A 51,918-nucleotide genomic window follows, 5' to 3' on the forward strand; every position below is an offset into this window, starting at 1 on the left:
ACAATTATTTTACACTATGCGATAATATTGATAAAATAATAGAAAGTTGCTCGCGGGTATATTATGAATTATTAGCGGTTAATATAATAAATGAAATAAAAATGGAGGTGCAGTTTATGATAGGAATGATAATAAGGTTTATAGTTTCAGCGTTGGTGTTGATGTTGGTTAGTTTTATTCTTCCGGGTTTTAAAGTGGCGGGCTTTACAGGCGCCTTAATTGCTGCCATAGTTATTGCAATTTTAGGTTTTATAGCTGAAAGTCTGCTTGGTGAGAAAGTCTCACCGCAAAGTCGTGGGATAGTAGGTTTTATCACTGCAGCAGTTGTAATATATTTTGCTCAGTATTTAGTTCCTGCCATGAATGTAACTTGGTGGGGAGCATTGCTAGCTTCATTGGTAATAGGTATAATTGACGCCTTTGTGCCAACTGAACTTCGATAAGGAGGCGGTTGATCATAAACATACGTACTGATCTTGCTTTAGAAGCAAGAGAACTTGTGGGCCAAGAACAAATTCCGGGAGTAATAGTTGATACTGAAAAGTCGAAGCAAATGACAATAAGCAGGGTCAGAATAGTAGATGAGCAAGGGGCAAAAGCAATGGGAAAGCCCATAGGCAACTATGTTACTTTAGAAGTGCCCAGGCTAAAAGAGAAGGATCCTGCTCTTACTGAAGAAGTAAGCAAAAATCTAGCTGACGAACTTGAAAAAATGATTGACATACCCAGGGATGCAACTGTCCTCGTCGTTGGCCTCGGGAATTGGAATGTTACTCCCGATTCTCTAGGACCTAAAGTCATAGAAAAACTAATTGTTACACGACATTTAATAGAATATATGCCTGGCCAGTTTAACACAAAAAAAGGCATCAGGCCAGTCTGCGCACTTGCGCCGGGAGTTTTGGGGATAACTGGGATAGAAACCGGCGATATTATCCGCGGTATAGTTGAAAAAGTCAAACCTCACATGATTATTGCCATTGATGCACTGGCTTCCAGAAGCATGGAGCGCATAAGCACCACCATACAAATTGCAGATACAGGTGTATATCCTGGTTCCGGTGTTGGCAATAAGCGTATGGGTATAACACGTGAAAGCATGGGAGTACCAGTAATCGCTATAGGGGTCCCAACAGTTGTGGATGCGGCTACAATGGCCAATGATACTTTGGACATGCTCATCGGTCAATTTGCCCGACAAGCCAAACCGGGCAGCGATTTTTACAAGCTTCTGGAAGAGTTGGACAGAGAAGAAAAATACAATTTAATTCGTGAGGTAATGAAACCCTTTGTAGGTGAATTAGTAGTTACGCCAAAAGAAATAGATGCTTTAATTGACAATACAGCCAAAACCTTATCAGGAGGCTTAAATTTAGCTCTTCACCCGGGAATTGAATATGATGAGGTGAGCACCTTTTTGCAATAATGGGGCTAAACTTTGCCTCATTTTTTTTTATGTACGTGAATATGCTTATTGAGAGGGTGATAAGCTTGATAAAAATTAAAGTAATAAAAATCAAGAAATTAATGTTATTCATAATTGCTATAGCGTTGACTCTATGTTTTACAGTTTTTTCCTACCAAAACCGTAAAACCATTGTGGCAATGGCCAATTTAGAAACAAAAGGCGAGCAGAGTTTAGTACATAAAATTAACAGTAACTTGTTTGAAAGAATACTTTGTTTAGGATTACCGGCACTGGAAACTGTTAACAAAGAAAAAAAAGTCGTCATCGATTACAAAAGCGCAATAGGCAATTTTTCCAGGATACTTACAAATGTGGATCTGTTAAATCCCGAAACTTATTTTGTTATGCATCTGCCATTGATAAGTTTAATTAATACAGAAACAGCAATGACCCCTGGAGTGGAGCTGCCCCAAGGCTTTCAAGAGTATGAAAATGAGCATGAAACTTCGGAAAATCTGTCGCCGTCGGAAATAAAAGAGCCTGAAGATATTGAAGTTGAAAAGCTACCTCACGTATCAGGTGATCCGCTAGTACTCATCTATCACACTCATACTACTGAAAGTTACACGCCATCAGAAAAATTTAAATATACGCCTGATAATACCTATCACACAAAGGATGTAAACTTCAATATGGTTAAGGTAGGAGAGGTTTTGGCCGATGAATTAAATCGACTAAATGTGCCCACAATCCACAATAAAACCTTCCATGATATTCCTACATATATGACCTCATATGCCAATTCCCTAAAGACGGTTGAGGGGGTATTAAAACAAAATCCTTCCATAAAAATAGTTATTGACCTTCACCGAGATGCACCAGTATCTGATCTGCAAAAAGCAAGGGAAATAACAACTGTTAAAATCGATGGTGCTACATATGCGCGTTTTTTGCTAGTCGTAGGTACTGATAAGACTTTTCCCCATCCAAATTGGAAGGAAAACTATCGATTTGCAAATTTCTTAAATGATAAGTTAGAGCAGCGTTATCCGGGAATATCACGAGGCCTAGATTTAAGAAGCGAGCGATTCAACCAGCACGTATCAAACAAAGCCATACTTTTAGAAATCGGAAGTCACGGCAATACTATGGAGGAGGCGCTGGCTTCTGCAAAAGTATTTGCAGAAGTTCTGGCAGATGCAGTAAAAGAATTATCCATAGCCGAATGAAAAACGCAAAAATGGTTTAAGCTAAATCTTGGAAAGCTTAATCAAAAATATTAGAACAAACAGAGGAATTGTGTATGATTTATAAAGATTTAATCACACTAGTTATTATTTTTATTTTACTGCTGACAATTGGTGTTCGCGTTGCTGAAAAAGGCTTATATAATACTATGGGCCTTGACTTGAGACCGCAAAGTTTCGACTTTGATTTTCAAGAGGACCGGGTATATAGTTTTACAGTCTTAGGCAGCAACATAAAACTTCAAAAGTATTATAAAATAGGCAATATGGTTGCCTGCAGAGGACAGATTAGTTTCATGATAAATGGAAAAACTTTCACAATCAACTCTATGATTCCTACCGGGGTAATGTTGCAGGAACGGCTAAATCTTGATAAAAAAACTGCCAATATGTATAATTGAATCTAAAGCTAAATGTAAAGAGGAGGAACACGATGTCTATACCTCGGGAGAGAATCAGGAATTTCTGCATCATTGCTCACATTGATCACGGCAAATCTACTCTGGCCGATAGGCTTTTAGAGTATACAGGCACCATTTCTGATAGAAAAATGGAAGAACAGGTGCTTGATAAAATGGAATTAGAAAGAGAAAGAGGTATTACCATAAAGGCCAAAGCGGTCAGGATGATATATAAAGCTGATGATGGGCAAGAATATCTTTTAAATCTCATAGATACGCCCGGTCATGTGGATTTTAGTTATGAAGTCTCAAGAAGCCTTGCTGCTTGTGAGGGTGCATTGCTTGTAGTTGATGCAAGTCAGGGGATAGAGGCACAAACCTTAGCAAATACGTATCTTGCTCTTGAGAATAATTTAGAAATTATACCGGTCATAAATAAGATAGACTTGCCGAGTGCTGAGCCCGAAGAGGCTAAGCGTGAAATTGAAGAAATAATAGGCCTTGATGTACAAAATGCAGTGCTGACTTCTGCAAAACAGGGTTTGGGCATAAAAGAAGTCTTGGAGGCCATCGTAAAGTTTATTCCACCTCCTGAAGGATCCAATGATAAGCCTTTGCGGGCTCTTATTTTTGACTCTCTATATGATTCATATAAAGGCGCTGTGGCCTTTGTGCGAATAATGGATGGAAGTGTGCGGCCAAGGCAATTGATTAAAATGATGTCAACAGGCAGGACTTTCGAGGTCACAGAGATAGGCATTTTAAATCCTGACATGCAGCCAGTTGATCGTCTTGAAGCAGGTCAGGTAGGCTATATTGCTGCAAGCATAAAAAACGTGACTGATACAAGAGTGGGTGATACCATTACAGATGCCCAAAAGCCTGCGGACAAACCTTTGCCAGGATATAGAAAGGCTGTGCCTATGGTATTTTGCGGCATGTATCCTGCAGAAGGTGAAGAATATGAAGATTTAAAAGAAGCACTAGGGAAATTGCAGCTCAATGATGCATCGCTATTTTTTGAAGCAGAAACCTCTGCTGCACTGGGGTTTGGATTTAGATGCGGTTTTTTGGGATTGTTGCATATGGATGTAGTCCAGGAGCGCTTGGAAAGAGAATACAATCTAAATCTCATTACAACTGCCCCCAGCGTAGTTTATAAAATAACCAAGACTAATGGTGATACAATTGATGTGGACAATCCCACCAATTTTCCTGATCCTGCCGAAATAGCATATATAGAAGAACCTTACGTGGATGCTTCCATAATGCTGCCAACAGAATACGTAGGGCAAGTCATGGAATTGTGCCAGGAAAAGCGCGGTACCATGAAAACTATGGAATACGTTACTGAGAAAAGGGTTATTTTAAGGTATGAAATGCCCCTTTCCGAAATAATATATGACCTATTTGATCAGCTAAAGTCCAGAACCCGAGGCTATGCTTCGCTGGACTACGAGCTTTCGGGCTACAAGAGATCTGATATGGTAAAACTGGACATCTTATTAAACGGTGAAGTTGTTGATGCCCTTTCATTTATTGTGCACAAAGATAAGGCATACAGCCGTGCTCGCCAGATAACGGAAAAATTGAAAGAAGTTATACCGAGACAGATGTTCGAAATTGCAATTCAGGCGGCTATAGGCAGTAAAATTATTGCTAGAGAAACTGTAAAGGCACTGAGAAAAAATGTGCTGGCAAAATGTTACGGCGGTGATATTACTAGGAAAAAGAAACTTTTAGAAAAGCAAAAAGAAGGCAAAAAGCGCATGCGCCAAATAGGCAATGTGCAGTTGCCACAAGAGGCATTTATGGCGGTTTTAAAAATGGAGTAAATGCCATGAAGACAATAGGATTATACATTCATATACCCTTTTGCATAAGAAAGTGCAATTACTGTGATTTTAACTCCTTTGAAACTCTAGAGCTGATACCGGAATATATAGATGCGCTAAAAAGAGAAATCTCAAATCTTAAAAATTGTGGATATAGTGCGGGTACAGTATATATCGGTGGAGGGACTCCAACTGTCTTAACGGACAATCAGCTTTTTTGCATTTTAAACGACCTCTATAAAAATATTAATATAGCTAAGAATGCGGAGATTACTATTGAGTCAAATCCTGGAACATTAACTTTAGAAAAGCTACACTTATTAAAAACCCTGGGAGTAAATCGACTGAGCATTGGCCTTCAAGCTTATCAAAATTCGTTACTCAATATAATGGGCAGAATTCATACTGTAGAGGATTTTGAAAAAAATTTCGGTGCGGCTCGAGATGTGGGATTTGATAATATCAATGTAGATTTAATTTTCGGCCTTCCCGATCAGCGACCTGAAGATTTTGAAGAAACTTTAAGGCGAGTATTAAAATTTTTGCCGGAGCATATCTCATGCTATGCTTTATCTCTGGAAGATGGAACCAAGTTTTATAAATGGCATAAGGAGGGAAGGCTTGACCTTCCGTCGGATGATGATGAGCGGAAGATGTATTATAAAGCCATAGAGATATTATCTCATCAGGGCTATATGCACTATGAGATTTCAAACTTCGCATTACCTGGACGGGAATGTAGGCATAATCTTGGGTACTGGACTTATAAGGAGTATTTAGGCCTGGGAGCTGGAGCGCATTCTTTTATAGACAACAAGAGATTTTACAACCATCCTGCCATTTTAAAATATATAGAATCTATAAAAACCTCTTCCTCAGCCATTGCAGATATTGAGTCTATACCTGAAAAAGAGCAGCAAGCGGAATTTTGTTTTATGGGTTTAAGGCTCTTACGGGGTTTAAACAAAGGTGCCTTTAAACAGCGCTTTCACAAAGAAATTACAGAAGTTTACGAAAGTGCCATAGAAAAGTTAAAAAAGCAGGGGCTATTAGAAGAAAGCCATGAAAATCTTAGATTAACCGCTTTGGGATTGGATTTTGCCAATATGGTATTTATGGAATTCATGCCTTAAATTCTTGACAAAAGACACCCCAAGTGTTATTTTTTAAATAGATTTAGCACTCTAAGTTCGAGAGTGCTAAAAAGAGGTGCATTTGATGTGATGCTTGATGAGAGGAAAATAAAAATACTGGCAGCAGTAATTCATGATTATATTGCTACCGCTGAACCCATTGGTTCTAGAACTATAGCCCGAAAATACCGAATAGGGATCAGTCCCGCTACCATAAGGAATGAAATGGCTGATTTAGAAGAACTGGGATATTTGTCCCAGCCGCATACTTCAGCGGGTCGTGTGCCTTCTCACAAGGGCTATAGATTTTATGTGGACTTTTTAATGCCGGTTAAAAAATTAAGTGATACTGAACAAGCATTGATACGACGCATCTTCAACAAACGGGTTAATGAACTGGAGCAATTAGTAAGGGAAGCCGCCAGAGTCATTTCAACATTGACCAGTTATACCACATTGACCATTGGACCTCAGTTAAAAACCAGCCGTTTAAAACATATCAACGTAAATCGCATTGATGAAACTAAGGGTCTATTGCTGATGGTTACAAATTATGGCACTGTAAGTCATAATATTATAGAAATACCTCAAAATCTTAATGACTCAGACCTTGTCAGAATATCAAATGTTTTAAATGCCAACTTGCAGGGCAAAACCCTTGTGGAAATTACCAGTGACATAATTGATAGCATAAAAAATGAAATGATTGAATATGATGAAATTCTTAACATATTATTAGAAATCTTATTAGAGAACTTAGACGATGTAGATGAAAGCGGCAATGTGGTTTCTACGGGCAGCTCAAAAATGTTAGATTATCCAGAGTTTCAGGATGTTGAAAAAGCAAAAAACTTTTTTTCATTGTTAGAGCAGAACGACTTAATGACGAAGGTTTTAAAAACTTCAATGAAACCCGATTCTATAAATATCACTATAGGAAGCGAAAATCCTTTTATAGAATTTCAAGACTTTAGCATCGTGACTTCAAATATAAGGGTTGACGATAAAGACTTAGGAGTTTTTGGGATTTTAGGTCCTACTCGAATGGAGTATTCCCGAGTTGTAAGTATTTTGGAACAGGTGACAAATTATCTCACAAAAACTCTATCTACCATGTTGTAACAAAAAGAGGAGGTATTTATTTTGTCTATTAAAGAGAATACCCAAGAAGTTGACGAAAGGTTAGCAGCGCTTATTACAAATGCAAATGCAATAAGAGCTGTAGCGACAGCAGTTGAAGGAACTATTGGGCCAAAAGGCCTGGATATTATGTTAGTAGACCGCTTTGGAGAAGTTACTATAACCAATGACGGAGTCACTATACTAAAGCAAATGGATGTAAATCATCCTGCTGCCAAGATCCTAATAAACATAGCTAAAGCTCAGCAGGAGGAAGTAGGTGACGGAACTACCACAGCAACACTTATGGCAGGAGCCATGGTTTCAGAAGGAGTAACTCAAATCTTAAAAGGAGTTCCTGTTGCCCGCGTTATAGAGGGTATAAAAATAGCTATAAATAAGGCCCAGGAAGTACTAAGTTCCAATATAATCCCTGTACAAGGCATGGATGATCCCAATTTAAAAAACGTTGCTCTAATTGCAGGTAGAGAAAATCAGGACATAGCTGATCTGGTTACAGATGCAGCTAAACTCATAGGGGAAGAAAAACTTAAAGATAAAAATTTTAAATTTAGGGATATTATAATTTCTAGAGCCGGAGCAGAAAATGAGGTATTTTTAGGCCTTATCATAGATAAAGAAAAACTAAACAAACAAATGCCTGAGGAATTAACTGATGTTAAGGTATTATTGATAGATGATTCATTGGAGCCTGAAGAAGTAGCACCTGAAGCTTTGAGAACCGAAGCAGGATTTGCACGGTATCTTGCAATGAAAGAAGAATTCAAAGAGAATCTCAAAAAGATAATTGAATTAGGTGTTAATTTAGTGCTGGTTGATAAAAACATTAATGATGAAGCTGAAGAGATATTGACGGATGCCGGTATTATTGCACTAGATCGAGTCTCGCGAAAAGATATGGAAAGAGTTTCAGAACACACAGGGGCTCGCATTATGAAAAAATTAGGTTTGAAAAAACCTTTGGAAGAAATAAAAGACTACATAGGAAGAGCTGATAGGGTCTATGAAGACGAAAAGCTCAAACAGATTAGGATTGTCGGCGGTAGAGGTACTCCTATGGCTACGGTTTTAGTAGGAGCTGCTACTGATGAAATAGTTGGTGAGAGGGAACGCATAGCGAAAGATGCGGCATCTTCCCTACAAGCAGCAGTTCTTTATGGCATGGTTCCTGGAGGAGGAGCTATTGAGATAGCTATTGCCCGGGAACTGGAAAAAGAGCGCGCTAAGACCAAAGGTATGGCTGCATACGGTATTGATTGCGTCATTTCTGCCTTAAAGAAACCTTTAGCTCAGATTGTGTACAATGCAGGCTATAATCCTCTGGAAAAAGTTGAAGAGGCTATATATACACAGTCAGAAAGAAATCTAAATACTATTGGCATAAATTGCGAAAATGGCGAAGTTGCGGACATGGTAGAGCTTGGAGTAATAGATCCGGCTCAAGTGAAGTCTTATGCTTTAAAAGCGGCAGGCGAAGTTTCCGAGGCAATTTTGAGAATTAACACCATAATAAAGAAACGTGACAATGTACCTGTTGGGCAAAGCGCAGGTCAAGAATCGCCAATGGGTATGAGCGAAATGGATTTTTAAAAAATGAAAGGAGATTTAGACCATTGACTATCAAGCCTGGGGAAGATAACTCTTGCAAATGCGAGAAAAAATGTGAAGATGTAGAAGATATAAAGGAACAAAATACACATCAGAATCAAGTAGATGATGAGGAACAGAAACAAGCAGAAACACAGAAAGAAGAGGCAGCACGAGAAGAACAAAAGCAAGTTGAATCACAGGAAGAAGTGAATTTGCAAGAGCAAACTGAAACACAAGAAATTGATAAACTTAATAAACTTCTTGAAGATAAACAAAAAGAAATTGATGTGTACAAAAATAGGTGGCTTAGAGCTCAAGCTGATTTTGAAAATTATAAAAAGAGAATGCAAAGAGAAATTCAGGAAATAAACTTATATGCTGGTGAGCTATTGGTAAGGGATATTTTACCAGTAATAGATAACCTTGAAAGAGCTTTAGATTCGGTAAAAGATAAAAATGACGCCGTATATAAGGGCGTCCAGTTGATATATCAGCAGCTTGTAGACGTACTTAAAAAACACGAGATACGTGAAATAGAAGCACTGGGAAAGCCTTTCGATCCCAACTACCATGAAGCCGTAATGATGGTTGAAAGCGAAGAATTTAAACCTAATACAGTAGCAGAAGTATTGCTTAAAGGTTACATGTATCACTCTAAAGTTATAAGACCAAGTATGGTTAAAGTTGCTAAAAATTAGTAGAGGTGATTTTATATGAGCAAGGTTATAGGTATTGATTTAGGTACAACAAACTCTGTTGTCGCATATATGGAAGGTGGCCAGCCGGCCATTATTAATAATGCTGAGGGTTCTAGACTGACACCTTCAGTTGTTGCTTTTACCAAAGATGGAGAGCGCTTAATAGGTCAATTAGCTAAGCGCCAGGCTGTAACAAATCCCGAGAGAACCATACAATCCATAAAAAGGCACATGGGCACAGACTACAAAGTAAATATCGATGGTAAAACATATACACCGCAGGAAATTTCCGCAATGATTTTGCAGAAACTAAAGCAAGATGCAGAGAATTTTTTAGGAGAAAAAATTACTAAAGCTGTTATTACGGTGCCGGCATATTTTACTGACAGCCAAAGACAGGCTACCAAAGATGCGGGAACAATAGCTGGTCTAGAAGTGCTAAGGATAATAAATGAGCCAACTGCTGCAGCTTTGGCTTATGGTTTAGATAAAGAAAGCGACCAGACCATTTTAGTTTTCGACCTGGGTGGCGGTACTTTTGACGTATCTATTCTCGAATTAGGTGACGGAGTTTTTGAAGTAAAAGCCACTAGCGGCAATAACAGGCTTGGTGGAGATGACTTTGACCAGCGCATCGTTGATTATGTAGCAGAAGAGTTTAAAAAGGAACATGGAATAGACTTACGCAAAGACCGAATGTCACTTCAGAGGCTAAAAGAGGCTGCTGAAAAGGCAAAGATAGAGCTTTCAAGCATGGTATCAACAAATATAAACCTGCCGTTTATTACTGCTGATGCTAGCGGCCCCAAACACCTTGACATGACACTTACAAGGGCAAAATTTGAGGAATTAACTCGAGATTTAGTTGAAGCTACTTTGGGCCCCACCAGGCAGGCACTATCCGATGCAGGTTTAAAGCCTGAAGATATCGATAAAGTTATACTTGTTGGTGGCTCTACACGTATTCCGGCAGTGCAGGAAGCCATTAAGAAACTTATCGGTAAAGAACCTCACAAGGGCGTAAATCCTGATGAAGTAGTTGCTATGGGAGCGGCTATTCAAGCTGGTGTGCTAGCCGGAGAAGTTCACGATGTATTATTACTCGATGTAACACCGTTATCCCTTGGAATTGAAACTTTAGGTGGAGTCTTTACTAAACTAATAGAGAGGAACACCACAATTCCTACTTCCAAGAGTCAAATTTTTTCTACAGCAACAGACGGACAGACAGCGGTGGATATTCACGTGCTGCAGGGCGAAAGACCTATGGCTGCTGACAATATAACCCTTGGCAGATTCCAACTTACAGGCATTCCGCCAGCTCCAAGAGGAGTTCCGCAGATACAGGTAACCTTTGACATAGATGCTAACGGAATTGTGAATGTGTCCGCAAAAGATTTAGGCACAGGAAAAGAACAAAAGATCACCATTACGTCTTCTTCCGGCTTAAAAGAAGAAGAAATTCAGCGCATGATAAAAGATGCGGAAAGGTTTGCAGAAGAAGACAGGAAGAAAAAGGAAAAAGTTGAGGCCAAGAACAAAGCAGATTCACTAATTTATCAAACCGAAAAGATGCTTGCTGACTTAAAAGATAAGATAAGTCCCGATGATGAAGCAAAAATCAAAAAAGAACTTGAAAATGTAAAAGCAGCTATACAATCGGATGACGCTGAAAGAATTCAAAAAGCTACTGATGATTTGACTAAAGTATTTTACGATATATCTTCACGACTTTACCAGCAAAATGCTCAGGCATATTCTCAAAATCAGGGCTTTACAGGGAATAGTTCCGCCGAGCAAGCCGGCCCTTCGCAAAATAAAGACGAAAAGGTAGTTGACGCTGATTATAAAGTTGTGGATGATGAAGACAAAAACTAACGGCGCAGATGGAGTGATGCCGATTGGCAAAAAGAGATTATTACGAGGTGTTAGGTGTTAGTAGAGATGCTACTGAAGACGAAATAAAAAAGGCATTTAGAAAACTTGCCAGAAAATATCATCCTGATGTTAACAAAGAAGATAAAGACGCGGCAGAAAAATTTAAAGAAATAAACGAAGCCTATGAGGTCTTAAAAGACCCAGAAAAGCGAGCGCGATACGATAAATTTGGTCATGCGGGAGTCGGACAGGGCGGTTTTGATGCCGGTGACTTCGGTGGCTTTGGCAACTTTGGTAATTTTGGCGGTTTTGGCAGTGACATTTTTGAAGATATTTTTGACATATTTGGTGGAGGCTTTGGGCGAAGCAGCAGGAGGGGGCCAACCCGCGGTGCTGATTTAAGATACGATTTAGAAATAACTTTAGAAGAAGCAGCTTTTGGTGCTGAAAAAGATATTGAGATATTTCGCATGGAACGCTGCAATAGGTGCAATGGTACCGGAGCCAAGCCCGGTACCAGCCCTAAAACTTGTCCCACCTGTGGCGGTAGCGGCCAAGTGAGAAAAGTTCAAAACTTAGGCCCCATGCAGTTTACCAACGTCACTACTTGTGGAAATTGTGGCGGCAGAGGTTATATTATAGAAGAGGCTTGTCCTAAGTGTCATGGCAGAGGTCAGGCCAAAGTGAGCAGAAAATTAAAGATAAAAATCCCTGCTGGCGTTGACACCGGTTCACAACTAAGGATGAGCGGAGAAGGCGAACCTGGTGAGTTAGGAGGACCACCGGGTGATTTATATGTTGTAATTCGGGTAAAACCTCATAAACTGTTCGTGAGACAGGGCGATGATTTGATTTATGAAGCTCCCATTTCTTTTGTTCAGGCAGCCCTAGGTGATGAAATAGAGATTCCTACACTTGAAGAAAAGGTGAAACTTAAAATACCTGAGGGTACACAACCAGGAACCAGGTTCCGCTTAAGGTCTAAAGGCATACCTCATATAAAAGGGTATGGGCGCGGAGATATAATTGTTCGTGTTGATGTAGTCATTCCAAAGAATTTGAATGATAAACAAAAGGAACTACTGATGAAATTTGCCAGCATCAGTGGTGAAGATGTAAAACCAGCATCTAAAGGGCTTTTTCGAAAAATGAAAGATGCCTTTGGTGTATAACCGGGAGGGTTTAAATGAGCAACTGGGTAGAAATAAAAGTAAAAACTACGACAGAGGCTATTGAAGCAGTGTCAAATATTTTTTACGAAGCCGGCGTTGCGGGAGTGGTTATTGAGGACCCAAAGATTTATTTGCGACCAAAAGATCAAAGTGAATGGGATTATTTAGATATACCTGAAGGTTTAGATTTTGAAGTTGCCCAGGTGACGGGATATTTGCCAGAAGACAGCAGTCTGGCAGAGAGGACCCAAGTTATTAAAGAGCGAATTAACCAACTTCCGAATTACGGCCTTGATATTGGCAAGGGAGAGATTGCAGTAACTACAATATCTGAAGATAATTGGGGCGAAGCATGGAAAAAGTACTATAAGCCTACTCATATAGGTAAAAATATCGTTATTAAGCCCTCCTGGGAAGAATACAAACCAAAAACCGATGAAGAAGTGGTTATAGAACTGGATCCCGGTATGGCCTTTGGAACAGGCACTCATGAAACTACAATGCTCTGTCTTGAAATTTTGGAAGAGTATATAAAAACTGGTTATACAGTTATAGATGTTGGCTGTGGTTCCGGAATACTTTCAATAGCGTGTGGAAAGCTAGGTGCCAAAAAGGTCTTGGCCATAGATAAAGATGAGAATGCCGTAAAAGTGGCAAATGAAAATATTAAAAGAAATAATCTAGATAAATGCGTAAAAGCCATAAAAGGTGACAAGTTGCAGGGCATTGACTTTAAAGCGGATATAATAGTTGCCAATATCATTGCTGATGTTGTTATAGATATTACCAAAGATGCAGGATTTTGTTTGAAAGAGGGCGGTTTTTTTATTTCTTCCGGTATTATAAAAGACCGTAAACTATCGGTCATTGAAGCATTGGAAAAAAACGGTTTTGATGTTATCCAGCAGTTTGAAAAGGGCGAGTGGGTCGCATTAGTTTCTGCTCAAGCCTCCATCAGCAGGTGATGGGGGGATATTTTTATGCCTATGCTTTTTATTCTTAAAGAACTGGAAATTGGCGAGGAGATAATCATTTCTGGTGAAGAAGCTCACCACATTGGCAGAGTTCTTAGATACCGCCCCGGTGATGTAATTAGAATATCAGACGGAAAAAGCGTAGAAAGCCTTGGCGTTATTTTGGATATCGACAGTCGGAGCACAAAAATAAAACTAAAGATTGTGGATAAAAATAAGTCCAAAGGGATAAAACCGTTTATTACTTTATTGCAGGGTTTGCCTAAGGGAGAAAAATTTGATTTGATAATACAAAAGAGCACAGAAATAGGTGTAGGTAAAATAATTCCGATTATAACCCAAAGGACTGTAGCTAATATCCCGCCATCAAAGCTTCCGCAACGCAAAGAACGCTGGAACAAAATTGCAAAAGAAGCCGCTAAACAATCTATGAGAATTAACATACCCGAAGTTGGCGAGCCTTTAGCCTTTGACGCCGCTCTTTATGAAATAAAAAACCACCAATTAAGTATCATTCCTTGGGAACAGGAAACGCAAATGACGCTTAAACAATTGCTAAACCAAGTTAATGGAAATGTTACAAAAGTCGCTGTATTTATCGGTCCTGAAGGCGGTTTTTCTGCCGAGGAAGTGAAAAAGGCAAAAGAATTGGGTGCCGTGCCTGTAAGTCTCGGTCCGAGGATCTTAAGGACTGAAACTGCAGCCATTACTCTATGTGGTATACTTATGTACGAACTTGGAGATATGGGAGGATTATAATGCCTAAAGTGGCCTTTTATACACTGGGGTGTAAAGTAAATCAATATGAATCTGCTGCTATGGCTGAGCTTTTTGAGAAAAAAGGCTATGAAATAGTAGATTTTGATGATAAAGCCGATGTGTATGTTATAAATACTTGTGACGTAACAAATGAAAGCGGCCGAAAGTCCAGGCAGATTATTCGGAAGGCAATTCGCAAAAACCCATCAGCAAAGGTAGCGGTGGTGGGGTGCTATGCTCAGCTGGAACCAAACAAAGTATCAAATTTACCTGGTGTGTCGGTGGTAGTAGGGACAAAGGATCGCCATAAGATAGTGGACTTGGTAGAAGAAGCAAAACAAACTGACAAGCAAGTGGTGGCTGTAGAAGATATAATGAAGCAGAGGACCTTTGAGGAAATTGCTTTTAGAGGGCACCGCACGAAGACAAGGGCTTTTTTAAAAATTCAAGAAGGCTGCAATATGTTTTGTTCCTACTGTATAATTCCTTATGCTCGCGGCCCTGTCCGCAGTAGAGCTATTGAAAGTATCATTGCAGAAGCAGAAAATCTTGCGAGGGACGGATTTAAAGAAATCGTATTAACGGGAATACACCTTGGGCTCTACGGTTTTGATTTTAAAGAAGAAAAACATCACTTATTGGAAGTGATATCAAGGATATCACAAATTGAAGGTATCGAAAGGATAAGACTTAGCTCTATTGAGGCATTAGAACTTACTGATGAGTTTTTAGAAGGTTTGCTAAAAATTAAGAGCTTTTGCCATCACTTTCACATACCCCTTCAAAGTGGCTGTGATACTGTGCTTAAGCGAATGAATCGGAGATATAGTACTAATGATTTTCGAAACAGGGTTAACTATATCAGAAGTCTTATGCCAGATGCATCTATAACTACGGATGTGATTGTTGGATTTCCCGGTGAAACTGAAGACGAATTTCGAGTGACGGAGAGTTTCATTCAAGAGATGGAGTTTTCAAAACTCCATGTATTCCCCTTTTCTGCAAGACGAGGGACACCGGCTGCCGATATGCCCAATCAAGTTGAAAAAAGCGTAAAAGCAGATAGAAGTCATCGGCTAATACACTTGAGCCAGGAACTCGAGCAAAAATTCAGGGGAAAATTTATAAGCACTATACAAGATGTGCTTTTCGAAGATAAAAAAGATGGAAACAGGTATGAGGGTCTTACCGAAAACTATATAAAAGTAGTAGTAAAATCGAAAGAAGATCTTCATAATCAGATTATACCGGTAAAGCTCATGGAAAATATGGATGATTATATTTTTGGCAAAATAGACAAATAAAAATTTTATTTAAAGCAGGAAATACGTGACTTGATGTGGAATAAAGAATAGTTGATACAGCAATAATATCAGGAGAAGGAGGTGGATTTTGATGGACTGTGTATTTTGTAAGATCATAAACAAAGAAATTCCAGCTAAAATTGCATATGAGGATGACCAAGTCATAGCCTTTCATGATATTAATCCTCAAGCCCCTATCCATCTCCTTATTATCCCTAAAAAGCATATAGCATCGATTATGGAAATTGACGAAGAAAATGGCGGGCTACTTAAAGAAATTGTCAGGGTTGCACAAAATCTTGCCAAGGAGAATAATATAGATAAGAAGGGCTTTAGATTAGTAGTCAATACTGGCGAAGAAGGCGGTCAGACCGTTCAACATTTGCATTTTCACCTGTTAGGCGGTCGATTTCTGACATGGCCTCCCGGATGATGTTGACGATAGCTGGATTTAGTCTTATAATTATTATATTCGCTTTCAGCAGCAGGGCAGCAATATACCCGATAGTGCAGCGGAGGGGGGGAATACAGAAATGTCAGAAGTCAGAGTAGGCGAAAATGAATCTCTTGACAGTGCTCTTCGTCGTTTTAAGAGAAAATGCCAAAGAGCAGGGGTCCTTTCTGAAGTAAGGAAGAGAGAACATTATGAAAAGCCTAGTGTAAGACGCAAGAAGAAATCTGAGGCAGCTCGCAAAAGGAAATTCCGTAATTATTAAGGAGCGATAGATAACATGTCAATAAAAGATATGTTAAACCAAGATATGAAAGCCGCACTGAAGGCCGGTGAAAAAGACAGGCTTTCTGTCATACGCATGGCTAAATCAGCTATTTTATATGCAGAAAAAGAAAAGCTCCATGAACTAAATGATGAAGAAGTCATAGAAGTGTTAGCCAGAGAAGTTAAAAAGAGAAAACAAAATATAGAGGAATATAGGCGACTGGGCAAAGAAGAAGTTGCAAAGAGTTTAGAGCAAGAAGTAGAAATCCTATCCGGTTATCTCCCTCAGCAACTGACTAAAGAAGAACTAGTGCAAATTGTTCGTGAGACTATTTCTGAAGTTGGAGCAAATAGTATTAAGGATATGGGCAAAGTTATGGGCGCTGTCATGCCAAAAATAAAAGGTCGTGCAGATGGCAGCTTGGTCAGCAATTTAGTAAAGGAACTTCTTCAATAATTAAAAAGCTTGGCATCCTAAGACTGCCAAGCTTTTTTAATAAATTTGCATAATAGATTTAACATTTTTGTAAAAATACTCAAATTGCATAACCTCTGCTGCAGGGAGGGGTAATATGAGACATAAAAAAATTTTGATTTTGATAGTTTTTCTATGTATAGTCCTTAGTTTTACTTGTGACAGTTTAGCACAAAGTACAGACTTGCCTGATTATATCTATGTCATTCCTGTTAAAGGTATAATTGACAAGGGTATGGCTGCTTTTGTCACTAGAGTAATACGGGAAGCCGAACAAGTCCAGGCGAAAGCCTTGGTTATAGAAATAGATACGCCGGGTGGCGAAGTGGGTTCAGCCATACAAGTGAGCAAAGCGATTCTTAATACTTTTATTCCCACTGTGAGTTTTATAAACAATGAAGCAACCTCTGCCGGAGTTATAATAGCCATATCTTCTAAAACCTTAGTGGCTACACCTGGAGCTACTATTGGCGCAGCAGAGACTAGACCTAAGGAGGAAAAATACATTTCTTATTGGTCTTCTGCCCTTAGGGCTACTGCTGAAAAAACGGGAAGGAATCCTGAACTGGTGGCGGCAATGGCCGATGCGGATATAGTCATTGAAGGCATTAAAGAAAAGGGTAAGATTTTGTCTCTAACTACCGGCGAGGCATTAGAACTAGGCCTTATTGATGAACAGATAAATAATTTAGAAGACATTGTAAATAAAATAAAAACAACACAAAACATAGAAAATGTGGAAGTTATTAAAGCTGAAATGAACCTATCTGAAAGAATTGCACATTTGGTTTCTAATCCATATATAGCTCCTGTTATTCTAACAATAGGTATAGTGGGAATAGTTACTGAAATATTGACTCCAGGCTTTGGCATTCCCGGTATAATCGGTCTTATGGCAATTGGCTTATTTTTCGGAGGGACTTATATGGCCGGAGCAGCCAAAATTTGGGTGATAGGTCTTTTTGTTCTAGGACTGTTGCTTTTATTAGTTGAAATGTTTATTCCTGGTTTTGGCGTATTTGGGGTGACAGGAATCCTATCCATAATTGCAAGTGTGATATTGGCCTTCCCAACTCCAGAACAGGCGCTGGTTTCTATTCTCATTACACTTGTGTCAAGTATAGTGCTGATATATTTGCTATTAAAGTATGTTATTAAAGCTCCGATCTTTGAGCGGATTGTTTTGAGTACAAAGCAAGCCAAATCTGAAGGTTATGTGACTGCAATCAAGGATGAAAGCCAGCTTGTAGGAGCAGTGGGCAAAGCGATTACACCTCTTCGACCCGCAGGGGTGGCCCTTATAGGGGAAAGGCGACTGGACGTTTTAGCGGAAGGTGGGTTTATACCAAGCAATTCAGATATAATAGTAAGTAAGGTGGAAGGTAACAAGATTATAGTTAAATTAAAAGTAAAGGAGAGTGTGTAATGCAAGCGATTATAGGTTTGTTTTTAACAATTGCTGTCCTCTTTATTGTTCTGACTATTCTTTTAAGTTTTGTACCTCTTGGGCTCTGGATATCAGCCTTAGCTGCCGGTGTAAAAATAGGAATATTTAATCTGATTGGAATGAGGCTGCGGCGAGTACCTCCAAATAAGATTGTAAACCCCCTAATAAAAGCAGTAAAAGCTGGTCTGGAAGTGGGAGTTGATAAATTAGAAGCCCACTATTTAGCAGGTGGAAATGTGGACAGAGTTATAAATGCTCTTATAGCAGCACAAAGGGCTGAGATTCCTTTGAGTTTTGAAAGAGCGGCAGCAATAGATTTGGCCGGCCGCAATGTATTGGAAGCAGTTCAAATGAGCGTAAATCCTAAGGTTATAGAAACGCCAATAGTAGCCGCAGTAGCAAAAGATGGCATCGAAGTAAAGGCAAAAGCTCGAGTTACAGTAAGGGCCAACATAGACCGGTTAGTAGGAGGAGCTGGTGAGGAGACTATTATAGCACGTGTGGGTGAAGGTATAGTTACAACCGTCGGTTCTGCAGATAGTCATAAGTCTGTACTGGAAAACCCCGATTCTATTTCCCAAACGGTTTTAAACAAAGGTCTTGATGCGGGAACGGCTTTCGAGATTCTATCAATAGATATAGCCGATGTAGATGTGGGCAGAAATATCGGGGCACAGCTTCAAACTGACCAGGCTGAGGCCGATAAACGAATTGCTCAGGCAAGGGCTGAAGAACGTCGTGCTATGGCCGTGGCCAGAGAACAGGAAATGAAGGCCATGGTTCAGGAGATGAAAGCAAAGGTTATTGAGGCTGAGGCGGAAGTTCCGAAAGCTATGTCCGAAGCCCTGCGACAGGGGAAAATAGGAGTAATGGACTATTACAATATGAGAAATATTATAGCCGATACCCAAATGCGTGATTCCATATCTAAACTAGGCCAAAAGGAAAGTGGTGCAGACAAGCAGGACAAGAGCAGGTGATTAAATGGAAAGTATTCTTTTTCTTATCATATTTTTAGTCTTTAAGGCATTAACAAGTCAACTTTTCGAATCACAAAAAACGCAAAACCACCCAAAACCAAAAAACCCTATAAAGCCAAAGAAAATTATTCGGCCTTCAGACCAAAATGAGCGGCCTGTAATAATTCCTATAGAAGAATTAGAAACAGTAAAAACTGAACCTGATGTTCAAAGCATTTCTATAGAACAAAAACGTTTACAAAAAAGGTCTTCAAAGACTCAGGTTTTAGAGAGCAAGCTGGATCAATCGGAAACTTTAGGTGATATTCCTGAGCTTTTTACACAGGATAATATCCTTCGAGGCATAATATTGCAAGAGATACTTTCTCCACCTAAAGCTCTTATGAGGCGATGGCGCTGATTGTAATCAATTTAAATCGAGTGAGCTCTATAGTCTATTGATACGCTTTTTATAAGTAGATTTGCGAGGAAAGTCTGTTTATAAAATTTAGAGCGTATCAAGACTGTAGGGCTTTTTCTTTTTTAACAGTAATTAAAGTGGGAAATACCGAATAAATTTTAAGTAGATGTGTTTCAAAAAAGGAGTATAGTCATGAGCGAAATAATAAAACGCAAAATATCAGATGCCCTTGATTTGCCTCAAGATATAATATTAAACGTGCCTAGAGTTGTTGTGACCGGCAAAATTGCCGTTTTTATCGAAAACCATAAAGGCATTGTTGAATATAATTCTGACTCTGTAAAAATCAATACATCTGTCGGAGTTGTGTGCATAAAAGGCAAACAACTACTTATCAAAACTATTGTTGCCGATGAAATAACGGTTGAGGGGGAAATTTCGGCTGTTGAGTTTGAGGAATGAGTTAAGGGGGCAGGTTTAGTGCTTCTTATAAAATTGTGGCATTATTTTTTCGGTTATGTTATTATAAAAATTGTAGGAGAGTATGCAGAAAGGCTGCTTAATCAAGCGGCACTACAAAAGTTATACCTGTGGGACATAAAGCGAGAAAACAGCAATGAACTTACTGCTAAAATAAGTATTAGGCATTTCTTTAAATTAGCACCTTTAGCCAGGAAGACCCGCTGTCGAATACGTATTATAAAGCGTGTTGGATTGTTTTTTGCAATATTAAAGTTAAAGAGAAGAAAATCGTTTTTAGTTGGTGCATTGCTTTTTATAGCTGCAGTATATTTTATGTCTTCATTTATTTGGAGCATTGAGGTTACATGCCCTGATGAAGAGTTAAAGCTTTCGGTGATTGAGCATTTGCGTCAGTGGGGAATAAAAGAAGGTATTTTTAAATATGGCATCGATAAAGAATACTACATTGATAAACTCCTGACCGAATACAAGGATCTTGCTTGGGCTGAGATTGAAATAAGAGGTTCCAGATTTATAGTGGAACTTGTAAAAAAGCAATTGCCTCCTGAACTTGAAGAAAATACTCCCTGTGATATAATAGCCTCGAAAGATGGTATAATAGAGGAAATAATAGCCCTAAGAGGTGAAGCATTGGTAAAGCCAGGGCAGACGGTGAGTAAGGGAGATGTCTTAATAACCGGAAAAGTCACTATTGGGCAAGATGTATCAAATGAGGAGCAGAATGGAGGCAACACCCTTTTAGTACACGCCGAGGGTATAGTCAAAGCAAGGGTTTGGTACCAAAAAGCCATAAAAGTACCCTTAGTTGAGATTAAGAAGATACCTACAGGCAATAGCAAAAAATCCCTTGTTTTACAATTTCAAAATCATATTTTCAACTTCCATTTAGGTAACATACCTTATACTCTTTATGAGAAGAAAATATTGAAAGAAATAAATATATTGCCTAAACCAGTGGGTTTAAAGTTAAATATGGTTGAGTATGTTGAAATGGAAACTACAAAGGAGTTTTTGGGGGTAGAAAAGGCATCGCGTAAAGCAGAGGCCTATCTCCTTTCCCAACTTGAGGAAATATCTAACGAAAATGACATAACACAAAAAAAGATGGAGTTTATGCTGGACTCAGATGAGCAATCGGTTATCGGTTCAATGATTATCGAAGTTGTAGAAGATATAGGCCAAAAGAAACAAATCCAATAATGGGGAGGACAAGATAAGCTTTGACAGAAAATTTGGCAGAGGCTAGAGTTGCCATATCTAATGTAAATGATATAGCATTTTTGTTTGGGAACCGTGACTCAAATATTAAGTGTATTGAGCAACAATTCAAAGTAAGGATAGTGACCCGTGGCGGTGAAATAGCTATAATAGGAGATGAAAAAGACGTTAAGTCAGTAGAACAACTTTTCAACCAAATGATTCAATTATTACAGGGAGGCAACTCATTGACATCAAATGAAGTGAAGTATTTTGTGAAACTTGCTAAAAACGGCGAAAGCGAAAAGATAAATGATTTATATGACGGTGTCGTATGCTATACACACCGTGGAAAGATGATTAAACCAAAGACAATAGGCCAAAAGCAATATGTTAGCGCTATAAAACAAAACGATATAGTCTTCGGTATAGGACCTGCTGGAACGGGTAAAACATATCTTGCAATGGCTATGGCTGTGACGGCCTTTAAGGAAAAAGAGGTAAGTCGAATTATATTGACAAGACCCGCAGTGGAAGCCGGTGAAAAGCTAGGTTTTTTGCCGGGAGACTTGCAAGATAAAGTTGATCCTTATTTAAGGCCCTTATACGATGCTTTATATGATATTTTGGGCGTGGATTCTTTTAGGCGCTATATGGAAAAAGGTCTCATTGAAGTAGCACCTCTGGCATATATGCGAGGCAGAACTCTCGATGATGCCTTTGTTATCTTGGATGAGGCCCAGAATACAACCTCCGAACAAATGAAGATGTTTTTAACGCGGTTGGGCTTCGGATCAAAGGCGGTAATTACCGGAGATCTGACTCAGATTGACCTTCCTAAAGGAGTTTACTCGGGTTTAGAAGAAATTCAGGAAATCTTGAAAGATGTAAAGGGTATCCAATTTGTCTACCTGGATGATACAGATGTTGTGCGCCATGAAGTTGTTCAGAGAATAATCAAAGCCTATGAGAAATTTGAGGAGAAACGCCAACGGAACGTGGAGTGATTCTGTGGCCATGATTAAGACCATGTTACTAAAAAAAACAGCATCTCCTAATTCGATGTTCCAGAAGCTGGCACTGGGGCTTTTTTTCTTTGTTGTTTTGTCTGCTATGATGTTTTATTCGGCATTACCCCAAAAATACGATGTGAGAGTTGGTCAGGTCCTCCAGGAAAACATCTTAGCCAGAAAGGAAGCAATAAACACCATCGCCACTAACAAACTTAGGCAAGCTGCAGCAGATCAAGTTCCTAAAAAATACACATTAAATCACACTATAACTGCTGAAGTTAAAGAACACATAACGGATATATTAAATTATGTAAAAGAAGTGAGAATTCGAACTTATCTTGAAGACCATGAGAAAATAAACCTGCTGATGAACAAAATATCTAGAGAAATTTCTGAGGAATCCTATATACAGCTTATAACCATGAGCGATACCTCTTTAAAGGAACTTGAAACAATAACAAAGGCCATTATTGAGACAGTTATGGAAGAAGGTGTAAAGGAAGATTCTATAGATCGAGCAAAAACCCATGTCATAGAAGAATTTAAAAACTTAAATTTGCCACAGGAAATAAAAAGTGTAGGTGAAGAAATCGCACTTTTAACTATAAAGCCAAACATGGTTTATGATCGGGAGGCCACCGAAAAAGAGCAAAGAGAGGCAATGGAAGCAATTGCACCAGTTAAAGTTTACCCAAACCAGATTTTGATAGAAAAGGGAACAGTTATAACTTCTGAGCACCAAGACATGCTTAAAGAATTGGGGTTGCTGGCTAGGGATAGGGAAGCGGATATAAGCTTACTTGTCGGCATAATGTGTGTATCTGCATTCTTGGTGGGTACACTAGCTTTCGCTTTGTACTATTTTCACAATGACATTTATAATAACAACCTTTACTTGAGCTTAATGATACTTATTATAGTATCAACTCTTATTATTTCTCTAGGGCTTAAGAATATATCTAAATATTTAATTCCTTTAGCTGCCGGAAGTATGCTAATATCAATTTTAATAAATCCTCAAGTTGCGGTATTTTCTAGTTTTACAATGAGCGTTGTGGTTGGAATTATGTTAGGCAGCAATTTTTCTTATACTGTAGTGGCATTGTCTGGTGCTTTAATAGGTATTTTTTGTACTGCCAAAGTTTCTCAGCGCTCTGATTTAACAAAAGCAGGAGGCATAATAGGTTGTGCTAAATTTGTGCTTATAACTGGCCTTGCGCTTTTAAGTAACGGCACACCACTTGAAATCTTAAAGGAAAGCCCCTGGGGCATGGTAAGTGGTCTATTATCTGCTATTTTGGCCATTGGCACTTTGCCGTTTTTGGAAAACGCTTTCGGCATTACAAGTTCCATTAAGCTTTTGGAACTCTCTAACCCGAATCAACCTCTCCTTAGAAGGCTGATGTTAGAAGCTCCTGGCACCTATCATCACTCTATTATAGTAGGAAATTTGGCCGTAGCAGGTGCTGAAGCTGTAGGAGCGGACCCGCTACTGGCCCGTGTAGGTGCTAACTATCATGATATTGGCAAGTTAAAGCGGCCGTATTTTTTCATAGAAAACCAACTGACCTCCGATAATCCTCATGACAAACTAAGTCCTTCATTAAGCGCATTAATAATTACTTCTCATGTAAAGGACGGGCTTGAGATAGCCAAGGAATATCGCCTGCCTAAATGCATTATCGACTTAATTGTACAGCATCACGGGACAAGTCTCCTTTCATTTTTCTACAACAAAGCCTTAGAGAGTGATTATGAAAAGAACACTGACGACACAAGTTATCGATATGAAGGTCCTAAACCCCAGACCCGTGAAGCGGCAATAATAATGCTGGCAGACTGTGCAGAAGCAGCCGTTAGATCAATGCCTAAGCCTACTCCTGGGAAAATAGAAGGGCTTATTAGGCAGATAATCAAGGAAAAATTATCAGATGGTCAGTTAGATGAATGTGATTTGACACTAAAAGACCTGGATAAGTTAGCTTCAACTTTTTCAAAAGTTTTGACAGGAATTTTCCATACTAGAATAGAATATCCGGACAAATTAACAGAATTACAGAGAAAGGATTTGGATAATGGCCAATATAATGATAAGCAACTTACAAGATAAAATTGAAGTAACAGAAGAATTAAAATCCTTAATAGCCAAAGCTGTAAATACCGCTTTATATGTGGAAAATGTGCCCGAAAACGTAGAGGTCAGCATAGCTTTGGTTGACGACAGCTATATTCAAAAGCTTAACCATCAGTATCGGCATTTGGATGCCCCAACTGATGTGTTGTCTTTTGCCATGAGAGAGACCATAGAAGAGGAAAAAAGTTTTGACTTTTATGAGGAAGAACTGCTAGGAGATATAGTAATATCATTAGAAAGAGCCGAAATGCAAGCTGCAGAATACGGCCATTCTTTTGAGCGGGAAGTAGGCTTTTTAGTAGTGCACGGCATATTGCATTTACTCGGATACGACCATGAACTTGACGAAGAAAGGACTGTCATGAGACAGAAAGAAGAGGATATTTTAAAAACCTTGGATTTGACAAGAGGGATTTAATAATTATGAAAAAATCAAGGACTTTAAGTGAGAGTTTTTTTTATGCTATATCCGGAATCTTCTATGCTGTTAAGACCCAACGCAATATTAAAATACACTTTGTAGCTGCTGCACTGATAATTTTTTTTAGTTTTTTGCTAAAACTAAATAATATTGAACTTCTGATATTGGCACTGACAATTGCACTAGTGCTAACTGCTGAGATGATAAATACAGCAATAGAAATTGTAGTAGATATGTTTACCAAGGAATATCACCCTTTGGCGAAGGCGGCTAAAAATGTAGCTGCGGGAGCAGTGCTGATATCGGCTTTAAGTGCTGTGATAGTAGGCTATCTGATCTTTTATGACAAAATCGCAATATTGCTTAAGATATTAAAGCGTTAGTTAAATTAGGATGTAGGGGGTAAAGCATGACGTCTAAGGGTTGCTTAGCTGTTATATTGATTGTGACGCTGGCATTTGTTGTAGGCTGCAACAGTAGAGAAGTAGAAAATACCTCAGAGCCCTCAGAGCCACAACACCAGGAAGAAATAATAGAGCCAGATGAAAGCCAAGTGGACATTCCAAAAGCAAAAAACCCGCTTACCGGAACAGATATGGATTTGCAATATGAAAATCAAAGGCCTTTAGCTGTTATGATAGAAAATGAATACAATGCCAGGCCTCAATCAGGTCTTCAAAAGGCTGGAGTTGTATACGAAGTTTTAGCAGAAGGAGGCATAACCCGGTTTTTAGCTCTGTTCCTCGGAGAAACAGTTGATGAAATCGGTCCGGTGCGCAGTGGAAGACCATATTTTCTCGATTATGCTATGGAATATGACGGCATATACGTTCACTATGGAGCCAGCCCTCAATGTTATATTGATTTGAAACAGCTAAAAATCGATGCCATCGATGGAATATATGATAACGTAACCTTCTGGCGTGACAAGTCAAGAGCAGCTCCTCATAATGCATACACAAGTACGGAAAAAATTTTAAAAACCTGGGAAAAGCGAGGATTTCGTAGAGATACAGAGCTTACATTCTGGAATTTCAATACTGAGGAAAGCTTTAGCGGCGATATGGTATTGGAGGATTTTGAACTTGATTATTTCGGCAATTACACCGTTCGATATACATATGATCATGACAAAAAAGCGTATGAGCGTTTTATAAATGGGAAACCTCACACTGACAAAACCACCGGTGAGAGTATTTTTGTAAAAAATATAATTATAAGTTTTGCAAATACAAAGGTAATCGATGAGGTTGGAAGACTATCCATAAAGACTATAGACAGCGGAAATGGCTATTACATAAGTAACGGTTATTGTACAAATATAAAATGGCAGAAGGATTCAAGAACCGGGCAAACGAAATATACTTTTCAAGACGGCTCAAGTCTCGTTATAAATCCCGGCAATACATGGATTCAAATTTTGCCTCAGTGGGGCAAGTTTAGGTATGATTAACTCGGTGAAGGGGTAAGCATACATGGCTTTGTATAAAACAGATGCTATAGTTTTGGGTCATAGAAATTTGGGTGAAGCAGATAAAATCCTTACTCTTTTTTCACCTGATAGAGGTAAAATTCATGCCGTTGCGCGGGGTGTTCGCCGCCCCAGAAATCCCATACTTGCTGGAAGTCAACTGTTTTCTTATAGTAAATTTTTGATAGTGGAAGGTAGGAATCTGGATAGTATAAGCCAGTGTGAGATAAAGGAGTCCTTTTATAAAATACGTCAAAATCTTGAAAGTATGGCTTATGGCCTTTATTTTGCCGAGCTTCTCAGGGCTTCTACGCCTGTGGAAGATAAAAACCGTGAACTGTTCCGCTTTTTTTTAAAAACAATGTATCTACTCCAAGAGATGGAAGATAAGGAGATACTAAGTCGCATTTATGAAATAAAGCTCATGGCCATACAGGGTTTTGCACCGGAAGTTTTTGTCTGTGTTAATTGTGGACGAAAGGTTTCAGATAAAATATCTTTTAGCCCAGCTATGGGCGGGATTTTGTGTCACGACTGTAAAAAACAAGGTGCGGTAAGTATTACCCCGGACACTTTAAGTGTTTTACAAAAGATGTTGACGATGACCTATGAGGAACTAAAAGACATAACTTTGAATAAATATACTAGAGAACAGTTAAGTGAAATTTTAAGCCTTTTTATATCACATCAAATCGACCGAAAACTTAAAACTGTTGAGTTTATAAAAGACGTGAAAAAACTAAATATTAAAAGCGGCTTATAGTTAATGGGGGTGAACATGTTGGATCCCATACTTGAATCTTTTAAAGGCAAGGGAAAGTTAGTTTTAGCTTCTGTCATATTGTTTTCACTAGGCATCCTGGTAGGGTATTACATTTTTTTAAGCAATCCTGATTATGTGTTATCGAATATAGAAGAACTTTTAGGCAATATTTTAAAAATCGGTGAAGCCATGGAAAAGCGCAGTAAACTTCATGTGACAGGGTTAATATTTCAAAACAATGTAAAGGCGTTATTAGTCATCATGTTTGGCGGCATAGTCTTTGGCTTAATTACAGTATTTGGCATTTTTTTCAATGGTTTCATTATGGGCATAGTCATGGCGCTCACTTTTTACCAGGGTAAATCGATAATATTTTTCATAGCCAGCATACTGCCTCATGGTATAGCAGAAATGCCTGCAGTAATTGGAGCTGGAGCCTTTGGTTTAAAAACAGGTTTAGATTTAATATTTCCGAAAGGTAAAAATCGAGTAGAATTATTAAAGGAGAATTTAAATAAGAATATTCTATCATTAGGGATTTTTGTGCCACTTCTTTTTATAGCAGCTGCAATTGAAGCAATAATCACACCTGTCGTAATAAAATTTTTTGGTTAAAAAAGAGGACTTCTTTGTGCTGTGTAGTATTTATATTATTTGGCAACCGGGGTCTGAAAGGAGTGATACCCTATTGAGTTAACATCGCGACAAGCTATGATTATCGACATAGTTAAAAAATACGAGCCCATTACTAGTGAACAAATTGCGGACAAGCTCAATATAACCAGATCGGCATTGCGACCTGATCTTGCCGTTTTAACTATGATAGGGGTCTTAGAGGCCAGACCTCGTGTTGGATACTTTTTCACCGGCAAAGTTCCCAAGAATCTTATTTCCGAGGCAATAAGGGATATAAAAGTTGACAAAATAAAAGCGGTTCCTTCAGTCATAACAGAAAGCACCTCTGTATACGATGCTATAGTTACTCTATTTTTAACAGATGTAGGAACTCTTTTTGTAATAGGTGAAGATGGATATTTATCTGGTCTTGTTTCACGCAAAGACCTTTTAAAAATAGCCATCGGCAATGCAGATATACATAAAATGCCGGTGGGGATGGTTATGACAAGGATGCCAAATATAATAACAGTAACACCAGAGGAAAGTGCTTATGATGCTGCAAAGAAAATTGTTGACCACCAGGTTGACGCATTGCCTGTAGTGAAACTAGTTCTTGAGGGCAATCGGCAAAGGTTTAAAATAGTTGGCAAAGTAACGAAGACTACCATTACCAAGTTATTTGTTGAAATGGGGCAGATTTAGAGAGGGGAAAGCATAGTGAGCGATAAAAACACTCATCCAATCGTATTTGCCGTTTCTGACTCAATTGGCGAAACCGCTGAATTAGTTATTCGGGCGGCTTTGGTCCAATTTAATTCCGAAGGAGTAGAAATTCGCAGGGTTCCTTATGTAACTGATAAAGAATATGTAGAAGATATTATTGAGGAAGCAAAAACCACAATAAATTGTGCCATTATATGTACTATTATACTGCCCGAAGTTCGAGAATATCTGCTAGACTTGGCAAGACAAAACGGCATTCCTATTGTGGATTTAATGGGACCAATGATGAATGTTTTTTCAAAAATGATGGAAATTAAGCCGCAATTACAGCCAGGCCTGGTTCACCGCACTGATGAAGATTATTTTAAAAAGATTGAGGCTATAGAATTTGCTCTCCAGTATGATGATGGTAAGGATCCCAGGGGACTGTCTCAAGCTGATGTAGTGCTCATAGGCGTGTCCAGAACATCTAAAACACCTCTAGCCTTATTTTTGGCACACAAACGATTAAAGGTTGCTAATCTTCGCTTGGTGCCGGAGGTTGCCCCACCAGACGAATTGTTTAATCTTCCGGCCAGAAAGGTAATAGGGCTTACTATCAGTCCTGAAAAACTTTACGATATTCGCCAAGAAAGACTAAAGGCTTTAGGTCTTGGAACAGACGCTAATTATGCAAAGCATAGTAGAATTATGGAAGAAATTGAATATGCCGATAAGGTCATGGAAAAAATAGGTTGTATAAAGATCGATGTTTCCAACAAAGCAGTGGAAGAAATAGCTACTAATATTATAGATATCATAAGGAAAGGAGAAATGTAAAATGACGAAAAAATACGTCTACAGTTTTCGCGAAGGAAATGCGTCCATGCGAAGCTTATTGGGAGGAAAAGGTGCCAATTTGGCCGAAATGGTAAATATCGGCTTACCGGTTCCCATGGGCTTTACTGTGACTACTGAGGCCTGCTTAAAATACTACCAGGAAGGTGAAAAAATATCTGAAGAAATTCTTTCTCAGATTTTTGAAGCTCTCGAAAACCTGGAAAAGGAAATGGGCAAAAAGCTAGGTGATACCGAAGATCCCTTACTGGTATCTGTCAGGTCCGGTGCGGTCATATCAATGCCGGGTATGATGGATACAATATTAAACTTGGGCCTCAATGATGAAAGTGTGAAAGGTTTGGCGGCAAAAACCGGTAATGATCGCTTTGCCTATGATAGCTATCGCAGATTTATTCAGATGTTTGGAAATGTAGTTATGGAAGTTGAACATAACAGGTTCGAGGCAATAATCGAATCAGTAAAAGAAAAGAAAAATATTACTCTAGATACAGAAATGGATGCCGAAGGTTGGCAGGAAGTTATAAAGCACTTTAAGGAAAAAGTAAAAGAAGAGACAGGCAGAGAATTTCCTCAAGATCCCAAAGAACAGCTTTTGATGGCAGTAGAGGCTGTCTTTAAATCTTGGAATAATCAGAGGGCTAAGGTTTACAGAAGAATAAATAAAATACCAGATGATTTGGGAACTGCTGTAAACGTGCAGACTATGGTATTTGGAAATAAGGGCAATGATAGCGGTACCGGTGTCGCATTTACCCGTAACCCATCTACAGGAGAAAATAAGATTTACGGTGAGTTCCTGTTAAATGCCCAGGGCGAAGACGTGGTTGCAGGTATTAGGACGCCCCAGAGCATAGACCAGCTGAAAGAAGTAATGCCCGATGTGTATGAACAATTTATTAATGTCTCCAACTTGCTGGAGAAGCATTACAAGGACATGCAGGACATTGAATTTACTATTGAGAACGGAAAATTATATCTCCTTCAGACCCGCAATGGAAAGAGAACGGCTCAATCTGCAGTTAAGATAGCTGTGGACTTGGTAGAAGAAGGTCTTATTGACAAAAAGGAGGCCGTACTCAGGGTGCCTGCAGATCAGCTTGAAAGCCTGCTTCACCGCAGAATAGACCCTGCTGCTAAAGCAGAAGCAGCAGCAAAAGGCCTGCCGGCTTCTCCAGGAGCAGCATCAGGTATGGTAGTTTTCGATCCAGATGAAGCGGAAGCCATGGGTAAAGAAGGACAAAAGGTGATTTTGGTCAGAACAGAGACGACACCTGATGATATCCATGGAATTGTCCTAGCCCAGGGTGTTCTGACCAGTCGCGGCGGCATGACCAGCCACGCTGCTGTTGTTGCCAGAGGTATGGGCAAGCCCTGCGTATCCGGATGTGAAGCCGTAAGAATCGACTATGAGAAGGAAGAATTCCAGGTTGGAAATACAGTAGTTAAGAAAGGTGACATTATTTCAATAGATGGTTCTACAGGCCAAGTTTTCATTGGTGAAGTGCCAATGATAGATCCTGAGCTTTCTAATGAATTTAATGAAATTCTAAAATGGGCAGATGAAGTAAGAGTCCTTAAGGTAAGAGCAAACGCAGACACTCCTCATGATGCAAAACTTGCCCGCGAGTTTGGTGCAGAGGGCATCGGGCTTTGCAGAACTGAGCATATGTTCATGGCCCAAGACAGACTGCCAATCGTTCAGCAAATGATTATGTCAGAAACCAAAGAAGAAAGAGAAGAGGCACTAGCTAAGCTGTTGCCCATTCAACAGGGAGATTTTGAAGGCATCTTCGAAGCCATGAGCGGATTGCCTGTAACAGTAAGACTCCTTGATCCGCCTCTGCATGAATTCTTGCCAAATGCAGAAGAACTAATAGTTGAAATCGAGAGACTAAAGAGTCAAAGCGCTTCTGAAGAATTGGCAGCTAAACAGGAGATGCTGAAAAAAGTTCGAGCACTAAGTGAAATGAACCCGATGCTTGGACTCAGGGGCTGCAGATTAGGTTTGCTCTATCCTGAAATCTATGAGATGCAGGTTAAAGCAATACTGAAAGCTGCATGCACTTTAGCAAAGCGCGGCATTAAGGCAATACCTGAAATCGAAATACCTCTAGTAGGTCATGAATTAGAGCTAAAAACCTTAAGAGAAATCGTAGAAAAGACTGCTGAAAAAGTATTCAAAGAAGAGGGAATAAGGGTTGAATACTTCATTGGAACAATGATTGAGCTTCCCAGAGCATGTCTTACTGCTGACGATATAGCTAAATCCGCAGATTTCTTCTCTTTCGGAACAAATGATTTAACACAGACTACCTTTGGGTTTAGCCGTGATGATGCCGAGGGCAAGATACTGCCACACTATCTAGAGCAGAAAATACTCACCGATTCTCCATTTATAGTTCTAGACAGAAAAGGTGTCGGCTCATTGATGAAGATGGCAGTAGAAAAAGGTCGTCAGGAAAAAGCCGATTTAGTAGTAGGTATTTGCGGTGAACATGGTGGAGAACCAAATTCTGTAGAGTTCTGCCATATGATAAATCTCGACTTCGTCAGCTGCTCACCATATAGAGTGCCTATTGCAAGACTTGCAGCCGCTCAAGCTCAGATTAAACATCCTAGAAACTAATTATAAGCATAAAAGGGTATTGTCTATTATCAAGGGACAGTACCCTTTTTCAGTTTACTAATGAGACGATTTTCGTCTCTTTTTTTATGATTTTAAAGGAAAAAGCAACTTATTTATAGAATATCTTTACGAATTTTAGCTGGTGTCGTTTGGAGGTGGCTGCAAGTGAATTTCCGCGAAAGACAAGAAGAGCTGGAAAAAAGCTATCTTTCACCGTATGCAGCCTTAAGCTCTAAAAGCAAAGGGCGGCAAAGATATGAAGACAAGTGCAGTGTCCGTACAGATTTTCAAAGAGACCGGGACAGAATACTGCATTCAAAAGCTTTTCGCCGATTAAAACATAAAACCCAGGTATTCATATCTCCCGAAGGAGACCACTACAGAACACGTCTCACCCATACTTTGGAAGTAGCGCAGATAGCGAGAACCATATCAAAAGCACTGAGATTAAACGAAGACTTAACTGAAGCTATAGCTTTAGGGCACGATTTGGGGCATACGCCCTTTGGCCATACCGGTGAACAAGTTTTGAACGATCTAATGAAAAATGGTTTTAGGCATGAAGAGCAAAGCCTTAGAGTAGTTGATGTTTTAGAACAAGGCAAGGGCCTTAACCTAACCTGGGAAGTCAGAGACGGCATAAAAAACCATACAACCAGAGGTAATCCCGCTACACTGGAAGGTCAGGTAGTTAAAATCTCAGATTGGATTGCATATATCAATCATGATATTGATGATGCCCAACGAGCAGGAATATTAGAACCAGAAGACCTGCCAGAAGACTTGATTAATATATTGGGAAGAAAACACGGCCAGCGCATTGATACCATGATTAAAGATGTTATTGTTACAAGCTTTGGTCAACCATTTATAAAAATGAGTGATGAGATATATGATGCAACACGAAAACTGCGAGAGTTCTTATTTAAAAATGTTTACGTAGGCTCGGCAGCAAAGGCTCAAGAAAATAAAGCCAAGATGATGTTGCGGCTTTTATTTGAACATTATACAAATCATCCTGATTCTCTGCCACCTGAATTTATAAAAATTTCAAAAGAGGAAAGTGTAGAAAGAGCAGTAGTAGACTATATAGCGGGCATGACAGATGTTTTTGCCATCAAAAAATTTCAAGATATCTATATGCCTTCATCTTGGCCTTTGGAAACCTGAAAAAATATCACTACATTTTATGGTACAAAAAGAAGGAATAATAGGGATTGACGTAGAATAATGTTATGTAAAGTTGAGGGGGGGGTAAAGAAATACTTTCTTGCGACGATAGCTCCTCATTTAGCTATGGGGAGATTTTTTTTAAGGCTTGGTGGTAAGATTGGGGTTTTATTCTGAAGATATTATAAAAGAAGTACAGGATAGAGCTGATATATTAGAAGTAATATCAGAATACACATCCTTAAAAAAACGCGGCAATAGTTATATAGGTCTTTGCCCCTTTCATACTGAAAAGACTCCTTCGTTTAACGTTGATGTAGAAAAAAAGTTATTTTATTGTTTTGGGTGCGGCGTAGGTGGAAACGTATTTACATTTATTATGAATAAAGAAAACTTAAGTTTTCCCGATGCGGTAAAGTATTTAGCCGACAAATTTAACGTACCACTGCCTGAAAATATTAATAACAAATTATCCCAGGAATTTCGGGAAAGACGCGAGTATCTTAAAATAAACCGATTAGCGGCAAAATACTTTAATTATTGCTTATTTCACACCCGTGAAGGTTATAAAGCCTTGGCTTATATAAAAAAACGAGGATTGACACAAGATACAATTGATAATTTTTATCTCGGATATGCACCATCATCTTGGGATGGTCTTATAAAATTTTCTCGAAAATACGGTATATCCCCGCAAACTTTGGAAAAAGTGGGCCTTGCGGTGGCACGTAAAGATAAAAAGGGATATTATGACAGATTTAGAAATAGAATAATGTTTCCTATAGAAGATGTGACCAAAAACATTATTGGATTCGGCGGGCGAGCACTTGATGATTCAGTGCCGAAATATTTAAATTCTCCGGAAACACCGTTGTTTTCAAAAGGGGACAATTTATACGCTCTTTCCAAAATAAAAAAGGATCCCGCCTTAGATATTATCGTAGTAGAAGGATATATGGATTGCATAACACTACATCAGCATGGGTTTAAACAAACGGTAGCTTCGCTTGGAACAGCACTTACAAAAAACCAAGCAAGACTCCTGAAAAGGTATACAGATACAGTTATACTCTCTTATGATGCCGATGAGGCAGGTCAAGCTGCAACGGAAAGAGGAATGGACATTTTAGCACAGGAAGGCCTTAAAGTAAAAATTCTAAGTTTGCCGAAAGGAAAAGACCCTGATGAAATAATAAAAGAACAGGGTGCAGAGTTTTTTCAAAAACTACTGACTGCCTCTTCTGATTTGACGAGCTACAAACTTAAAAAAGCAAGGCAAGGTATAAATATTGGGACACCTGATGGAAAACTTGAATACATCAAAAAAGCTCTAGACATTTTAGCCGATATTGACAATGAAACGGAACTTGAAATATACATAAAAAATTTGGCGCAGGAACTTGAGCTTTCGCCTCAAGCCATTAAAAAAGAAGTCTATAGAAATAAATTGGCAAACAATGGATTAAAGTATAAAAATAGCCAAATAAGATATAATAATAAAGAATTTAAGAAAATACCTGAGGTAACAGGATTTTATAAAGCCGAGAGGAAATTGTTAAAATTAATCCTTGATGATAAATCCATACGGAAGGAATTAGAAGATCAAATTGATGAAAGGTATTTTACAAATAGCAGAACGCAGAAAGTTGCTGAAGTCGTCTTTAAAAAGATTAATCAGGATAAGGATATAGATGTTTCTTATTTGTTTAATTTTCTAGATGAAGAAGGTCGTGACGAATTTTTATCTATAATGTCTGAACAGGTGGACGTAAAAGATCATGACTTTATATATAGTCTTGTGACAAAAGTAAAGGAAGGCTATTTAAAGGCGGCTATTGCCAATATAAGAAAACAGCTCAGACAGGCTGAAATATTAGGAAATAGAGGGGAGATCAACGATCTTTTGAATATTTACCAACAACTTAAATCTGAAATGGATGAATTAGTTTCACAGACTACTCCGGGGAAGGAGGGAGCATAAATGGCAAAAAAGGATATGCAAAAAAAACACACTAAAAGTTCAACACAAGATAAAATGAAAGCGGTAAAAGAACTTATCGAAAAAGGCAAAAAAACCGGTATGCTTACTTACTCAGAAATTATGGATGCTTTAGATGAAATAGAGGATCTGGATGCCGATCAGATTGATAAGATATACGAATCCTTTGAAGAAATGGGCATTGAAGTGATAAATGATAACGAAGAAATCCCTGAAGAAGTTAACTTAGATGAAGAAATTGACCTTTCCATTCCTGAAGGGATTGCCATTGATGATCCAGTCAGGATGTATTTAAAAGAAATAGGCAAGGTTCCTCTTCTTTCCGCTGAGGAGGAAATAGAACTTTCGAAACGAATAGAGAAAGGCGATAAAGAAGCTAAGCGAAAACTTGCGGAAGCTAATCTGCGTTTGGTAGTTAGCATCGCAAAAAAATATGTAGGTAGAGGAATGCTTTTCTTGGACCTTATTCAAGAAGGCAACCTTGGTCTAATGAAGGCTGTGGAAAAATTCGATTATCGCAAAGGATACAAATTTAGCACTTACGCGACTTGGTGGATTAGACAGGCCATCACTCGGGCTATTGCAGATCAAGCAAGAACTATAAGAATTCCTGTTCACATGGTAGAAACTATTAACAAACTTATTCGCGTGCAAAGACAATTATTGCAAGAGCTTGGCCGTGATCCGCTCCCGGAAGAAATTGCTGAAGAGATGGACTTGACCGTTGAAAAAGTTAGAGAAATAATGAAAATTGCTCAAGAACCCGTTTCCTTAGCTACGCCCATTGGTGAGGAAGAAGACAGCTTTCTTGGAGATTTTATTCCGGATGATGAAGCATTGGCACCTGCGGATGCTGCTGCATATCTGCTTTTAAAAGAGCAGTTGGAAGATGTATTAGAGACACTTACACCGAGAGAGGAAAAAGTTTTAAGGCTCAGATTCGGCCTAGATGACGGGCGCCCCAGGACACTTGAAGAAGTTGGGCAGGTTTTTGGAGTGACGCGGGAAAGGATTAGGCAGATTGAAGCTAAAGCATTGAGAAAGCTGCGCCATCCCAGCCGCAGTAAAAAACTTAAAGATTTTCTAGAATAAATAAATAGTGGGGATTTTTCTCCACTATTTTGTTTAATAAAACGAGGTTGCGAAACAAATGAAATTGGGGAATAGATTACAGTTGATAGCATCAAAGATTGAAAAAGGATCTACGGTAGTAGATATAGGAACGGATCATGCTCATCTGCCTATTTATTTAGTCAATAAAGGTCTATCTAAGAAAGTTATTGCTACTGAAATACTTTCTGGACCTTTTGAAAAGGCTTGGAAAAACATAAAAAAATTTGGCTGTCAAAACTATATTGACCTGAGGCTGGGTTCAGGCCTTAAGCCCATAAAACCCGGTGAAGGTGATATAGCAGTTATAGCAGGTATGGGCGCAATTAATATTGTCCAAATTATATCTGAGTCGAGGGAGACTGCTGATTCGTTTAAAAAACTTATACTGCAACCCATGAGGAACCAGGCCAAGTTGAGAGAATTTTTACTTACGGCGGGTTATCAAATCATAGATGAAGATGTGACAATGGAAGCTAATAAATTTTATGAAGTTATAGTGGCAAAAAAGGGAATACGTAAGGCTTTTGACGAAATTGACATATTAGTTGGGCCGGTGTTAAGAAATAAAAAATCATCTGTCATTTACGAGTATATAAACTACAGAATAAGAAAATTAGAAAATATAATAAGAGGACTAGAGATTTCTCAATCAGGTAAAAAGTTGATTTTGGAGCAAAAAAAGCATCTCGATGCCTTAAAGGAGGTCATAAGATGATTTCATGTCAGACCTTAGTTCAAATATTAGAAAAATGGGCTCCTAAAAAACTTGCAATGGATTGGGACAACCCCGGCCTTGCTATAGGAGATCTTTCCGGTGAAGTCTCAAAAGTCCTATTAACACTTACAGTTACTTCTGAAACTGTAGAATTTGCAGCAAAAAACTCATGCGAAATGATAATTTCACATCATCCGCTAATTTTTAAACCGTTGAAGTCTTTAAAAAAAGATACGCCCCTTGGGAAAATTGTATATAAAGCAATCAAAAACGATATAGTTATTTACTCCCTACATACAAATATGGATATAGCCAGCGGTGGCATAAACGATATATTAGCTAATTTGTTAAATCTAGAGCAAATTCAGGTATTAAAGCCCACTTATCGTGAGAAGTTAAATAAGCTTGTGGTTTTTGTACCAAGAGGTTATGAAGATGCAGTAAGAAATGCCATATGTGAAGCCGGTGCGGGCCACATAGGAAATTACAGCCACTGCACTTTTAATGCTGATGGTTTTGGCACATTTAAGCCCCTTGAAGGTACAAATCCTTTTATCGGTGAGCTCAATAAACTGGAAAAAGCCGATGAGATTAGAATTGAAACCATTGTACCTGAAAGTCTTCTGAGAAAGGTCATAAGTGCAATGCTAAAAGTTCATCCATATGAAGAAGTAGCGTATGACATCTATCCTATAAACAATTCCGGCAAAGAATTTGGCCTCGGACGTATGGGATATGCTAGAGAACCTGTTAAATTAAGGGAATTTTGTGAGATAGTGAAACAAAAGTTAAGCTTATCTCACATCAGGGCAGTTGGAGATTTAAATAAGAGCGTTTCTAAAATCGCCGTATGCGGAGGTGCTGGCGGTGATTTAATCTATGACGCTGCATTTTTCGGTGCTGATGTTCTGGTAACCGGCGATGTTAAATACCATGAAGCCCTTGATGCTAAGGAATTAGGTCTTGCAGTAATTGACGCAGGCCATTTTGCCACAGAAAACATTTTGCTACCTGTGCTAAAAGAGCATCTTGAAGAGCAAACAAAACTTTTGCGCAAACAAGTGGAAATTTCCATATATAAAGACAAGGATCCTTTTGTAATAATATGAGAATAGGCTTTTGTCCTGTTCTCTTTTTATTTTTTTTAGGGAGTGAGACAATGTTACAAGAAGAGTTGAGTAATCTTTACAAATTACAGGAAATGCAAAATAGGTTTGAGCTTTTAAAACAAAGATTAAAAAATCATCCCGAATCAAAAGACCTATATCGGCTAAAAAAAGATGCAGATGAAATGGAAACAAGGCTACAGGAAAAAAATAAACGCATACACATACTAGAAAAGGAATTACATCAGATGGAACGAATCATAGATGATTCTTATTCTTCTATTAAACAGGTTGACCAAAGAATTTACAGCGGTCAAGTAACTACCGTTAAAGAATTAAAGATTCTTGAAGAAAAGCGCAAAACAGCACACCTAAAAGTCGAGGAATATGAGGAAAAGGCGCTTATGATAATGGAAGAATTAGACTACTTAAAAACTAGCCTTCCTCAAGAAGTGGAACTGGCAAATCAAAAGAAGGCTCAATATAAAGAAAAACAATTGAAAATCAAGCAGGAAATTGATAAAATAAAAACTGAATTAGACTTACTACAAATACAGCTACAACAACTTGAGGCAAGTATTTCTCCGGAGCTATTAGAAAAGTTCTACAAAATAAAAAGATTTAAACGCAATCCTGTTGCGTTGATTTCTGATGGAAAATGCAGCGGATGTATGGTTGAGGTATCAGTTATGGTGGCTTTGGAAGCTAAGCAATACAAAACCATAGTCTGCTGTGAAAATTGCGGGAGAATACTTGTGTAGCAACTAAAGATGGGAGGCCTTATGAGCAAAGTTATAGTTTATACTGATGGTGCTTCCAGGGGGAATCCTGGACATGCCGGCATTGGAATTGTGTTTGTAGATGAAAAAGGCAATGTTTTAAACGAAATTAGTGAATACATAGGAGAAACCACAAATAACATCGCTGAATACACAGCTTTAGTCACTGCTTTGAAGAATGCCCTGGAAATGAATTTTGACGAAATTGAAGTGATATCAGACAGTGAACTTATGGTCAAGCAAATAAACGGCGAATACCAAGTGAAAAATCAGGGACTTAAACCTCTTTACACAGAAGCATGTGAATTATTGAAGGAATTTAAAAATTATACAGTAAGACATGTTAAACGAGAGCACAACCAAAAAGCCGACGATTTAGCTAATCGTGGCATAGACGAAGCTCTTGATGAAGAGATGTATGCGTAAAAATTGCCAATCAATGTGGCCTTGACAATAAAGTCATATATGTTATAATACAATCCTAATAAAAAAGATATGCAATTGAGCAAATCAGATGGTCGCGGGCATTTTGTGTCCGAGGAAAGTCCGAGCTCCGTAGGGCAGGGTGCTGGGTAATACCCAGTGAGGGTGACCTCAAGGAAAGTGCAACAGAAATATACCGCCTAACAGATGCTCTAGCATTTGTTATGGTAAGGGTGGAAAGGTGAGGTAAGAGCTCACCAGCGGGATGGCGACTTCCCGGCTCTGTAAACCCCACCTGGAGCAAGACCAAATAGGGGAGCTTATACGGCGGCCCGTCGTGCTCCCGGGTATGGTCGCTTGAGGTGTCAGGCAACTGGCATCCTAGATAGATGACCATCTAATACAGAACTCGGCTTATAGATTTGCTCATTTAAAACCCTTAGCATCAGCCTTTAGAGCTGATGTTTTTTGCTTTTTATTCGGTCTTTTTGCACACATTTCCCGTTTTGTCAGGAGGGCTTGCTTTAAGTAGATAGCAGCCTGTTTATATTTTCCTTCTTGTGAAAATTTGGTAAACAATTCTGCTTTCTCACCAAAACTTTAGCCAATGAATGGGCAAAGTACAACCTAAACGTAAATGCTATTATGTGGTAGAATAAAATCAGGCTTTCACTGATATGGACTATGTAGATACCTTAAATTTACTATAAATTTAAATATAAGATAAGTTTTGCGCTACAGTATTTTTACACAAAACCCGCTCTTTAGCCTACAGGAGCGGGTTTTATGTACGTAGTATTGCGTTTTTACAAAAGTATAAAATCTAGACAGCAAATGACTAAATTTGTTATAATAAAAGCAAATATTTAGTTTTTTGGCAAAATACTTACTTTGCCAATGGGGGGATTATATTTGCCAATACAAGTGGTTACCTTTGGTGATTTTGATATAAAGATAAATGATAAATCTGTATTAAGGAAGAGCAGTAGGGCGAGCAAAAATCTAGAGCTGCTTAAATATTTTATTACATATAGGAATAAAAAACTAGTGCCAGAAACCATAGTTGAAGCTCTATGGAAGGGAAATGAAATTTTTGACCCAAAAAATGTTTTAAGGACTCAAGTATTTAGACTAAAGCGAAATATGGAAAAAATGGGTTTAATGAGTGATAATGCCGTTCAGAGTGAATTTTACCTTTCTTTTGAAAACGGCTTTTACATTTTTGAAACTGGCGCAAACTGCATAATAGACATGGACATTTTTGAAGAAAAGATAAAATTTGCTGATTCAGTAAAAGACACCGATATTGGACAGGCTATACAAAAATACAGTGAGGCATTGGAACTTTATAAAGGGCAATATCTGGCAGAAAACCCTTACAGCGAGTGGGTGTATCCTATCAGAATTCGATATCATCGGTTATACGTTCATGCGGTTTTAAACTTGATGGAACTTTTAATGGCTGAAAAGCGGTATAGCGAAATAGTTCAGATTTACGAGAAAGCTTCACTTCTTGAGCCATATGAGGAAGGAATACATATTTATTTTTTGGAAGCTCTTATCGAGTTAGAACAGTTTAAAAGTGCTTTAAGCCATTACAATTATATTACCAGTAAGATGTATCAGGAATTTTATATTGAGCCCACGCCGGCATTGAGAAATATATATAAGAGGATTACCGCAGACCATAGCGAAAACCGAATTGCAGATCTTTTGTCCTTGGGCAGGGATTTAGCTGAAGATGACAAAATGGAAGGTGCTCTATATTGTGAATTGGACTACTTCAAAAGCATATTCAACTTTGAGAGAAGGCAAAGCCTCAGAACGGATTCTAATAAGTTTTTAGGGCTTATTTCGATTATAGCCAACAGAGCAAATATTTCAAAGCAAGATAGAGAACAAGCGGTAAAGAGTTTAGAGCAACTGCTTTTTAATTGCCTGAGAAAAGGTGATGTTTTTTGCCGCTGGAATCCTTCGCAGATTCTGCTGCTGCTCACAAATTTATCTGAATCAAATCTTAGCCTAATCCAAAATAGAATACAAAGCAAATTCAAAAAAACTATAGCTGCTGACAAGTTTGCAATAAAAATTGATTTTCAGCATATCACCGCATCAGATCCTTTTACTTAATCTTACTTAGACGCTAAAACCGGTAAAACCGGTTTTTTTTATTTTTGTGAAATCCAAATGACATTCAAATGAAATTCAAATAAAACTGTAACGTTCACTTAATATAACTGTATTGTGACTGAAAAGAAATAATGAATTGTTAAAATAAACCAAAAAGAATAATCATTTTTTCATTATATCCCTATGGGGAGGATATTATGAGAAAAGCCAAGTTATCACAAGAAGAAAAAGCATATTCGGAGTTGCCCTGTACATTTGTTATAAAGGTAATCCATGCCGAAAGAAATACAATTCAGGGATACATACAATGGTTAGAAAGGGAAAAAACCGTGGCTTTTCGCAGTTATATGGAGCTTTTGCATTTAACTCAAGACGCCTTACAAAATGTGGAAAAAGGATTAGTTGACTTTAGATACTGGGAAGTATAAGGCTGGTTTATAACTTGGTATAAAGTTGGCGGCTACCCACTGTTAATCTGGTAAAGCGTAAAGGCATTAAAGAGGGTGATGATTTGGAAAAAAACAAAAAACCAGAACATATAAAGAGTGTAAAATCAGTATTTAAAGGTGCTGTGCGAAATACCACAATTCTTGTAATGTCTACAGCGCTTGTAACATACCCGTTAGATTTAAAATATATAAATGCGTATTTTACCGATAGGATTGTTTACAGTGAAGATGGCCGCATTTCCGGAAAGAGAACAGTTACCACAATGAGTAACGGTGTAGTGGAACTGTATTTTGATATTCATACATTTAACGATCTTAAAGTGGATTTTAACGTACAATTTGTCGACGATATTTTAATAGCTGAAATGAGTCTTCCCGATGATTGTGGGTTTAACGCGGAAGATATTATGATAGATTCTTTAGAACTTACTTATGATAATGAAATAATAGGTATTAGTCCAATAGAAGTGCAAACAAGTGGAAGACAATTACAACTAAAATATGATTGGAGTAAAATAGCAGCTTTCATTGATATAGATGACTACACTCCGGCTTTTGACATATCCGGAAAAGGCCGCGGAATGGGTAAGAGCGGTTTGGGAGAAAAATTTATCTTTAGAGGTTCCGGGAGGACACCTGATTTACAGAGAGAATTTTTCGAACAAATGAAAGACTCTTTCTATGTGGATGGTCTATTAAATATAACAGTGCCTATGGCCGAGGAGGGACAACAGGTATATTCATACACGTTTTATTTAGATGGCAAAGAGGTTCCCGCTGATGAGATCGAATGGGAGCTGTTATCTCAAATTAGCGGTGTAAGGCTTGAAGCAGGAAAACTCATTGTAGAAAGCGGCGCTGGTGACGGACCTATAATCATTAGAGCTACACTTAAATCCAATAGATATTTCAAATACGAATTACAAGTAGAGTTAGTAAAAGTTGAAGAAGAAATTCAAGAAATTATCGAAGAAATACCAGAAAATCCGGAAGAAGTTCCTGAAGACAACATTGAAGGCGAACAGCTTGAAGAGCCGGGATTAGACCCGGTAGATCAAGATAAAGAAGATGTAAACCTGCCATCAGATCCTGCTGATGACAAACTAAGTGATGATAAAGACGATGAAGATAATAGCGAAGGCGACAACAATGATGAGGAAACAGATACAGAGAACGAAGGTGAAAATGAGGTCAGTGACGATGAAGCCGATAAAGACAAAGACGAAGATGAACCAGATCCAGAAAACGAGGAGGCAGGCGACGAAGACAATAACACAGATAATGAAGATAATGGCAAAGACCAAAATGATAATTCTTCAGGCGATAACCCAAATGATATAGATGAACCAGAGGAAGACAATACGGGCGAAGACGAAGAAACGGTCGAAGTAGGGGAAGAAGATGAAAGTTCAGACAGATATGAAAATGGCGAAGGTAAAAAAGATGAAGCTAATACGGGTCCTTCAGAGACTACAGAAGATGAAGAAACTGCAGAAAATGAAAATTTAGATAATGGGAACCCAGATGGTAATATTGGGGAAAATCAAGAGGAAAATTCCACTGATGAGGAACCCGTTAAGAATCCATCAGAAAATGGCCATGAAAGTTACGAAAGCAATTTTGAAAAAGGAGATAAGAGTTCTGTTGAAAGTAATAACGATAAAAATGCAGACAGCGTTAATAAAGGTGTAGAAGAGGAAGTATATACTGATGAATAATATGGCAAAGTTAAAAACTTGGATATTTTAGGAGGAACTATGATAGAGCAAAAAGCTTATAAAGAAGAAAACACAATGCGCAAAAGCAAAGGTAATTTCTTATTAGGTTTTAGAAAAGTTTTAGAAAATATATTTTTTGTTATCACTCTTATAATTGTAGCAATTTTAGTTTTTTCACTGGTATCTGCGAAAATATCAGGAGGACCTCCCCGAGTAGCAGGTCATTATATGTATATAGTTCTAAGCGGCAGCATGAAGCCTGCGTTTGATACGGGCAGTTTAGTGTTTGTAAAGCCTATAAGCGCAGAGATGATTAAAGAGGGAGACATCATAACATACAGAGGATTAGGAGTAGGGAAACAATTGATAAGCCACAGGGCAGTAGCTATTGATAACACAGATGGTGATATTCAAATTACAACAAAAGGTGATGCAAATAATGCCATTGATCCGAATCCTGTAACAACTGAAAACTTAGTGGGAAAAGTAGTTTTGGCCATACCTTACTTAGGATATTTTATACATTTTACCCAGACAAAACTTGGCTTGATTATTTTGATTCTCATACCAGCAGCAATACTGCTCATCTTTGAAGTTATAAACCTTTACAATAATGTTGGAGCAATGAAGAAAGAAAAGGCAGTTCAAAAGGACTCTCAGAGTAAAGCTTAGTTAAAGTGATAGGTTGTTTATGGAAGGATGAATGAAAAATGAAACTGAAAATCTTAATATCCTTTATGGTTTTTGCTTTAATAGGACTGCTTGTAAGTGGAAATACGATAGCCTATTTCACAGATACAGTAAAAGAAGAGCTGGTAAAATTTGTTTCCGGTACTGTTGAAATTAAATTTAATGGTCAACATTTAGTAAATACAGATGATCCTTTTGCTGTAAATAGAAGTATATCCTGGTCTATTAAAAATACAGGTACAAACGATGTATTCCTCCGTGCAAAAGTTATTACAAATGCTGGTGAGAATGTAGAATTTATAGTAACTGACAATGATTGGGAAAAAGGCAATGATGAATATTTCTATTATAGCAAAGTAGTAGAAAAGGGTGATTCAGTGAATTTCCCCCTGAATGTAAACTTTGATGACATTTGGGATTCCACTACTTTAATGATTGATTTAGAGGTGCAGGCGATCCAAGCATCAAATGATGCAAGGAAGCAATATTGGCATTGGCCAGAAAGCTGATGAATTAAATAAAGAATATTTGAAGGGAGTGATTGCCAAAAAATTCTCAAAAAATTAAATAAAATGGGGGCTTAAGTTTACACATCGCAATTTTAAAGAATCCATTATTACCTTGATTTGAAAAAGGCAAACCTGTCGAAAGGCAGGGGCGCAAAGCTATAGGGCCTTTCTAGAAATAGAATGGCAGCCTGGCCGCCGATTATTAAAAAGTAAAATTTTAAAATCGGGAGGCAAAGTAATATGAAAAAGAGAATTATGATGAGTGTTTTGGTAATTGCTTTGGCTGCAGCATTAATTGCTGGAGCTACACAGGCATGGTTTACAGACCAAGCAGATGTGCCTGAAGCTAAATTTACTGCAGGAACGGTTTTAGTAAATGCTGAAGAAGGGAAACCAACTTTTATTACAGGCAAGTTTGACAATGTTAATCCTGAAGATTGCTTTAAAGTTACATGGTTAATTAAAAATGTAGGAACAAAAAATGCACAAATAAGAGTTAAACTCGATAAGATATGGGAATCCAAGGCAAATGAAGTTGACGGATTATTTGATAAAATAAAAGAGGATACCCGAAGAGAGTTCGCTGATATAGATGCTCTTAATGCTCATCTAAATGCTTTAGAAAATGATCCAGCGAAGTATATTGTTTCCTATTTGCCTGCAAAAAACAGCGGTTGGGAAATATATGATAAAGATGGCGAAATATGGCTTTACTATACCCAGGGCCCGTTACATGGAACATATTATAAAGATGATCCTAACATAGAGTATAAGCCTGATGTTGAACTGCCCTTAGTAGTGTACTTTGACGGCGAAAGAATGGATAATAGATACATGAGGGCGAACTTCATATTATCAGGATATGTAGAAGCAATCCAGGCTTCACATGATGCACCAACAGAAGTTTGGAAAGATGCATGGAGTGATGTAACAGATCCTGATTATACGCCTGAAGGTTTAGCAGCAATATATAAGGAAAAAGTTCAAGAAACGCCCTGCTGGACAGGCAAAAACGAGGATGATAACGGAGACGACAGAGATGGCGAAATAGATAGCTATGATTTTAATGGAAATGGTGAAACAAGGAATTATTCAGAAGGAAAACATTACAAAAAATATTATACCGAAGTAACTATAAATTATAACTTTACTAATGTTAAAGATGGAAGTTTTGACTATAGTGGAACCAAAAACGTAACATTTAAAGTGGTATTAGACAATCATCCAAACCCTGCCTTTGGAACTCGTATAGAATATCCGGAACAAAATATAACATTTGAAGATGGTGCGGCAAGCGGAACTTTCAGTTTTGTATTTGAAAGAGGAAACCAAGAAGCTGGATATAATTTCTTCGAAGTAACAGTAGAAAAAATCGAATAAAATATAGTGGCATTTCTGAACCAATGATGCCAACACCTAAGTTAAAAAGTTGTTAAATATAAATAACAATTCTTGCTTAAGAATACAAATGGGCGGTGTAACGCCGCCCTTTCTCCCAAAGAAAATTCAAGCCTCTAGGGCTTTTTTCAAAGATAAAGAAGGTTCCTTAGTATTATCCGCCAAGGAGGGTAGATGAAATGATTGAAAGAATACTGAGGATAATAGTCCTGGTAGTCATTATAAGTTTTGTTATTGTAAAAGTTCCCGGTATAGCTTTAGGTGAACCTGGTTTTATCATAAATAATGATAACGGTCTGGTGATCCACGTTCCGGAAAAGACTGTGGATACTGGAAATCTAAACCCCGGGGACAAGAAAAGTTCCAGCTTAAAACTTAAAAATACCAGTTCAAGCAGTTTAACCGTATATATAAGGACAAATATTATAAGCGAGACATCTCCCAGAGGCGGTTACTTGGCAGATGTAATGACGCTTACCATAAAAGATAAAGACGGTGATAAGGTCATTTGCGATGGTACTTTTAGATCCGTTGCAAATGAAGGAAATGTTTTAATCGGAGATTTGGCGCCGGGAACCGAGAAGACCATCTACTTCTTTGCGGATTTACCTAAGGAAACCGGAAATGATTATCAGGGGGCTTCACTAAAAGTAAATTGGACTTTCACTACAGAAAGTACCGGTGGCGGCGGAGATGATGGTGGAGATCGTGATGACGATGACGAACCAGCGCCGCCCATAGAAATAGAAGAAGAGCCTATACCCGAAGGGGAACCTGAACCGCCTGTTCCTACGGAACCTGAGCCGGAACCAGATCCGGATGTGCAAATTATGGAAATTCCTGAGGAGGAAGTTCCAGTTGGCGCGCCAGATATGCCAGAGACAGGCGAAGGTGTACACTACCCGTACTATGTTGTTGGTGCCTTTGCCATTTTGGCAGGGATAGGTCTTATTAGGAAAAAAAGGTTTTGAACGTTTAAGTTGTAGAAAGGGTTTTGGGGTTTTTTAAAGGACTAATTTTTATAGTGCAGGCTAAAAATATCCACTTTACTCCTTAAATTTGCCTGGAGTATACACAAGGTATAATCCAGGTCTTTTTTTTAAAGGTGGCGATAAAATTGAAAAAATCATTAGGCATATTACTTATAATCCTTGGAATCATTACTATTTCCTATCCAAAGCTAAGAGAGGCATATTTTGACTACCAGCAAAAAAAGTTGCTTGAGACATTGACCCAAAGTTGGGAAAATCTTGATGAGTACTATAATGATGTTGAACAAAATCCAGAGGACGAACCTTCCCCAATTGAAGATGAAAATAAAGCAGAAAATGACAGTGACTACCTTGCTAAATATATTGAAACTCACATGGAAGGCATATTGAAAATAGAAAAAATAGCCCTCGAACTGCCAATTCTTAAAGGGGCAACCAAGACAAATCTCAACATATCCGCTGCCAGCATTGAGGGCACCGGAAGTCCGGGTCAGGTGGGCAATTACTGTATTTCTGCTCACAGGGGCCGCAGTTACGGCAGGCTGTTTAATCGGTTGGACGAACTAGAAAAAGGCGATCTTGTGCAGATTTTACAACAAAATATCACATATACCTATGAGGTGATCGAAAAATTATTAGTGGAAGCAAAAGATACCTGGGTGCTAATGCCCGAAAAAGGTCAAAAGCACCTGACACTTATAACCTGTGATTACAGCCGAAAACCTTACCCCAGGCTTATTGTTAAAGCAAGGCTACTTGATGAAAAACAATAATTTGCTGCAAAAAAAGGAGAAAAATGTAGAAATATAATAATAATCTACAATCATTGGCTTTTGTTAATGTGTACAAATAATGGTAAAATTAATACAAATATAGATTGTAAAAAGTTTGTAAAATAAAGTTAAAAATAAACTTTCAAGCGATAAAGGCAAACCCGTGGAAACGCGGGGGCGCAAAGCTATAGGGCCTTTCTATTTATACAAATAGAATGGCAGCCAGCTGCCGAAAGGAGAGTTTATTTTTTGGTAAAGAGGGTCTTCAGTTTAATTGTATTTTTGGTATTTGTAGTATTGTCAATTGGACAAGCCTGGGCTGGTTCCTCGGATATTTTTGACCTTACAAATATACACCAGGGAATAGTGAGGATAAACTATCCTTTAAAAAATAATAATAAGATAAAAGTCATGATTCAAAAGGACGGCGTTGCCTACTATTACGATGTAAAGACTGATAGAGATGCTTTTCCTCTGCAAATGGGATCTGGGTCGTATCAGCTGTCGCTTTTGGAAAACATCAAAGACAACAAGTATGAGATAAAAAGCAGTATAAACGTAAATGTTAAGCTAAAGGACGACAAAATATCATTTTTGCAGTCAGCTAGCCCTGTTTACTGGCAAAGAGATGGTGAAGTGGCCAAAATAGCAGAAAAACTTACGAAGAATTTAGATACTGATGAACAGAAGGCATATGCCATATATGATTACATAATAAAATACATCAAGTATGATAAAGATAAAATAACCAGTTTAAGCACCGATTATGTACCAATGGTGGAGGAAATCCTTTCTTCAGGGAAGGGTATATGTTTTGATTATGCTGCTTTATACGCTGCCATGCTGCGCAGCATAGATATCCCGACGAAACTGGTGAAAGGATATAAAAGAGATATCGACACCTATCATGCTTGGAACGAAGTATATTTGCAAGATCAAGGCTGGGTAACAATAGATACAGCCTATGATGCTGTCATGCTTGAATATGGGACAAGCCTCACATTTTATAAAGACATCAGTGAATACAGCAAAGAAAAAGAATATTAAATAGTACAGTAGAGAAGATGGTCTTGGTTTGTTGGCTTTAAAGCTAGCACCAAGACTTTTTTTTACAAAAACTTTCTTTATGTAAGTCAACATATATGTTAAAATACTACTGCACAAAACTTTTACTGTAACATGGGAGAGGATACATTTGAATGCTCAAATACATACATTTCGCGTTTTTGATAAAAATTTTGTTCTTGATGTAAATAGCGGGTCCGTCCTTCAGTTAGATGATTTGGCTTTTGATATTCTGAAAAACTTTGACTTAGATTCGAGGGAAAAAGTCCTTGAAAGACTTAAGTCAAAATACCCTGAATCACAAATATTAGAAGCTCTTGACGAAATTCAAGCATTAAAAGACAATGGCTATCTCTTTACCGAAATAAATGTGGATCCGATTTTAGATAAATTAGAAAATAGAAATTATGTAAAAGCGCTATGCCTTAACGTTGCCCATGATTGTAATTTGCGGTGCAAATATTGCTTTGCCGCAAAGGGCGATTATCGCGGAAAACGTGAATTGATGAGTGCTCAAGTAGGAAAAAAGGCTGTAGATTTTTTGATAAAAAATTCAGGGAATATGAGGAATGTGGAAATTGATTTTTTTGGCGGCGAACCCCTTATGGCAGTGGAAACGGTAAAAGAGGTAATTTCTTATGCAAAGGAGCTGGAGAAGACTCACAATAAAAAATTCCATTTTACCATTACCACAAATGCTCTAATACTTAACGATGACCTTATAAAGTATCTGCATGAACATATGGATAATATTGTATTGAGCCTTGATGGAAGAAAAGAAGTAAATGATTTTATTCGTGTAAGAGCTGATGGCAGAGGCTCTTATGATGATATAGTTGCCAACATAAAAAAAGTAGTAGAATTGAGAGAAAGAGATAATAAGGATTATTATGTGCGCGGCACATTCACCAAACACAATTTGGATTTTGCCAAAGATGTTTTTCATTTGGCTGATCTTGGATTTAGAGAAATTTCCATCGAACCGGTAGTGGGAAAAGATGGGGATTACTTATTAGAAGAAGAGGATTTGCCGGTGCTTTTTGAGCAGTATGGCCATATAGCCGCGGAATACATCAAGCGAAAAGCTTCAGCTCAAAAAACCTTTAGGTTTTATCATTTTAACATAGATATATATCATGGTCCCTGTATATATAAAAGATTGTGGGCATGTGGAGCGGGCAGAGATTATTTAGCCGTAACACCATCTGGTGATATATACCCATGTCACCAATTTATAGGTCAAAAACAGTTTCTAATGGGAAATGTATTTGGCAATGAACTTAACCAAGAAGTAATAAACGTTTTGAGACACACACATGTTTTTTCAAAAGAAGAATGTCATACTTGTTGGGCTAGATTCTTCTGTAGCGGCGGATGCAATGCAAATAATTTTTTAATAAATGGTGATTTAAAAAAGCCCTATGGCATCGCATGTGAATTGCAAAAAAAGCGAATCGAATATGCCATTTATTTGAATACATTAATGTAGAAAAAGAAATCTTTTTTGGTAACAATTAGTAGAATTTGCCAAAAATACACAGTAATTCCCAGATATTCCAACATAATTTACAAAAAATGCAAAATTTTAGCGAATGACCTTGCTTGAATAAATCGCAAAGCTGTGGTAAAATTGTCGCATGTTAGAATATAAGGCGAGGAGTAGTAGGAATGGTTCAGTTAGCACAGGAGATTGATGAAGCCAAAGGAGAGTTATACTCGGCAATTGAATCTAAAAAGAGCTTAATAAGTAAGGAAGTGTATTTATTGAGCTCAAAACTTGACAAGCTGATTTTTGAATACCAGTTAAAAGCCATCAATAATGGAGTTTATTAATTCTAACCGCCTGCAGGGCGGTTTGTTTTTTATGTATTTTAAATTATTTCTTTTGACAAACTAAAGACGATAATACTTACATGGAGGTATGGATAATGGCATATATCATCAATAATGAATGCATAGCTTGCGGTGCTTGCGAACCTGAATGTCCAACTGACGCCATCAGTGAAGGGGAGATTTATAAAATAGATCCAGAAAAATGCATCGAATGCGGTGCTTGTGCTGATGTATGTCCAGTTACTGCTATATCACCTGATGAATAATTCACTTATTAACATATTAGCAATTTGCATGAATATATATAGTGTTCTTTTTATTGCTGACAAATTCAAGAATTTTTACAAGGCTTTTAGCCTTTATTTTTTTGCCGCATTTTAAGCAAAAATAACCTGGTGTGTTCATACTGCCATAACTTATGTTTATGGGGAGAGCACCGTATTTTTGCCAGCTTTTCCAACCGGTTTTGCAATATTGTTTTCTATTGTAATAATCTGCATATACCCAGCGCAAAAGTTTATGAAAATGAAAAGGATATTTTGTATAAGCTATATAACTTCGAGGTAACCCTAGACTTACTGTATAATCAGCAAAAGCATATTCGACTTTTTCTTGCAGTATACCTTCAATTTTAACGCTTTTCCATTTGTATTCATTTAAAGTCAGATATTCACGAAGAATGTCAAAAATGTATCCCTGACAAACATGTATCTCCTCATTTTTTGGTACGTCCAGCTCTTTGAAAAAACGGGATATTATTTTGACTACGTATTTTTGATAATTTTTTTGTTTAAAATTTTCAGGTGTATAACATTCCAAAGGTACAAAATCATATTTAAATATATTGTATTTTGACCAATAAAGACCTATACAAGTGCCACCTATGAGGCTTCCGCTGCCAGCATCATCAATTTCAATCATTTAATCAACCCCTAATGCCTATTATGGCATATTTAAAAATAAAAAAACCACTTTTTTAGTGGTTGTGTAAGCAATTATTATCAAATTGACTGTAAACATAAAACAAAAATGGTCGGGGCGGCGGGATTTGAACCCACGACCTTTCGGACCCGAACCGAACGCGCTACCAAGCTGCGCTACGCCCCGACAAACCTTATTATACTACATTTACTTTGTTATTTCAAACCTTTTTTGATATACGTTGTTGTTATTCTGTGATAATGTCATGTTGAATTTATTCTGATAAA

The 51,918-nt window shown here is 38.1% G+C and carries 52 protein-coding genes, 1 tRNA gene, 1 other RNA gene and 2 riboswitches; of the genes, 52 read left to right on the forward strand and 2 right to left on the reverse strand.

Translation table 11 applies throughout. The features are described from left to right. Positions 1-116: 116 nt before the first annotated feature. The 52 genes from JT739_RS08765 (at position 117) to JT739_RS09020 (ending at position 50,976) form a co-directional block, all read left to right on the forward strand. On the forward strand, positions 117-443 hold the full coding sequence (locus JT739_RS08765; protein WP_370642630.1) for a phage holin family protein: 327 nt from the start codon (positions 117-119) through the stop codon (positions 441-443). 8 nt (positions 444-451) lie between these two features. Beyond that, positions 452-1,426: a GPR endopeptidase gene (gpr, locus tag JT739_RS08770; protein ID WP_237660741.1), complete on the forward strand. Its 975-nt coding sequence runs from the start codon at positions 452-454 to the stop codon at positions 1,424-1,426. Positions 1,427-1,491: 65 nt separating this feature from the next. After that, positions 1,492-2,637, forward strand: a complete 1,146-nt coding sequence (spoIIP, locus tag JT739_RS08775) for a stage II sporulation protein P (RefSeq protein WP_237660742.1) — start codon at positions 1,492-1,494, stop codon at positions 2,635-2,637. 74 nt (positions 2,638-2,711) lie between these two features. Next, positions 2,712-3,056, forward strand: a complete 345-nt coding sequence (locus JT739_RS08780; RefSeq protein WP_237660743.1) for a histidine kinase — start codon at positions 2,712-2,714, stop codon at positions 3,054-3,056. Between the two features lie 32 nt (positions 3,057-3,088). Then, entirely contained in the window at positions 3,089-4,891 is a 1,803-nt protein-coding gene (lepA, locus tag JT739_RS08785; protein ID WP_237660745.1) for a translation elongation factor 4, read from the forward strand. Positions 4,892-4,896: 5 nt separating this feature from the next. Further along, positions 4,897-6,024, forward strand: a complete 1,128-nt coding sequence (gene hemW / locus JT739_RS08790; protein WP_237660746.1) for a radical SAM family heme chaperone HemW — start codon at positions 4,897-4,899, stop codon at positions 6,022-6,024. Between the two features lie 90 nt (positions 6,025-6,114). Continuing rightward, positions 6,115-7,146 (forward strand): heat-inducible transcriptional repressor HrcA, encoded by a 1,032-nt coding sequence (hrcA, locus tag JT739_RS08795; protein ID WP_237660791.1) that lies wholly within the window; start codon positions 6,115-6,117, stop codon positions 7,144-7,146. A gap of 21 nt (positions 7,147-7,167) precedes the next feature. Further along, entirely contained in the window at positions 7,168-8,754 is a 1,587-nt protein-coding gene (locus tag JT739_RS08800) for a TCP-1/cpn60 chaperonin family protein (protein ID WP_237660748.1), read from the forward strand. Positions 8,755-8,777: 23 nt separating this feature from the next. Further along, positions 8,778-9,452 (forward strand): nucleotide exchange factor GrpE, encoded by a 675-nt coding sequence (grpE, locus tag JT739_RS08805; protein ID WP_237660750.1) that lies wholly within the window; start codon positions 8,778-8,780, stop codon positions 9,450-9,452. Positions 9,453-9,467: 15 nt separating this feature from the next. Then, positions 9,468-11,330 carry a molecular chaperone DnaK gene (dnaK, locus tag JT739_RS08810; protein ID WP_237660751.1) on the forward strand — a complete coding sequence of 621 codons (1,863 nt, stop codon included), beginning with the start codon at positions 9,468-9,470 and terminating at the stop codon, positions 11,328-11,330. A 23-nt stretch (positions 11,331-11,353) separates the two neighbouring features. After that, entirely contained in the window at positions 11,354-12,502 is a 1,149-nt protein-coding gene (gene dnaJ, locus JT739_RS08815) for a molecular chaperone DnaJ (RefSeq protein ID WP_237660752.1), read from the forward strand. 14 nt (positions 12,503-12,516) lie between these two features. Then, positions 12,517-13,467: a 50S ribosomal protein L11 methyltransferase gene (gene prmA / locus JT739_RS08820; protein ID WP_237660753.1), complete on the forward strand. Its 951-nt coding sequence runs from the start codon at positions 12,517-12,519 to the stop codon at positions 13,465-13,467. A gap of 15 nt (positions 13,468-13,482) precedes the next feature. Further along, on the forward strand, positions 13,483-14,235 hold the full coding sequence (locus tag JT739_RS08825) for a 16S rRNA (uracil(1498)-N(3))-methyltransferase (protein WP_237660754.1): 753 nt from the start codon (positions 13,483-13,485) through the stop codon (positions 14,233-14,235). Further along, positions 14,235-15,539 (forward strand): tRNA (N(6)-L-threonylcarbamoyladenosine(37)-C(2))-methylthiotransferase MtaB, encoded by a 1,305-nt coding sequence (gene mtaB, locus JT739_RS08830; protein WP_237660755.1) that lies wholly within the window; start codon positions 14,235-14,237, stop codon positions 15,537-15,539. The genes JT739_RS08825 and mtaB overlap by 1 nt, the downstream gene beginning before the upstream one ends. Positions 15,540-15,627: 88 nt before the next feature. After that, a complete protein-coding gene (locus JT739_RS08835; RefSeq protein ID WP_370642625.1) occupies positions 15,628-15,972 on the forward strand; it encodes a histidine triad nucleotide-binding protein in 345 nt (114 codons plus the stop codon). 100 nt (positions 15,973-16,072) lie between these two features. Beyond that, positions 16,073-16,255, forward strand: a complete 183-nt coding sequence (rpsU, locus tag JT739_RS08840; protein WP_237660756.1) for a 30S ribosomal protein S21 — start codon at positions 16,073-16,075, stop codon at positions 16,253-16,255. A 15-nt stretch (positions 16,256-16,270) separates the two neighbouring features. Further along, positions 16,271-16,714: a GatB/YqeY domain-containing protein gene (locus tag JT739_RS08845; RefSeq protein WP_237660757.1), complete on the forward strand. Its 444-nt coding sequence runs from the start codon at positions 16,271-16,273 to the stop codon at positions 16,712-16,714. 115 nt (positions 16,715-16,829) lie between these two features. Further along, entirely contained in the window at positions 16,830-18,158 is a 1,329-nt protein-coding gene (locus JT739_RS08850; RefSeq protein WP_237660758.1) for a nodulation protein NfeD, read from the forward strand. Next, positions 18,158-19,159, forward strand: a complete 1,002-nt coding sequence (gene floA, locus JT739_RS08855) for a flotillin-like protein FloA (protein WP_237660759.1) — start codon at positions 18,158-18,160, stop codon at positions 19,157-19,159. Before JT739_RS08850 ends, floA begins: the two co-directional genes overlap by 1 nt. A gap of 4 nt (positions 19,160-19,163) precedes the next feature. Beyond that, positions 19,164-19,559 (forward strand): hypothetical protein, encoded by a 396-nt coding sequence (locus JT739_RS08860; protein ID WP_237660760.1) that lies wholly within the window; start codon positions 19,164-19,166, stop codon positions 19,557-19,559. Between the two features lie 192 nt (positions 19,560-19,751). Then, positions 19,752-20,021: a sporulation protein YqfC gene (gene yqfC, locus JT739_RS08865; RefSeq protein ID WP_237660761.1), complete on the forward strand. Its 270-nt coding sequence runs from the start codon at positions 19,752-19,754 to the stop codon at positions 20,019-20,021. 18 nt (positions 20,022-20,039) lie between these two features. Continuing rightward, positions 20,040-21,242, forward strand: a complete 1,203-nt coding sequence (gene yqfD, locus JT739_RS08870; protein ID WP_237660762.1) for a sporulation protein YqfD — start codon at positions 20,040-20,042, stop codon at positions 21,240-21,242. A gap of 20 nt (positions 21,243-21,262) precedes the next feature. Continuing rightward, the gene (locus JT739_RS08875) at positions 21,263-22,246 is read left to right on the forward strand and encodes a PhoH family protein (protein WP_237660763.1); all 984 of its coding nucleotides are present in this window, start codon (positions 21,263-21,265) and stop codon (positions 22,244-22,246) included. Further along, positions 22,206-24,362 carry an HD family phosphohydrolase gene (locus JT739_RS08880; RefSeq protein ID WP_237660764.1) on the forward strand — a complete coding sequence of 719 codons (2,157 nt, stop codon included), beginning with the start codon at positions 22,206-22,208 and terminating at the stop codon, positions 24,360-24,362. Before JT739_RS08875 ends, JT739_RS08880 begins: the two co-directional genes overlap by 41 nt. Then, on the forward strand, positions 24,328-24,804 hold the full coding sequence (ybeY, locus tag JT739_RS08885) for an rRNA maturation RNase YbeY (RefSeq protein WP_237660765.1): 477 nt from the start codon (positions 24,328-24,330) through the stop codon (positions 24,802-24,804). The genes JT739_RS08880 and ybeY overlap by 35 nt, the downstream gene beginning before the upstream one ends. A 5-nt stretch (positions 24,805-24,809) precedes the next feature. Next, positions 24,810-25,190: a diacylglycerol kinase family protein gene (locus JT739_RS08890; RefSeq protein WP_237660766.1), complete on the forward strand. Its 381-nt coding sequence runs from the start codon at positions 24,810-24,812 to the stop codon at positions 25,188-25,190. Between the two features lie 26 nt (positions 25,191-25,216). Further along, positions 25,217-26,260, forward strand: coding sequence for a DUF3048 domain-containing protein (locus JT739_RS08895; protein ID WP_237660767.1), 1,044 nt, complete (start codon positions 25,217-25,219; stop codon positions 26,258-26,260). A 22-nt stretch (positions 26,261-26,282) separates the two neighbouring features. Beyond that, a complete protein-coding gene (gene recO, locus JT739_RS08900; RefSeq protein WP_237660768.1) occupies positions 26,283-27,041 on the forward strand; it encodes a DNA repair protein RecO in 759 nt (252 codons plus the stop codon). A gap of 15 nt (positions 27,042-27,056) precedes the next feature. Further along, positions 27,057-27,656 (forward strand): stage II sporulation protein M, encoded by a 600-nt coding sequence (locus JT739_RS08905; RefSeq protein ID WP_237660769.1) that lies wholly within the window; start codon positions 27,057-27,059, stop codon positions 27,654-27,656. A 96-nt stretch (positions 27,657-27,752) separates the two neighbouring features. Beyond that, positions 27,753-28,361, forward strand: coding sequence for a helix-turn-helix transcriptional regulator (locus JT739_RS08910; RefSeq protein WP_237660770.1), 609 nt, complete (start codon positions 27,753-27,755; stop codon positions 28,359-28,361). A 15-nt stretch (positions 28,362-28,376) separates the two neighbouring features. Further along, on the forward strand, positions 28,377-29,201 hold the full coding sequence (locus JT739_RS08915; RefSeq protein WP_237660771.1) for a pyruvate, water dikinase regulatory protein: 825 nt from the start codon (positions 28,377-28,379) through the stop codon (positions 29,199-29,201). 1 nt (position 29,202) lies between these two features. Continuing rightward, positions 29,203-31,848: a pyruvate, phosphate dikinase gene (gene ppdK / locus JT739_RS08920; RefSeq protein ID WP_237660772.1), complete on the forward strand. Its 2,646-nt coding sequence runs from the start codon at positions 29,203-29,205 to the stop codon at positions 31,846-31,848. Between the two features lie 165 nt (positions 31,849-32,013). Next, positions 32,014-33,018 (forward strand): deoxyguanosinetriphosphate triphosphohydrolase, encoded by a 1,005-nt coding sequence (locus JT739_RS08925; RefSeq protein WP_237660773.1) that lies wholly within the window; start codon positions 32,014-32,016, stop codon positions 33,016-33,018. A 151-nt stretch (positions 33,019-33,169) separates the two neighbouring features. Continuing rightward, positions 33,170-34,999: a DNA primase gene (gene dnaG / locus JT739_RS08930; RefSeq protein ID WP_237660793.1), complete on the forward strand. Its 1,830-nt coding sequence runs from the start codon at positions 33,170-33,172 to the stop codon at positions 34,997-34,999. Positions 35,000-35,014: 15 nt separating this feature from the next. After that, positions 35,015-36,109: an RNA polymerase sigma factor RpoD gene (gene rpoD, locus JT739_RS08935; protein ID WP_255688640.1), complete on the forward strand. Its 1,095-nt coding sequence runs from the start codon at positions 35,015-35,017 to the stop codon at positions 36,107-36,109. Positions 36,110-36,167: 58 nt separating this feature from the next. Beyond that, positions 36,168-36,845: a class I SAM-dependent methyltransferase gene (locus tag JT739_RS08940; protein WP_237660774.1), complete on the forward strand. Its 678-nt coding sequence runs from the start codon at positions 36,168-36,170 to the stop codon at positions 36,843-36,845. Further along, the gene (locus JT739_RS08945) at positions 36,842-37,954 is read left to right on the forward strand and encodes a Nif3-like dinuclear metal center hexameric protein (RefSeq protein WP_237660775.1); all 1,113 of its coding nucleotides are present in this window, start codon (positions 36,842-36,844) and stop codon (positions 37,952-37,954) included. The genes JT739_RS08940 and JT739_RS08945 overlap by 4 nt, the downstream gene beginning before the upstream one ends. A 50-nt stretch (positions 37,955-38,004) precedes the next feature. Further along, a complete protein-coding gene (locus tag JT739_RS08950; protein ID WP_237660776.1) occupies positions 38,005-38,712 on the forward strand; it encodes a zinc ribbon domain-containing protein in 708 nt (235 codons plus the stop codon). A 21-nt stretch (positions 38,713-38,733) separates the two neighbouring features. After that, the gene (locus tag JT739_RS08955) at positions 38,734-39,156 is read left to right on the forward strand and encodes a ribonuclease HI family protein (RefSeq protein ID WP_237660777.1); all 423 of its coding nucleotides are present in this window, start codon (positions 38,734-38,736) and stop codon (positions 39,154-39,156) included. Positions 39,157-39,232: 76 nt separating this feature from the next. Beyond that, positions 39,233-39,586: RNase P RNA component class A (rnpB, locus tag JT739_RS08960), an RNA gene on the forward strand. Positions 39,587-40,065: 479 nt separating this feature from the next. Beyond that, positions 40,066-41,283, forward strand: coding sequence for a BTAD domain-containing putative transcriptional regulator (locus JT739_RS08965; protein ID WP_237660778.1), 1,218 nt, complete (start codon positions 40,066-40,068; stop codon positions 41,281-41,283). Between the two features lie 197 nt (positions 41,284-41,480). Next, a complete protein-coding gene (locus JT739_RS08970) occupies positions 41,481-41,711 on the forward strand; it encodes a hypothetical protein (RefSeq protein ID WP_237660779.1) in 231 nt (76 codons plus the stop codon). Positions 41,712-41,794: 83 nt separating this feature from the next. Continuing rightward, positions 41,795-43,450: a hypothetical protein gene (locus tag JT739_RS08975; RefSeq protein ID WP_237660780.1), complete on the forward strand. Its 1,656-nt coding sequence runs from the start codon at positions 41,795-41,797 to the stop codon at positions 43,448-43,450. A 39-nt stretch (positions 43,451-43,489) separates the two neighbouring features. After that, positions 43,490-44,122 carry a signal peptidase I gene (locus JT739_RS08980; RefSeq protein WP_237660781.1) on the forward strand — a complete coding sequence of 211 codons (633 nt, stop codon included), beginning with the start codon at positions 43,490-43,492 and terminating at the stop codon, positions 44,120-44,122. A gap of 38 nt (positions 44,123-44,160) precedes the next feature. Next, positions 44,161-44,649 (forward strand): SipW-dependent-type signal peptide-containing protein, encoded by a 489-nt coding sequence (locus JT739_RS08985; RefSeq protein ID WP_237660782.1) that lies wholly within the window; start codon positions 44,161-44,163, stop codon positions 44,647-44,649. A 115-nt stretch (positions 44,650-44,764) separates the two neighbouring features. After that, a riboswitch (cyclic di-GMP riboswitch) is annotated at positions 44,765-44,849 on the forward strand. A gap of 40 nt (positions 44,850-44,889) precedes the next feature. Further along, complete coding sequence (locus tag JT739_RS08990) at positions 44,890-46,029, forward strand: TasA family protein (RefSeq protein ID WP_237660783.1); 1,140 nt, start codon at positions 44,890-44,892, stop codon at positions 46,027-46,029. A gap of 197 nt (positions 46,030-46,226) precedes the next feature. Beyond that, complete coding sequence (locus JT739_RS08995) at positions 46,227-47,018, forward strand: CalY family protein (RefSeq protein ID WP_237660784.1); 792 nt, start codon at positions 46,227-46,229, stop codon at positions 47,016-47,018. Between the two features lie 146 nt (positions 47,019-47,164). Continuing rightward, the gene (locus JT739_RS09000) at positions 47,165-47,812 is read left to right on the forward strand and encodes a class D sortase (protein ID WP_237660785.1); all 648 of its coding nucleotides are present in this window, start codon (positions 47,165-47,167) and stop codon (positions 47,810-47,812) included. A 144-nt stretch (positions 47,813-47,956) separates the two neighbouring features. After that, positions 47,957-48,046: riboswitch (cyclic di-GMP riboswitch) on the forward strand. Between the two features lie 15 nt (positions 48,047-48,061). Further along, a complete protein-coding gene (locus tag JT739_RS09005; protein WP_237660786.1) occupies positions 48,062-48,859 on the forward strand; it encodes a transglutaminase family protein in 798 nt (265 codons plus the stop codon). Between the two features lie 148 nt (positions 48,860-49,007). Beyond that, complete coding sequence (scfB, locus tag JT739_RS09010) at positions 49,008-50,366, forward strand: thioether cross-link-forming SCIFF peptide maturase (RefSeq protein ID WP_237660787.1); 1,359 nt, start codon at positions 49,008-49,010, stop codon at positions 50,364-50,366. A gap of 179 nt (positions 50,367-50,545) precedes the next feature. Next, positions 50,546-50,710: an aspartyl-phosphate phosphatase Spo0E family protein gene (locus JT739_RS09015; protein WP_237660788.1), complete on the forward strand. Its 165-nt coding sequence runs from the start codon at positions 50,546-50,548 to the stop codon at positions 50,708-50,710. Positions 50,711-50,805: 95 nt separating this feature from the next. Continuing rightward, complete coding sequence (locus tag JT739_RS09020) at positions 50,806-50,976, forward strand: 4Fe-4S binding protein (protein WP_237660789.1); 171 nt, start codon at positions 50,806-50,808, stop codon at positions 50,974-50,976. Positions 50,977-50,992: 16 nt separating this feature from the next. Here the strand turns inward: JT739_RS09020 and JT739_RS09025 are convergent, their stop codons facing one another. Then, a complete protein-coding gene (locus JT739_RS09025; protein WP_237660790.1) occupies positions 50,993-51,631 on the reverse strand; it encodes a hypothetical protein in 639 nt (212 codons plus the stop codon). Between the two features lie 109 nt (positions 51,632-51,740). Further along, positions 51,741-51,817 (reverse strand) — tRNA-Pro (locus tag JT739_RS09030). Between the last annotated feature and the right edge of the window lie 101 nt (positions 51,818-51,918).

The sequence above is a fragment of the Tepidanaerobacter sp. GT38 genome (genome assembly GCF_021991635.1).
Taxonomy (GTDB): Bacteria; Bacillota; Thermosediminibacteria; order Thermosediminibacterales; family Tepidanaerobacteraceae; genus DTU063.

What these genes read in the sequence shown, in the direction of transcription:
- JT739_RS08765 (WP_370642630.1), top strand. Translation starts at nt 117, where the DNA reads ATGATAGGAATGATAATAAGGTTTATAGTTTCAGCGTTGGTGTTGATG.
- JT739_RS08780 (WP_237660743.1), top strand. Translation starts at nt 2,712, where the DNA reads ATGATTTATAAAGATTTAATCACACTAGTTATTATTTTTATTTTACTG.
- lepA (WP_237660745.1), top strand. Translation starts at nt 3,089, where the DNA reads ATGTCTATACCTCGGGAGAGAATCAGGAATTTCTGCATCATTGCTCAC.
- hemW (WP_237660746.1), top strand. Translation starts at nt 4,897, where the DNA reads ATGAAGACAATAGGATTATACATTCATATACCCTTTTGCATAAGAAAG.
- hrcA (WP_237660791.1), top strand. Translation starts at nt 6,115, where the DNA reads ATGCTTGATGAGAGGAAAATAAAAATACTGGCAGCAGTAATTCATGAT.
- dnaK (WP_237660751.1), top strand. Translation starts at nt 9,468, where the DNA reads ATGAGCAAGGTTATAGGTATTGATTTAGGTACAACAAACTCTGTTGTC.
- prmA (WP_237660753.1), top strand. Translation starts at nt 12,517, where the DNA reads ATGAGCAACTGGGTAGAAATAAAAGTAAAAACTACGACAGAGGCTATT.
- JT739_RS08825 (WP_237660754.1), top strand. Translation starts at nt 13,483, where the DNA reads ATGCCTATGCTTTTTATTCTTAAAGAACTGGAAATTGGCGAGGAGATA.
- mtaB (WP_237660755.1), top strand. Translation starts at nt 14,235, where the DNA reads ATGCCTAAAGTGGCCTTTTATACACTGGGGTGTAAAGTAAATCAATAT.
- rpsU (WP_237660756.1), top strand. Translation starts at nt 16,073, where the DNA reads ATGTCAGAAGTCAGAGTAGGCGAAAATGAATCTCTTGACAGTGCTCTT.
- JT739_RS08845 (WP_237660757.1), top strand. Translation starts at nt 16,271, where the DNA reads ATGTCAATAAAAGATATGTTAAACCAAGATATGAAAGCCGCACTGAAG.
- JT739_RS08850 (WP_237660758.1), top strand. Translation starts at nt 16,830, where the DNA reads ATGAGACATAAAAAAATTTTGATTTTGATAGTTTTTCTATGTATAGTC.
- floA (WP_237660759.1), top strand. Translation starts at nt 18,158, where the DNA reads ATGCAAGCGATTATAGGTTTGTTTTTAACAATTGCTGTCCTCTTTATT.
- JT739_RS08860 (WP_237660760.1), top strand. Translation starts at nt 19,164, where the DNA reads ATGGAAAGTATTCTTTTTCTTATCATATTTTTAGTCTTTAAGGCATTA.
- yqfC (WP_237660761.1), top strand. Translation starts at nt 19,752, where the DNA reads ATGAGCGAAATAATAAAACGCAAAATATCAGATGCCCTTGATTTGCCT.
- JT739_RS08880 (WP_237660764.1), top strand. Translation starts at nt 22,206, where the DNA reads ATGAGAAATTTGAGGAGAAACGCCAACGGAACGTGGAGTGATTCTGTG.
- ybeY (WP_237660765.1), top strand. Translation starts at nt 24,328, where the DNA reads ATGGCCAATATAATGATAAGCAACTTACAAGATAAAATTGAAGTAACA.
- JT739_RS08890 (WP_237660766.1), top strand. Translation starts at nt 24,810, where the DNA reads ATGAAAAAATCAAGGACTTTAAGTGAGAGTTTTTTTTATGCTATATCC.
- JT739_RS08895 (WP_237660767.1), top strand. Translation starts at nt 25,217, where the DNA reads ATGACGTCTAAGGGTTGCTTAGCTGTTATATTGATTGTGACGCTGGCA.
- recO (WP_237660768.1), top strand. Translation starts at nt 26,283, where the DNA reads ATGGCTTTGTATAAAACAGATGCTATAGTTTTGGGTCATAGAAATTTG.
- JT739_RS08905 (WP_237660769.1), top strand. Translation starts at nt 27,057, where the DNA reads ATGTTGGATCCCATACTTGAATCTTTTAAAGGCAAGGGAAAGTTAGTT.
- JT739_RS08910 (WP_237660770.1), top strand. Translation starts at nt 27,753, where the DNA reads ATGATTATCGACATAGTTAAAAAATACGAGCCCATTACTAGTGAACAA.
- ppdK (WP_237660772.1), top strand. Translation starts at nt 29,203, where the DNA reads ATGACGAAAAAATACGTCTACAGTTTTCGCGAAGGAAATGCGTCCATG.
- rpoD (WP_255688640.1), top strand. Translation starts at nt 35,015, where the DNA reads ATGCAAAAAAAACACACTAAAAGTTCAACACAAGATAAAATGAAAGCG.
- JT739_RS08940 (WP_237660774.1), top strand. Translation starts at nt 36,168, where the DNA reads ATGAAATTGGGGAATAGATTACAGTTGATAGCATCAAAGATTGAAAAA.
- JT739_RS08945 (WP_237660775.1), top strand. Translation starts at nt 36,842, where the DNA reads ATGATTTCATGTCAGACCTTAGTTCAAATATTAGAAAAATGGGCTCCT.
- JT739_RS08950 (WP_237660776.1), top strand. Translation starts at nt 38,005, where the DNA reads ATGTTACAAGAAGAGTTGAGTAATCTTTACAAATTACAGGAAATGCAA.
- JT739_RS08955 (WP_237660777.1), top strand. Translation starts at nt 38,734, where the DNA reads ATGAGCAAAGTTATAGTTTATACTGATGGTGCTTCCAGGGGGAATCCT.
- JT739_RS08970 (WP_237660779.1), top strand. Translation starts at nt 41,481, where the DNA reads ATGAGAAAAGCCAAGTTATCACAAGAAGAAAAAGCATATTCGGAGTTG.
- JT739_RS08980 (WP_237660781.1), top strand. Translation starts at nt 43,490, where the DNA reads ATGATAGAGCAAAAAGCTTATAAAGAAGAAAACACAATGCGCAAAAGC.
- JT739_RS08985 (WP_237660782.1), top strand. Translation starts at nt 44,161, where the DNA reads ATGAAACTGAAAATCTTAATATCCTTTATGGTTTTTGCTTTAATAGGA.
- JT739_RS08990 (WP_237660783.1), top strand. Translation starts at nt 44,890, where the DNA reads ATGAAAAAGAGAATTATGATGAGTGTTTTGGTAATTGCTTTGGCTGCA.
- JT739_RS08995 (WP_237660784.1), top strand. Translation starts at nt 46,227, where the DNA reads ATGATTGAAAGAATACTGAGGATAATAGTCCTGGTAGTCATTATAAGT.
- JT739_RS09015 (WP_237660788.1), top strand. Translation starts at nt 50,546, where the DNA reads ATGGTTCAGTTAGCACAGGAGATTGATGAAGCCAAAGGAGAGTTATAC.
- JT739_RS09020 (WP_237660789.1), top strand. Translation starts at nt 50,806, where the DNA reads ATGGCATATATCATCAATAATGAATGCATAGCTTGCGGTGCTTGCGAA.
- JT739_RS09025 (WP_237660790.1), bottom strand. Translation starts at nt 51,631, where the DNA reads ATGATTGAAATTGATGATGCTGGCAGCGGAAGCCTCATAGGTGGCACT.